Annotated in this window: 60 protein-coding genes, 3 pseudogenes and 1 riboswitch (2 of these 64 running past the window's edge); of the genes and pseudogenes, 20 read left to right on the plus strand and 43 right to left on the minus strand. The window is 38.0% G+C overall.

The features are described 5' to 3' along the window. From ACNHOZ_RS17590 to ACNHOZ_RS17615, 6 genes are all read right to left on the minus strand, one after another. A protein-coding gene (locus ACNHOZ_RS17590; RefSeq protein WP_048021028.1) for a DUF2339 domain-containing protein crosses the window boundary here: on the minus strand, positions 1-1252 show its 5' portion. Its footprint begins 401 nt before the window's first position; 1252 of the gene's 1653 nt are visible here — the first part of the coding sequence; it begins with the start codon at positions 1250-1252; its stop codon lies off the left edge, out of view. A 173-nt stretch (positions 1253-1425) separates the two neighbouring features. Beyond that, positions 1426-1662, minus strand: coding sequence for a hypothetical protein (locus ACNHOZ_RS17595; protein ID WP_013056931.1), 237 nt, complete (start codon positions 1660-1662; stop codon positions 1426-1428). Between the two features lie 101 nt (positions 1663-1763). Then, positions 1764-2207 (minus strand): hypothetical protein, encoded by a 444-nt coding sequence (locus ACNHOZ_RS17600; protein WP_048021029.1) that lies wholly within the window; start codon positions 2205-2207, stop codon positions 1764-1766. Positions 2208-2358: 151 nt separating this feature from the next. Then, positions 2359-3387 (minus strand): spore photoproduct lyase, encoded by a 1029-nt coding sequence (gene splB / locus ACNHOZ_RS17605; protein ID WP_025752275.1) that lies wholly within the window; start codon positions 3385-3387, stop codon positions 2359-2361. 112 nt (positions 3388-3499) lie between these two features. Next, entirely contained in the window at positions 3500-3748 is a 249-nt protein-coding gene (locus ACNHOZ_RS17610) for a transcriptional regulator SplA domain-containing protein (protein WP_033578899.1), read from the minus strand. 85 nt (positions 3749-3833) lie between these two features. Next, complete coding sequence (locus tag ACNHOZ_RS17615) at positions 3834-4793, minus strand: LacI family DNA-binding transcriptional regulator (RefSeq protein WP_255900790.1); 960 nt, start codon at positions 4791-4793, stop codon at positions 3834-3836. Positions 4794-4917: 124 nt separating this feature from the next. On the opposite strand from ACNHOZ_RS17615, the gene ACNHOZ_RS17620 reads away from it, so the two are divergent. Continuing rightward, positions 4918-5046, plus strand: coding sequence for a hypothetical protein (locus ACNHOZ_RS17620; RefSeq protein WP_255900788.1), 129 nt, complete (start codon positions 4918-4920; stop codon positions 5044-5046). Positions 5047-5085: 39 nt separating this feature from the next. On the opposite strand, the gene ACNHOZ_RS17625 is transcribed toward ACNHOZ_RS17620, so the two are convergent. The 3 genes from ACNHOZ_RS17625 to ACNHOZ_RS17635 form a co-directional block, all read right to left on the minus strand. Beyond that, a complete protein-coding gene (locus ACNHOZ_RS17625; protein ID WP_048021033.1) occupies positions 5086-6396 on the minus strand; it encodes a Na+/H+ antiporter NhaC family protein in 1311 nt (436 codons plus the stop codon). An 85-nt stretch (positions 6397-6481) separates the two neighbouring features. Further along, positions 6482-6588: riboswitch (SAM riboswitch) on the minus strand. Positions 6589-6689: 101 nt separating this feature from the next. Further along, positions 6690-7457, minus strand: a complete 768-nt coding sequence (locus tag ACNHOZ_RS17630) for an ABC transporter permease (protein ID WP_028413458.1) — start codon at positions 7455-7457, stop codon at positions 6690-6692. Next, positions 7450-8361, minus strand: a complete 912-nt coding sequence (locus ACNHOZ_RS17635; protein ID WP_034265850.1) for an ABC transporter ATP-binding protein — start codon at positions 8359-8361, stop codon at positions 7450-7452. Before ACNHOZ_RS17635 ends, ACNHOZ_RS17630 begins: the two co-directional genes overlap by 8 nt. 170 nt (positions 8362-8531) lie before the next feature. On the opposite strand from ACNHOZ_RS17635, the gene ACNHOZ_RS17640 reads away from it, so the two are divergent. Together ACNHOZ_RS17640 and ACNHOZ_RS17645 are read left to right on the plus strand one after the other, a co-directional pair. Next, positions 8532-8972: a YtoQ family protein gene (locus ACNHOZ_RS17640; protein ID WP_045290397.1), complete on the plus strand. Its 441-nt coding sequence runs from the start codon at positions 8532-8534 to the stop codon at positions 8970-8972. Positions 8973-9331: 359 nt separating this feature from the next. Then, positions 9332-10951, plus strand: a complete 1620-nt coding sequence (locus ACNHOZ_RS17645; protein ID WP_013083037.1) for an ABC-F family ATP-binding cassette domain-containing protein — start codon at positions 9332-9334, stop codon at positions 10949-10951. Between the two features lie 36 nt (positions 10952-10987). Here ACNHOZ_RS17645 and ACNHOZ_RS17650 read toward each other — a convergent pair whose 3' ends face one another. From ACNHOZ_RS17650 to ACNHOZ_RS17670, 5 genes are all read right to left on the minus strand, one after another. Then, positions 10988-11872 carry a DMT family transporter gene (locus tag ACNHOZ_RS17650; RefSeq protein WP_221833371.1) on the minus strand — a complete coding sequence of 295 codons (885 nt, stop codon included), beginning with the start codon at positions 11870-11872 and terminating at the stop codon, positions 10988-10990. Between the two features lie 64 nt (positions 11873-11936). Then, positions 11937-12653, minus strand: coding sequence for a helix-turn-helix transcriptional regulator (locus ACNHOZ_RS17655; protein WP_425204608.1), 717 nt, complete (start codon positions 12651-12653; stop codon positions 11937-11939). Positions 12654-12680: 27 nt separating this feature from the next. Then, positions 12681-13310: an alpha/beta family hydrolase gene (locus tag ACNHOZ_RS17660; RefSeq protein WP_447697258.1), complete on the minus strand. Its 630-nt coding sequence runs from the start codon at positions 13308-13310 to the stop codon at positions 12681-12683. Between the two features lie 60 nt (positions 13311-13370). Then, positions 13371-14381 carry an LLM class flavin-dependent oxidoreductase gene (locus ACNHOZ_RS17665; RefSeq protein WP_425204610.1) on the minus strand — a complete coding sequence of 337 codons (1011 nt, stop codon included), beginning with the start codon at positions 14379-14381 and terminating at the stop codon, positions 13371-13373. Between the two features lie 130 nt (positions 14382-14511). Further along, positions 14512-15729: an MFS transporter gene (locus ACNHOZ_RS17670; protein WP_425204611.1), complete on the minus strand. Its 1218-nt coding sequence runs from the start codon at positions 15727-15729 to the stop codon at positions 14512-14514. A gap of 140 nt (positions 15730-15869) precedes the next feature. On the opposite strand from ACNHOZ_RS17670, the gene ACNHOZ_RS17675 reads away from it, so the two are divergent. Then, positions 15870-16151 carry an acylphosphatase gene (locus ACNHOZ_RS17675; RefSeq protein ID WP_013083031.1) on the plus strand — a complete coding sequence of 94 codons (282 nt, stop codon included), beginning with the start codon at positions 15870-15872 and terminating at the stop codon, positions 16149-16151. A gap of 83 nt (positions 16152-16234) precedes the next feature. Next, positions 16235-17011, plus strand: coding sequence for a 3-hydroxybutyrate dehydrogenase (locus ACNHOZ_RS17680; RefSeq protein ID WP_013056911.1), 777 nt, complete (start codon positions 16235-16237; stop codon positions 17009-17011). Between the two features lie 37 nt (positions 17012-17048). Here ACNHOZ_RS17680 and ACNHOZ_RS17685 read toward each other — a convergent pair whose 3' ends face one another. The 8 genes from ACNHOZ_RS17685 to ACNHOZ_RS17720 form a co-directional block, all read right to left on the minus strand. Then, positions 17049-19460 carry a S8 family serine peptidase gene (locus ACNHOZ_RS17685; protein ID WP_098627176.1) on the minus strand — a complete coding sequence of 804 codons (2412 nt, stop codon included), beginning with the start codon at positions 19458-19460 and terminating at the stop codon, positions 17049-17051. Between the two features lie 740 nt (positions 19461-20200). Further along, positions 20201-20638, minus strand: a complete 438-nt coding sequence (locus tag ACNHOZ_RS17690; protein WP_013056909.1) for a S1 domain-containing RNA-binding protein — start codon at positions 20636-20638, stop codon at positions 20201-20203. 181 nt (positions 20639-20819) lie between these two features. Beyond that, positions 20820-21641, minus strand: a complete 822-nt coding sequence (gene nadE / locus ACNHOZ_RS17695) for an ammonia-dependent NAD(+) synthetase (protein WP_168760724.1) — start codon at positions 21639-21641, stop codon at positions 20820-20822. Between the two features lie 34 nt (positions 21642-21675). Next, the gene (gene nadD / locus ACNHOZ_RS17700; RefSeq protein WP_221833379.1) at positions 21676-22356 is read right to left on the minus strand and encodes a nicotinate (nicotinamide) nucleotide adenylyltransferase; all 681 of its coding nucleotides are present in this window, start codon (positions 22354-22356) and stop codon (positions 21676-21678) included. 15 nt (positions 22357-22371) lie between these two features. Next, positions 22372-23841, minus strand: a complete 1470-nt coding sequence (locus ACNHOZ_RS17705) for a nicotinate phosphoribosyltransferase (protein WP_028413473.1) — start codon at positions 23839-23841, stop codon at positions 22372-22374. Between the two features lie 23 nt (positions 23842-23864). Further along, complete coding sequence (locus ACNHOZ_RS17710) at positions 23865-24413, minus strand: cysteine hydrolase family protein (RefSeq protein ID WP_447697259.1); 549 nt, start codon at positions 24411-24413, stop codon at positions 23865-23867. A gap of 72 nt (positions 24414-24485) precedes the next feature. After that, a complete protein-coding gene (locus tag ACNHOZ_RS17715) occupies positions 24486-25262 on the minus strand; it encodes an NUDIX domain-containing protein (protein WP_028413475.1) in 777 nt (258 codons plus the stop codon). 222 nt (positions 25263-25484) lie between these two features. Then, the gene (locus ACNHOZ_RS17720) at positions 25485-25880 is read right to left on the minus strand and encodes a CDI toxin immunity protein (protein ID WP_014460246.1); all 396 of its coding nucleotides are present in this window, start codon (positions 25878-25880) and stop codon (positions 25485-25487) included. Between the two features lie 331 nt (positions 25881-26211). On the opposite strand from ACNHOZ_RS17720, the gene ACNHOZ_RS17725 reads away from it, so the two are divergent. Continuing rightward, complete coding sequence (locus tag ACNHOZ_RS17725; RefSeq protein ID WP_447697260.1) at positions 26212-27300, plus strand: FAD-dependent monooxygenase; 1089 nt, start codon at positions 26212-26214, stop codon at positions 27298-27300. A gap of 105 nt (positions 27301-27405) precedes the next feature. Here the strand turns inward: ACNHOZ_RS17725 and ACNHOZ_RS17730 are convergent, their stop codons facing one another. Then, positions 27406-27741 carry a helix-turn-helix domain-containing protein gene (locus ACNHOZ_RS17730; RefSeq protein ID WP_063248066.1) on the minus strand — a complete coding sequence of 112 codons (336 nt, stop codon included), beginning with the start codon at positions 27739-27741 and terminating at the stop codon, positions 27406-27408. A 203-nt stretch (positions 27742-27944) separates the two neighbouring features. Then, a complete protein-coding gene (locus ACNHOZ_RS17735) occupies positions 27945-28070 on the minus strand; it encodes an anti-repressor SinI family protein (RefSeq protein ID WP_081214008.1) in 126 nt (41 codons plus the stop codon). A gap of 231 nt (positions 28071-28301) precedes the next feature. Between ACNHOZ_RS17735 and ACNHOZ_RS17740 the strand changes: the two genes are divergently transcribed. The 3 genes from ACNHOZ_RS17740 to ACNHOZ_RS17750 all read left to right on the plus strand — a co-directional run bounded on the left by ACNHOZ_RS17740 (position 28302) and on the right by ACNHOZ_RS17750 (position 31262). Continuing rightward, entirely contained in the window at positions 28302-29855 is a 1554-nt protein-coding gene (locus ACNHOZ_RS17740) for an alpha/beta fold hydrolase (RefSeq protein ID WP_447697261.1), read from the plus strand. A 15-nt stretch (positions 29856-29870) separates the two neighbouring features. Further along, a complete protein-coding gene (locus ACNHOZ_RS17745; protein ID WP_014460250.1) occupies positions 29871-30341 on the plus strand; it encodes a DinB family protein in 471 nt (156 codons plus the stop codon). A 135-nt stretch (positions 30342-30476) separates the two neighbouring features. Beyond that, positions 30477-31262, plus strand: a complete 786-nt coding sequence (locus tag ACNHOZ_RS17750; protein ID WP_014460251.1) for a nucleotidyltransferase domain-containing protein — start codon at positions 30477-30479, stop codon at positions 31260-31262. Between the two features lie 67 nt (positions 31263-31329). Here the strand turns inward: ACNHOZ_RS17750 and ACNHOZ_RS17755 are convergent, their stop codons facing one another. Continuing rightward, positions 31330-31527 (minus strand): hypothetical protein, encoded by a 198-nt coding sequence (locus ACNHOZ_RS17755; protein WP_045290429.1) that lies wholly within the window; start codon positions 31525-31527, stop codon positions 31330-31332. 332 nt (positions 31528-31859) lie between these two features. Between ACNHOZ_RS17755 and ACNHOZ_RS17760 the strand changes: the two are divergent. Then, a pseudogene (locus ACNHOZ_RS17760) lies at positions 31860-32093 on the plus strand (hypothetical protein); the annotation flags it as partial. Between the two features lie 198 nt (positions 32094-32291). Here the strand turns inward: ACNHOZ_RS17760 and ACNHOZ_RS17765 are convergent. From ACNHOZ_RS17765 to ACNHOZ_RS17785, 5 genes are all read right to left on the minus strand, one after another. Then, complete coding sequence (locus ACNHOZ_RS17765; RefSeq protein ID WP_447697262.1) at positions 32292-32735, minus strand: hypothetical protein; 444 nt, start codon at positions 32733-32735, stop codon at positions 32292-32294. Positions 32736-32774: 39 nt separating this feature from the next. Further along, positions 32775-33134, minus strand: coding sequence for a hypothetical protein (locus ACNHOZ_RS17770; RefSeq protein ID WP_230683459.1), 360 nt, complete (start codon positions 33132-33134; stop codon positions 32775-32777). Between the two features lie 466 nt (positions 33135-33600). Further along, the gene (locus tag ACNHOZ_RS17775) at positions 33601-33798 is read right to left on the minus strand and encodes a hypothetical protein (protein ID WP_016763981.1); all 198 of its coding nucleotides are present in this window, start codon (positions 33796-33798) and stop codon (positions 33601-33603) included. A 115-nt stretch (positions 33799-33913) separates the two neighbouring features. Next, on the minus strand, positions 33914-34342 hold the full coding sequence (gene fosB / locus ACNHOZ_RS17780; protein ID WP_048021118.1) for a metallothiol transferase FosB: 429 nt from the start codon (positions 34340-34342) through the stop codon (positions 33914-33916). A gap of 47 nt (positions 34343-34389) precedes the next feature. Continuing rightward, the gene (locus ACNHOZ_RS17785; protein ID WP_034265797.1) at positions 34390-35001 is read right to left on the minus strand and encodes a LysE/ArgO family amino acid transporter; all 612 of its coding nucleotides are present in this window, start codon (positions 34999-35001) and stop codon (positions 34390-34392) included. 103 nt (positions 35002-35104) lie between these two features. Here ACNHOZ_RS17785 and ACNHOZ_RS17790 point away from each other — a divergent pair, with 103 nt between their 5' ends. Then, positions 35105-36547, plus strand: a complete 1443-nt coding sequence (locus tag ACNHOZ_RS17790) for an aminotransferase-like domain-containing protein (RefSeq protein WP_168760699.1) — start codon at positions 35105-35107, stop codon at positions 36545-36547. Here ACNHOZ_RS17790 and ACNHOZ_RS17795 read toward each other — a convergent pair. From ACNHOZ_RS17795 to ACNHOZ_RS17815, 5 genes and pseudogenes are all read right to left on the minus strand, one after another. Beyond that, positions 36538-37615 (minus strand): annotated as a pseudogene (locus ACNHOZ_RS17795) (HAMP domain-containing sensor histidine kinase). The gene ACNHOZ_RS17790 and the pseudogene ACNHOZ_RS17795 sit on opposite strands and share 10 nt — an antisense overlap. Beyond that, on the minus strand, positions 37612-38292 hold the full coding sequence (locus ACNHOZ_RS17800) for a response regulator transcription factor (RefSeq protein WP_034265788.1): 681 nt from the start codon (positions 38290-38292) through the stop codon (positions 37612-37614). Before ACNHOZ_RS17800 ends, ACNHOZ_RS17795 begins: the two are co-directional and overlap by 4 nt. A gap of 11 nt (positions 38293-38303) precedes the next feature. Beyond that, a pseudogene (locus ACNHOZ_RS17805) lies at positions 38304-38866 on the minus strand (class I SAM-dependent methyltransferase). A gap of 127 nt (positions 38867-38993) precedes the next feature. Then, positions 38994-39173, minus strand: coding sequence for a hypothetical protein (locus tag ACNHOZ_RS17810; protein ID WP_080963388.1), 180 nt, complete (start codon positions 39171-39173; stop codon positions 38994-38996). Between the two features lie 139 nt (positions 39174-39312). Then, the gene (locus ACNHOZ_RS17815) at positions 39313-40038 is read right to left on the minus strand and encodes an SDR family NAD(P)-dependent oxidoreductase (RefSeq protein WP_048021123.1); all 726 of its coding nucleotides are present in this window, start codon (positions 40036-40038) and stop codon (positions 39313-39315) included. A gap of 197 nt (positions 40039-40235) precedes the next feature. Between ACNHOZ_RS17815 and ACNHOZ_RS17820 the strand changes: the two genes are divergently transcribed. Both ACNHOZ_RS17820 and ACNHOZ_RS17825 read left to right on the plus strand, forming a co-directional pair. After that, a complete protein-coding gene (locus tag ACNHOZ_RS17820) occupies positions 40236-40862 on the plus strand; it encodes an FMN-dependent NADH-azoreductase (RefSeq protein WP_048021125.1) in 627 nt (208 codons plus the stop codon). A gap of 66 nt (positions 40863-40928) precedes the next feature. After that, a complete protein-coding gene (locus ACNHOZ_RS17825; RefSeq protein ID WP_048021127.1) occupies positions 40929-41141 on the plus strand; it encodes a hypothetical protein in 213 nt (70 codons plus the stop codon). 79 nt (positions 41142-41220) lie between these two features. On the opposite strand, the gene ACNHOZ_RS17830 is transcribed toward ACNHOZ_RS17825, so the two are convergent. Next, positions 41221-41988 (minus strand): TrmB family transcriptional regulator, encoded by a 768-nt coding sequence (locus ACNHOZ_RS17830; protein ID WP_048021129.1) that lies wholly within the window; start codon positions 41986-41988, stop codon positions 41221-41223. A 126-nt stretch (positions 41989-42114) separates the two neighbouring features. Between ACNHOZ_RS17830 and ACNHOZ_RS17835 the strand changes: the two genes are divergently transcribed. The 3 genes from ACNHOZ_RS17835 (at position 42115) to ACNHOZ_RS17845 (ending at position 44710) form a co-directional block, all read left to right on the plus strand. Continuing rightward, positions 42115-42888: a sulfite exporter TauE/SafE family protein gene (locus tag ACNHOZ_RS17835; RefSeq protein WP_013056888.1), complete on the plus strand. Its 774-nt coding sequence runs from the start codon at positions 42115-42117 to the stop codon at positions 42886-42888. A gap of 163 nt (positions 42889-43051) precedes the next feature. Further along, the gene (locus ACNHOZ_RS17840) at positions 43052-43717 is read left to right on the plus strand and encodes a hypothetical protein (RefSeq protein WP_223260154.1); all 666 of its coding nucleotides are present in this window, start codon (positions 43052-43054) and stop codon (positions 43715-43717) included. Positions 43718-43819: 102 nt separating this feature from the next. Beyond that, positions 43820-44710 (plus strand): PhzF family phenazine biosynthesis isomerase, encoded by an 891-nt coding sequence (locus tag ACNHOZ_RS17845; protein WP_243494592.1) that lies wholly within the window; start codon positions 43820-43822, stop codon positions 44708-44710. Positions 44711-44750: 40 nt separating this feature from the next. Here ACNHOZ_RS17845 and ACNHOZ_RS17850 read toward each other — a convergent pair whose 3' ends face one another. The 3 genes from ACNHOZ_RS17850 to ACNHOZ_RS17860 form a co-directional block, all read right to left on the minus strand. Continuing rightward, entirely contained in the window at positions 44751-45029 is a 279-nt protein-coding gene (locus tag ACNHOZ_RS17850) for a hypothetical protein (protein WP_230683458.1), read from the minus strand. Positions 45030-45142: 113 nt separating this feature from the next. Continuing rightward, positions 45143-46645: an NAD(P)H-hydrate dehydratase gene (locus ACNHOZ_RS17855; protein ID WP_243494591.1), complete on the minus strand. Its 1503-nt coding sequence runs from the start codon at positions 46643-46645 to the stop codon at positions 45143-45145. An 11-nt stretch (positions 46646-46656) separates the two neighbouring features. Continuing rightward, positions 46657-47697, minus strand: coding sequence for a C45 family autoproteolytic acyltransferase/hydolase (locus ACNHOZ_RS17860; protein ID WP_243494590.1), 1041 nt, complete (start codon positions 47695-47697; stop codon positions 46657-46659). Between the two features lie 142 nt (positions 47698-47839). On the opposite strand from ACNHOZ_RS17860, the gene ACNHOZ_RS17865 reads away from it, so the two are divergent. The 3 genes from ACNHOZ_RS17865 (at position 47840) to ACNHOZ_RS17875 (ending at position 50903) form a co-directional block, all read left to right on the plus strand. Then, positions 47840-49717, plus strand: coding sequence for a terpene cyclase/mutase family protein (locus ACNHOZ_RS17865; RefSeq protein ID WP_243494589.1), 1878 nt, complete (start codon positions 47840-47842; stop codon positions 49715-49717). A gap of 347 nt (positions 49718-50064) precedes the next feature. Then, the gene (locus ACNHOZ_RS17870) at positions 50065-50607 is read left to right on the plus strand and encodes a GNAT family N-acetyltransferase (protein WP_028413495.1); all 543 of its coding nucleotides are present in this window, start codon (positions 50065-50067) and stop codon (positions 50605-50607) included. Positions 50608-50708: 101 nt separating this feature from the next. Continuing rightward, the gene (locus tag ACNHOZ_RS17875) at positions 50709-50903 is read left to right on the plus strand and encodes a hypothetical protein (RefSeq protein WP_013056879.1); all 195 of its coding nucleotides are present in this window, start codon (positions 50709-50711) and stop codon (positions 50901-50903) included. Position 50904: 1 nt separating this feature from the next. On the opposite strand, the gene ACNHOZ_RS17880 is transcribed toward ACNHOZ_RS17875, so the two are convergent. The 4 genes from ACNHOZ_RS17880 to ACNHOZ_RS17895 all read right to left on the minus strand — a co-directional run bounded on the left by ACNHOZ_RS17880 (position 50905) and on the right by ACNHOZ_RS17895 (position 53791). Continuing rightward, entirely contained in the window at positions 50905-51690 is a 786-nt protein-coding gene (locus tag ACNHOZ_RS17880; RefSeq protein WP_028413496.1) for an ABC transporter ATP-binding protein, read from the minus strand. Positions 51691-51708: 18 nt separating this feature from the next. Beyond that, on the minus strand, positions 51709-52191 hold the full coding sequence (locus ACNHOZ_RS17885) for a GNAT family N-acetyltransferase (protein ID WP_047751057.1): 483 nt from the start codon (positions 52189-52191) through the stop codon (positions 51709-51711). 157 nt (positions 52192-52348) lie between these two features. Then, the gene (locus ACNHOZ_RS17890; RefSeq protein ID WP_028413498.1) at positions 52349-52825 is read right to left on the minus strand and encodes a site-2 protease family protein; all 477 of its coding nucleotides are present in this window, start codon (positions 52823-52825) and stop codon (positions 52349-52351) included. 147 nt (positions 52826-52972) lie between these two features. After that, positions 52973-53791, minus strand: a complete 819-nt coding sequence (locus tag ACNHOZ_RS17895; RefSeq protein WP_230683464.1) for an AraC family transcriptional regulator — start codon at positions 53789-53791, stop codon at positions 52973-52975. Between the two features lie 138 nt (positions 53792-53929). Here ACNHOZ_RS17895 and ACNHOZ_RS17900 point away from each other — a divergent pair, with 138 nt between their 5' ends. Beyond that, on the plus strand, positions 53930-56393 hold the 5' portion of the coding sequence (locus tag ACNHOZ_RS17900; protein WP_255900716.1) for a glycoside hydrolase family 2 TIM barrel-domain containing protein. It continues 641 nt past the right edge of the window; 2464 of the gene's 3105 nt are visible here — the first part of the coding sequence; it begins with the start codon at positions 53930-53932; the stop codon falls past the right edge of the window.

Here is a 56393-nt window from a genome sequence, read left to right on the forward strand (position 1 = left end):
CAACAACCCAATTTAATGTCGGAAGAGACAGCACTTGTTCGATTGGTGTAACTAAGATATACGTGGCACTCAGTATATAAATCGTATAAGAAAACAGTTGATGAAGTAGATTTTTATACGTCATGGCGATATAGTAAACAGCAAGTCCTTGAATCACATATAAAATGACTCCTTCTCTTAAATCGACGAGCTGATGAATAAAAAACGCTACTGCAACAATTAAATAGGTAATAAAAAATTCAAATTTCTCTTTAGAACTTCTTACTGTGTAAACACCTAATGCGTAAATAATAACTAGCGCAAGCAGCACCATGGTGGTCATGCCATCGTCAAAAACGGCAAGCAGCCAGCCGTACGTAACTGCTAAACTCGATAGAAGGGTAAACGCATATAATTGGAGTACGGATTGTGATAGAAAAAAGCTAGAAATTAAGCATAAATGCTGAATCAGAATCGCCATACCTAATAACGCTTTTACACCATTATCACCAACAAACGAGTAATAAATGAGTAGCGTAAGATTTAATAGTACCGCGGAAAGAACATATAAAATTGAATATTTTTGTTTGATTGCCACATATAAAAAGGCAATATACAGAAACGTTTCATAGCCAATGAAAACCAGAGCATTAGGCGAATTACTTTCAATAAAAAAAGGAACTAGTACGCCTCCAACCGCGCTAATAATCCCTAATGCCTGTGAACGATAAAAGACTGTTGCTGCAATTCCTAAGATGATCCAACTCGCATTTAGCATAAAAGCAAGCGTTGGTCCTGCTAAATGATATAGGCTATGCATCGCAAACGTCGTTAACATGAGAATAGGAATAGCTCCTCCTACAAGTACTTGCCCGAGCACCAGCCTACCCTTTTTGATTTGGAAATGACCTGTCACAGCAAAACCTATCGAAACAACGAAACCGAGAACAACTTTTGCTTTTTCATTCATTAATCCATAGTCAGAGGCTGCTTTAAATCCCCATAGCACGCCAATAATAAATACGAAAATAAAAATTCTCGGCAGCCATGTTTGAAAAAGGACTTTTTCCCAATCAACAGGCTCTTCTATTGCCTGTGAGCTTTTAGCTGCTGTTTGAGCAGGACGTTTAGTCGTCTCCTCGCGCTGTTTGGGAGGAGCGTGAACTGCTGGTCTTGGAGAATTTGTTTTATATACAAGCGACTTTAGCTTGGCTACGTCTTCTTCTAAACTGCTTATTTTTCGTTCAAGCTCTTCTATTCTTTCGTTTTCCATATTTCCTCACCCTTTCTCTTTAAAGTATTTGTGATTTTTATATGTATACCTTACAACACTTAACTATTATACCATTAAAAGGAATATTACTTAGAAACATTCTATTTTTAGCAAAAAAAAATACAGCGCCCTTTTCAAAAGAAAAGTTCGTTGTATAGGATGTGCTGCCTTTTTTATGTCACTTTCTCGCTGTATGTACTGTGAAATCCCGCTTCGATGTGGGCTACTTGAAAGCTATGATGACCAATTAAATATTTAACAATATCCACACGGTCAATTTTACCTGGCTTATTGTTCATTGCTTCTCGCACCATAGATTGAAATGTTTCTTTGCAAAACTTCTTTTCATGAAGCAGAATCGTTTCACAATACTCTTCATGGTCTCCCTCTGAAATACGATAATAATGCATTTCTTTCACCCCTTTTTAATGTTATACCTATTACATACCCCAAATATTGCTATTTTAACAAATTAATTTTATTATTCTTTATTTTTCCATTTATATATAATTTACAGCGCAACGTTTCGAAACTCATCGTTATAAATGCTAATTTGAAGACGCTGAGAAAAACGTTCTTCTTCAATGTAGGTCTCGGGCATTAATCCAACAGGATATACCCTCGGGTTTTCACCACTTCCTAATATGTATACATACATCTTTCCTTCGCTTGTATATCGAACTTTCGTCGAAATACCTCCTTGCCCTTGAAGAGGCGCATAAACCGCTCTTACATTATCTCTAATTTCTTGTACAAATCCATGTAGTTCAACATCCGAATCGTAATAGTGGTTTGCTTCATACAAGCCGTAAATACGAGACTTATCGATATCACATAATATGCTCCAAAATTCAGATAAATCTTCTTGGAACAACACTTGAATAAAATTTCGTGCAGCTTCTTGCTGTTCTTTTGTTAATTCTTTTGTTAGCGCAAACTCTTCATTTTTTAACATCTCAGTCACCTCCCTTATGTATGTAATACGACAAGAGATACAAATAACCTCTTTTTTCAGCTTATTAGCAACCAATTTATTTTGCACATTAAAAATTGAAAAGCTATCTCGACTAAGATGTCAAAATAACTTTTCAATTACTGTAGAATAATTACGTAAAATACTCGATTTTCGCATTTGGAAAATACTGATCAATGTAATATTCCAACGTCTCTCTTAATTCTTGTTCTTCATCTTTTGCGTATACATACTTTCCAATCCCGTAACGCCCCCATTTGTAGCGGCGCTCTTCTTCATTCATCTCAAGCTTTGTTTTCGGATAGTTTTTCTCAATCACTCGTTTGGCCGGCTTGGTAAAGCGATGCTGAATCATTTCAAATGTAATATCATCTCTTGACTCTTCAGGTATAGAAGCATCAAGCTTCTCAAACAGCTGACGGTATCCCTCTTGCCAACCTTCATGAATGTAAATAGGCGCCACAATAAAGCCAAGTGGATATCCGGCTTTTGCAACTTTATTAGCAGCTTCAATCCGATAATCAAGAGGAGATGTACCAGGTTCAAAGTTTTTTATAACATAATCTGCGTTTATGCTAAAGCGAAAGCGCGTGCGACCATTATGTTTAGCATCCAATAAATGATCCACGTGATGAAACTTAGTCACAAAGCGCAGTTGACCTAGTTCACTTTCCCCAAAATATTCAATCGCGCGCTTTAATGAATGTGTTAAATGATCAATTCCTACGATATCAGATGTACAAGCCGCTTCAAATCGCGTTATTTGAGGGGCTCTTTCCTGCATATATTGCTCTGCTTGACCTAATATTTCTTCCACATTCACGTACGTGCGAATATATGGTTTGCTTCCCATTGTTGTCTGCAAATAACAATAGTGACAGTGCCCCATACACCCTGTTGCAAAAGGTATTGCATATTCAGCTGACGGTTTAGATGTATCAAATTTCAAGGTTTTACGCACACCAACTACTAAAGTGGACTTGGCATTGCGGTATTTTTGCAAATCATTTTTTCCCGGTATATTACGCACTTGATTATGAGAAGTTGTTTGACGAATCTCAATTCCCATCTTCTCAAATTTTTCTTTTAATTGAACACCAAGCGGGTACTCCATTGCCCCTGGCTCAATGTATACTAATTGAGGTACAAAAGGTTTTATCATCATGTACACTTCCTTTTTTCTAATACTAATAGCGTTTGAAAAATAAAAAGACTCTATCCATGGTAATTATTTTCCACATCAAAAAAGACTCTCTATTTAAGAGAGCCTTTCGTCAATCATATTGTTCATAATCAAATATCTTATTATACATGTTCTCTGCTTCTTCATACGTTGAATACACAGCATCATCTTCAGCTAACAAATGATAAGACTCATGCAGAAACAGCGCTTTTTCACCTTTATTTTCAGGGTGTTCAACAATTTCAGCTTGATTAATATTAGCAACGTTTGCCGTATGAGGATTTCGGTAAATAACAAATACTTGATCTCCTACTTGATATTCTTTTTTCTCCACGATCATCATCCTTTTCTTCTTTCTTTACTCGTATGATGTCCGCTTTTATTCATTTTATCCGATAAAAACACGTGGTGAGATCATCAAGAATTTATACGCTTTTACGCTCAATAAACCGAAAAGGAAGCTCAATTTTTTGAGGATCCTTGCTCCTGACTAGTTTAAAAAGCGTTTCGCCCATTTCTTTGAGAGGAAGTTCGATCGTTGTGATTTGTAAATAAGAAGAAAGCGGATGATTATCAAAACCAATAATAGCTAAATTGCCTGGAACTGATATACCCGCTTGTTCGCACTGAGCTTTTATACCAATAGCGACTTGATCGTTTGTTACTAAAAGCGCCTGAGGCCGATTTTTCATCTGCACCAATTTTTTTACCACTTTTTCACCATCTGTCACGTTCAAACAGCCTTGAAACACCCATTCCGGATGATAAGGCTCATTTATTCTTTCTACATATTCTTTGTATGCTTGCTGCCTCTGTTGACTATTTGTACCCGTCATTCTTCCAATACAGTAGCCAATATCCGTATATCCTTTTTCTTTTAAATACATGAGCGCTTTCTTAAAAGTTGCATAATGATCAACGTATACGGAGCGAATAGAACGATTTTGTACGTTTTCGCACACGGCTATCGGCCCGTACTGCTGATAGCATTCAATCGTGCTCCAGCTGCTTGCTCTAGAACAAATAATCACTCCATCAACCTGCTTTGTTTTTAGCATATGAAGCGCTTCTTCTTCTTTTTTTACATCATAGTTCGTCTGACAAATAACAAGCTGATACTGCTTTTCTAACGCTTGAGAGGCCACTCCTTCTAAAAGCAGACTGAAATAAGGATGATTAATAAAAGGCAAGACGACGGCAATCATATTTGTTTTCCCTTTTGATAAGTGAACGGCATTAATGTTTTGTTCGTAATTAAGTTCTTGAATTAATTCTTCTACCAGACGGCGCTTTTCTTCTTTTACATACGGATGATGATTTAAAACCCGTGACACGGTCGAAACAGATACACCAGCTTTTTTTGCGATATCTCGGATATTTGTCATGTTTTCACCTTTTTCTCTTGCGCTGAAACGCGTTTCATACTTTATTCTCATTATAAAGTGAAAAAGCAATAAGCTAAACCCGTTACAATCATGTTTTTATTCACTTATATAAGGAGGTCATATCATGGGTATTTTATTATTCATTTTATTATGCGGAATTGAAATCGGAGGAGCGGCTTATGCACTTAAACAAAATGAGACACTTTGGAAGGAGCTAGATGAAAAAAAGCAGACTGATTTTTTCAAACAGTAAAAAACCCTTAAAAAGAATGTTCTTTTTAAGGGTTTGATATTACGCAGCTTCTTTAGATGATTTTGATTTTTTATTTAAACGAGGAAAGCCAATTACAATTGCAATGATACCGCAAACCGCTGTTAACATTGGATAGAATGTAAATGGAATAATCTCAATCGGTGAAACTTTAGCAAATCCTGCTGCTAGAAGCATTTGTGCACCGTAAGGGATAAGCCCTTGAACGCTGCATGAAAACAAGTCGAGCAGACTGGCTGATTTACGATTGTCAATTGAATACTTATCAGAGATTTCTTTCGCTAACGGACCTGCTGTAATAATTGAAATCGTGTTATTAGCCGTGGCTAAATTGGTTAAACTTACTAATCCGGCGATACTGAATTCTCCGCCTTTTTTTGTTTGAATGCGTCGTGTTAATAGGTTCAATAAGAACTGAATACCGCCGTTATAGCGAATGAGTTCAACCATTCCGCCAATTAAAAGAGATAAAATAATTAATTCCGACATTCCGCCAATACCTTCTGTCACAGTTTTAGCAAGAGAAGAAAGCGTGTAGCTTCCGTCAGCTAATCCAATTACGCCGGCTAATACAATTCCTCCGGTTAAAATGCTTAATACGTTTGCACCAAATATGGCAGCAACGAGTACGCCGACATAAGGCAAGATTTTAAACCAGCTAAAATCTTTAATTTCTACTGATGACGTATTGCCTAGCGTCATTACCAGTAATAAAATCACTGTAACAATCGCTGCAGGAAGGACAATGAAAAAGTTTACTTTTAATTTATCTGACATATTTGTTTTTTGCGTACGAACTGCCGCAATGGTCGTATCAGAGATTACGGATAAATTATCTCCAAACATTGCACCACCAACAACAGCAGCAATTGCCAATGTAATGGATACATGCGCCTGCTCACTGATTCCTACAGCGATAGGCCCTAACGCAGCGATCGTTCCCATTGACGTTCCCATCGAAATTGAAATGAATGCGCCAATAACAAAGATTCCGACTACCACTAAGCTTTGCGGAAGCACAGACAGAGCTAAGTTTACCGTTGAATCAACAGCTCCCATGCCTTTAGCGACTTCTGAAAAAGCACCTGCTAAAATAAAAATAAGTACCATAATAATGATATCAGGATGCCCTGCTCCTTTAGCAAAGCGTTCCACTTTTACATTAAGTGAATCTTTGCGGTTCATAGCCAGCGCCACAATGGCTGCAATGATAATAGCTACTAATACAGGCAGCTTATAAAAATCTCCCGTTATAATTCCTGATCCGACAAACAGGACTAAAAAGACGCCCAGCGGTAACAGCGCCCAGCCGTTTCCTTTTTGTTGTTCCATTCTTAACACCTCTTGTTTACGTAATAAAAAAAGACCCCTTCTTATTGATAAGAAGAGGTCTCTTATTTGTATCATAAGATTACCCTTCTCATCTTCCAAACGAAACATCGTCTGCTGGATTTGGCACCGCACTGCGTACAGCCAGTTGCCGAGACATCGTAGGGCCAGTCCCTCCGTCTCTCTTGATAAGAAGTTTGTAGTTGTTTTAAAAATAGTCTTTCACTACTGTAATCTCTTTTTATTTAATTGTCAAATGCTATTTTAGAAAAATATATAGCGTGAAAATTCTCACATCAATTAGCTACGTCACGTTTTAAAAACGCCACCCATGCTACGCCCATAAAGAAGACAAAGTGTGCAACTAAGATGAAGATTGAAAATGGAATTGTCATTCCGTCAAACATCGTCTTCATTCCGTCCATATACTGCACAAAGTTTGTGTTGGCGAACAGTAAAAATTTCCCCCACCATAGACCAAACTGTGATACTATCCCAGTTACTGCTTTCGCCCCAATACTTACGACAATAGCTAGACTTGAAGCAAGCGCGCTGTTTCTAAATAAAGACGACAGCATGAATGCGAACGTCATCATCATAAACGTTTCCATATACGCGCTGTCATACGTAAGCGTAATGTTTTTAAGCAGCTGCGCATCTCCTTCTAGACTGGCAAATCCAAAGAACAATGCTCCCCATACAAACGAAAAAAGCAAATAACTCAGCAAATAATACAAGCTAATTAAAATGAGCGTTATGTACTTGGACGTTAAAATCGTTGAACGTCTAGCAGGGCGAATTAAAAGAAGCTTAATGGTACCCGCTTCAAACTCTTTTGCAACCATTGATCCTCCAACAGCAAGCGCGAAAAATTGAACGAGGATCAGCATGCCTGCACTAAATGACAGGAAATTCAATATGTTGTCTTCCGTTCCTGCGCTGTTTGCTACTTTCTTCATTAAAAGAGCCATACAAAGAGTTAAGATGCCGATTGTAATAAACGTGACTTTTGTACTTCTTTTGTAAAACCATTTCATATGTTCATTTTGAATTAACTTAAGCATGGTGCTCTCCCTCCGTAACGGACATAAACGAATCTTCAAGCGTCTCATAAACAGGAGTGATTCGGTAGACTAAAATATCGCTGTCCACTAATTTTCTATTCACAGCTGGAATTTGTTCTTTCATAATCACTACATCAATACTATCGGATTTTATTGTTACTTGGAATTCTTGAGATAAAAGATCCGCTGCTTGTTGCACGTCAGATACTTCAAATTCTACATACATCCCTTGATCTTGACGATTTGGAGATAGATCTTGAACAGCTTTTAACTCGCCGTTTTGAATAATACCAACGCGGTCACATAATGCTTCCACTTCTTTTAATAAGTGGCTCGCGATTAAAATTGAAATACCTTCTTCCCTGCAGAGGGTTTGTAAATATGTACGAAATTCTCTCATTCCCGCTGGGTCTAGACCATTTGTTGGTTCGTCTAGTAAAAGCAATGCAGGCTTATGTAAAATAGCTTGAGCTACTCCTAAACGCTGTCTCATCCCAAGGGAATACGTCTTCACTTTTGCATGAATGCTGTTTTCAAGCTTTACTAGCGCAATCACTTCATCCAAGCGTTCTGCTGTGATCCCTTCATGCATATTCGCAAAGTGTTTTAAATTTTGATAGCCCGTCAGATAATCATAAAACTCAGGATTTTCAATAATCGCTCCAATTGATTTCATAGCTGATGTAAACTGTTCTTTTAAAGGAAAACCATTGACGGTAATTGTTCCCTTTGTTTCTTTAATGAGTCCTACGACGGTACGAATGAGCGTTGTTTTTCCAGATCCGTTCGGACCAAGCAATCCGAAAATCTCACCGCGCTCAACCGATAAGGATACATCATGCAAAATGGTTTTCTTCCCAATTACTTTACTGACATGATCTACTTGTAGCACTGTTTCTGTCATCATGTACATCCTTTCTTTAATTAGCAATACGCCTTCTATTGTTTCTCTTTTTTAACTATTTGTCTACTATAACCTTATTTTTGGAAAAGTAGCCCATTCAAATCATTCGTATTATCCGCTTACATTTGATAAAATAAAACAAATCTTAGTTAGAGGAGGACTTCTACATAATGAACTTAACCATATACCTTGCCGGGCAAATTCACGATAACTGGCGAGACGAAATTAAAAACCAAGCAGAACAATTAAACCTTCCCCTTACCTTTGTCGGTCCCATGACAGACCATGACCGCTCCGACAACATTGGAGAAGAAATTTTAGGAAAACAGCCTAACGCTGTCTTAAAAGATGAAGCTGCTTCTCAAATTAATAATTTACGCACGCAGGTGCTCCTTAAAAAATCTGATGTGGTCATTGCTTTATTTGGTGAAAAATACAAACAGTGGAACAGCGCAATGGATGCGGCGACAGCCATCGCATTAGATAAACCGCTAATTTTGGTTCGCCCTGAAAAACTACACCACCCGCTTAAAGAACTGTCAAACAAAGCCCAAGTTGTAGTCGAAACGCCAGAACAGGCTCTTCAAGCATTGGCTTATATTTTTGAATAATAAATTTAGAAAGCTCTCAGGTTATTCCTCAGAGCTTTCTTTCGTTTTGAACATAAAAGTGAAGCGTGAAGAGTCGTTTTTTAAACCGTCTACGTTTTTCATAGATTGTATCCGTATAGCTCAATAAAAAACAATATATATTCAACAATTTCTGTTTCCCTGAATATATTAGTTTGCTGCTCAAAGTTTTGGTGAATGCTAGAATAATCAAGCGGTACCGCTCAAAAAATCCCTTAAATGGTTGACGAGTGCTTAAAGTGTCGGTTACACTTTATGTTTGAAATATTGTATTCATATCGCTCTTATCTCAAAAGAATGGTATAATTTTATAGATATTGAATTTGGAGGACTGCTCATACATGATTACAGTTAGTAATGTAAGTTTACGATTTGGCGACCGAAAGTTATTTGAAGATGTGAATATTAAATTCACGCCTGGTAACTGTTATGGATTAATCGGCGCAAACGGTGCTGGAAAATCAACGTTTTTAAAAATTTTATCTGGTGAAATTGAATCTCAGACTGGTGATGTACATATGGGCCCTGGCGAACGCCTTGCTGTCTTAAAACAGAACCACTTCGAATATGAAGATCAAGAAGTTATGAAAACCGTTATTATGGGGCACGCTCGCCTTTATGAAGTAATGCAAGAAAAAGATGCTATTTATATGAAAGCAGACTTCACAGATGAAGACGGAATGAAAGCAGCTGAGCTTGAAGGCGAATTTGCTGAATTAAACGGTTGGGAAGCAGAATCAGAAGCGGCTATTCTTTTAAAAGGATTAGGTATTTCTGAAGATCTTCACGCCAAAAAAATGGCTGAACTAACGGGTAGTGAAAAAGTAAAAGTGCTTCTTGCACAAGCTTTATTCGGAAAACCTGATGTATTACTTCTAGATGAGCCTACGAATAACTTGGATATCCAAGCAATTCAATGGTTAGAAGAGTTCTTAATTAACTTTGAAAACACAGTCATTGTTGTATCACATGACCGTCACTTCTTAAACAAAGTATGTACGCACATTGCTGACCTTGACTTCAGTAAAATCCAAGTCTACGTTGGTAACTATGATTTCTGGTATGAATCAAGTCAATTAGCACAAAAAATGGCGTCAGATGCAAACAAGAAAAAAGAAGAAAAAATTAAAGAGCTTCAAGCCTTTATCGCTCGCTTTAGCGCAAATGCATCGAAATCAAAACAAGCAACGTCTCGTAAAAAATTGCTTGATAAAATTTCATTAGATGACATCCGTCCTTCTTCTCGTCGTTACCCATACGTGAACTTCACGCCGGAACGTGAGATTGGAAATGACGTACTTCGCGTTGAAGGTTTAACAAAAACAATTGACGGCGTAAAAGTACTTGATAACGTAAGCTTTATTATGAATAAAGATGACAAGATTGCTCTTGTAGGCCGAAACGAACTTGCAAATTCAACATTAATGAAGATTTTAATGGGTGAAATGGAAGCAGACAGCGGTACGTACAAATGGGGTGTCACAACGTCTCAAGCCTTTTTCCCAAAAGACAACTCCGAGTACTTTGAAAACGGTGATTTAAACCTAGTAGACTGGCTGCGTCAGTATTCACCTAATGATCAAAGCGAAAGCTTCTTACGCGGTTTCTTAGGTAGAATGCTATTCTCTGGTGAAGAAGTGTTGAAAAAAGCCAACGTTCTTTCCGGAGGAGAAAAAGTTCGCTGTATGCTTTCTAAAATGATGCTAAGCGGTTCAAACGTTCTTTTACTAGACGACCCTACGAATCACCTTGACTTAGAATCAATCACAGCACTAAATAATGGACTTATCAGCTACAAAGGTTCAATGATTTTCACATCTCATGACCATCAGTTCGTTGAAACGATTGCAAATCGTGTAATTGAAATTACGCCAAATGGAGTAATTGACAAGCAAATGACGTACGATGAGTATTTAGAAGACAGCAACCTGCAAAAACAAGTAGCTAGTATGTACGCTTAATAAGAAATCCCCTTTCTATAGAGAAAGGGGATTTTTTTATATACGCACCTCTTGATTTAGCGATGACTTCGGAGAATACGTTAAAAACGCTAAGCTAGCAAATACTAGTGCTGCTCCGCATATGTTTACCAAAGTTAGAGATTCTCCTAAGAAAAAGACGCCAAGTAAAAAAGCGGTAACGGGCTCTGCTAACGATAACGTTACGGCGGTAGACGCTTGCACTGACTTAAGCGCTGTAGAAAATAATACATAAGCAATCGCCGTCGTAAGTATTCCTAAATGAAGAGCAATCCCCATTCCATTTAAAGAGACTAGCCATCTCATATCGTACATAAACCAGCATGGTATCAGTAAAACGGCGGCGGCTGTGAACACAAGCGAAGCTCCTACTTGCGGATCAACATGCTGAACAATTTTTTTATTGACAGTCGTATAGCAAGCAAAAGACGCCCCTGCTCCTATCGCCATACCCAAACCTATCACGTCGATTTGAGTATCTTTTTTTAACAACAAGCAGCTGCACCCTATAATACCAGTGACCGTAGCAAGCAACCATTTTTTTGTAGGTTTCTTGCGGTACACTATGTAATCTAATACTCCTGATAAAACAGGCGCACTGCCAATTGCCACCATTGTGCCTACTGCAACACCCGTTTTAATGACAGCGGAAAAAAATAACGGCTGATAAGCGGCCATACTTGCTGCAGCAACCGCAAGAGGCAAAATAGGAAGACGTCTTACGTCCACATTCTTTCTTTGTATAAGACAAGCTGTAAGAAGCGATAGTCCCCCTACCGCTAAACGTACGGCTCCAATAGCCACGGAATGCGCTTCAGCAGATGCTAAAGCTTGAGCGGTTCCTGTTGTTCCCCACAAAACTGCGGCACATAAAATAAGTATTTTTGATAATGAAGTATTCATCGTTTCATCTCCTTTCTTTTATCATAGCTAAAAGAAAGAAAAAAGTTTTTCCGCTTTTATGATCTTATTTGTCTGTTTTTAAGATACTTCGATATTGCGTCGGTGAGACTCCTTCTTGTTTTGCAAACCATTTAGTGAATGAAGACAAGCTGTGATAGCCGACTTCGTGCGCAATATACGTTATCGAATAGCTGCTCTCTTTTAACAATTCTTTTGCTTTATTTAAACGTATACGCGCTACATAACTTTGAGGCGAATAGCCCGTTTTTTGTTTAAACCAAGCAGAAAAATAGGCAGGATGGTAATTTTCCAGCTTGGCAAGGCTTTCTATGTTTAACTCTTGATTAAAGTTAGCATGAAGGTAATCGATGGATTTAAACGTTTGTTTCTTTGGCAAATAATGCTGAACGTAACGGACTAAATCTTCAAGCGCCCCCCTGTCAATGCTTTTTTGAAGCCCGTCAAGTAAAAGGTAGCGAAATGCTTTCCACGTTGAATTCCATTGAATAAAAGCTGCTTCTTGAGAAAGATGCGCACTTTCTGTAAATTTTAACGGAATATCAACAACCAAACATTCATTTGTATTTTTAGCTTGATACGTATGAAGCTGACGAGGCGGAATGTAAAAACATCCTTCTTGCAGCGTTAAGTGCTGCTCGCTTGCTTGAATATCAAGAGCACCTGCTAGCGGAAACAAAAGCTGACTGTAGTTATGATCATGAGTATGAGGTGAATAGCTGTAGGCTCTTTTTTCGCAAATAATTTCACGTAGCGTATCCATTTTGTTCTCCTTTCCTTATTTCCTGTCTCACAGAAGCTGTTCTATGCCGTCCAAAACGGTTCCCAGCGCCCTTAACGATTCTGCTGGAGCATATAAAACATCCAATGAATGATCGGCATTTTCGATGACTGCAATATTCATTGTATTTGTTTTTAATCGATAAACTTCTTCAGTATAATAGTGATCACCACTTCCTATTACAAGAAGACCTTTGTGAGAGCTTTTTAGTAAACTTTCAAACAGTTCTGTTCTTGTTAAAAGCGGCGTCAGTAAAAGCATCACTGCGTCTTTGTAAACTTCATCTTTCATAACTCGCTGAATTAGAGGAATGGTGCCAAGCGATTTCCCTGCAAATATGATATTTTTATAGTCATTATGAGATAAAACGTCCTGCAGTACTAAGTCAATGTCTTTCATCATAATGTCTGCAATCTCATCTGTAGACTTTGTCATCATCTCTTTTGGATATGTATAGTGAATATGAACCACGTCAATTCCGTGTTTTATCATCAGCATCGTTACATAATACAACAGCGGCTTTTCGTACGTATAGCCTAGCCCTGAAAACATAAAGCAAATGCTAGGCCCTCCTGTTTTAATATATGTATAGGTAATCTTATTAGTTTGGCTACTTACACTTTTTTGCTCTACTTGCATGTCACTCCTCCTTTTTAAATATTCTAACATTTAATTACGTAAAAAAACCCCATCTTTTTCTTAAAAAAATGAGGGTTGAGGAAATAGCTCTGCAAGCAGTTCATAAGACTTCTTTTTTGCTTCATAGTCATGGATATTTGTAATAATTAAAAATTCGTCGTTATCGTATTTTTGCTGCAGCTGAGTTAACCCTTGTTTTACTTCAGCTGGATTTCCTACAATCATACGAGGACGATTGGTGCTTATTTTTTTAAGCTCTTCTTCTGAATAAGAACGATTGCGCACTTCTTCTATCGATGAAACCGTTGTGTCTCCGCCTTTGGCTACTTTCAACAGCCAATCATCCAACGTTTTGGCGTGCTCCTCGGCTTCTTCTGTTGTTTCTGCACATACAACAAATACACATACGTTGGTGTTAGGCTTTGATTGATAGGAAGAAGGGACAAATTCTTCTTTATAATGACGAATGGCTTCTTGTCCACCAACTGAATAAATAAAGTGTCCAAACGTAAAAGAGATGCCCAGCTCAGCAGCTGATCTTGCTCCTCTTTTATTGATACCAAGATGCCACAGTTCCGGCTTTGTTTCACTTAACGGATAAGCTGTCACACCGTAATACGGATGGTCAGACGGCAAATTATGCTCAAGATGTCCTTTTAACGCCTGAATTTGCCGCGGAAATTCATTAAGGCTTTTACGTACTCCATCTGTAAGCGCTAGCCGCGTCAGCGCATCTCCTCCCGGTGAGCGTCCAAGACCTAAATCAATTCGGTTCGGAAACAGATTTTCAAGCAGCTGAGCATCTTCTGCTACTTTATACGGACTGTATTGAGGAAGAAGGACTCCTCCAGATCCAATTCGGATTCGGCTCGTTTGAGAAGCTAAGTGCGTCATTAAAAGAGTTGGAGATGAGCCTGCAAGACCGTTCGTATTATGATGTTCCGCTACCCAAAAGCGGTGGTAGCCCAACTTTTCCGTTAATTTTGCCAGTTCCACCGTACGTTTTAACGCTTCCTTTGGTGTTGATCCGCTTGAAACTGGAGACTGATCCAATACGCTTAGCTTAATCATAGCTGATTCTTCCTTTCGATTTTCAATTTCTATTGTATCTATTGTAGGAGAAAAATATGAATTCGTCTTGAAATTTGCTTCACGCTCATAAAAAAAGCAAACGCTAAGGCGCGTTTGCTTTTTCTTTTTCTTATTTTGCTTCGTGTATTTCTTTCACACGCTTATCGCTCGGCAACAGCCATGTTAACAGCCCTAGGATTGGTAAATAGCTGCAAAACAGCATAATAAACTGAAGGCTGAAGACATCGGCTAATTTACCGAATACAACAGCTCCTAAAGCTCCCATCCCAAAAGCAAGACCTACAATTAAGCCGGAAACCAAGCCAATTTTCCCCGGCATCAGCTCTTGAGCATAGACGACCGTGACGCTGAAACTTGACTGGAGAATAAAGCCGATTAGTATTAAAAGAGGCGCTGCGACTCCGAGAGAAACGTGAGGGAGTAATAAAGTAAACGGTACTGACCCTAACATAGAAAACAATAAAATATTTCGTTTTCCGAAACGATCGGCAAGCGGACCTCCAAAGAATGTTCCAAACACCCCTGCAATCATAAATAAAAAAACGTAAAGCTGAGCGCTTTTGATAGGCAAATTAAATTTTCCAATAATATAAAACTGAAAGAAATTAAGGATGCCGGCTCCGTACCATGAACGTGCAAAAACAAGAAAAATTAAAAGTCCAATCGCAAAAATAATTTGCTTGTTCATCGTAAATGAAGCATCTGACTGCTTTTTCTTCAAGCGTTGACGAGTAGCTAACTCTGATTTATACCATTTAGAGACGCTGTATAGAACCACTACGCCGATACCTGCAATTAACGTAAACCAAATTGTTCCAAACTGACCAAGTCCGATAAAGATAAATGCCGTAAACAGCGGAGCCATCGACTGTCCAGTATTCCCGCCAACTTGATAAATAGACTGTGCCAGCCCCCGCTTTCCTCCTGCTGCCATATACGCTACGCGAGAACCTTCCGGGTGAAAAATAGCGGATCCGAATCCTACAAATAAAACAGATATAATCACAAAATAAAAATTTGGCGCTAAAGCGAGTCCAACCATACCAATCATGCTTAAACACATTGCAATTGGCAATAAAAACGGCGAGGGACGCTTATCGGCAAATACGCCGAATACGGGCTGCATAATCGATGACGTCATGTTTAAAGCAAAGGCAATCCAGCCGATTTGCGTGTAGTTTAAATTCATCGATTTTTCAAGGACTGGAAAAAGTGCCGGTATAACGGACTGCATACAATCATTTAGGAAATGTCCTAAACTAATAGCAAATAAAATACGGTAAATTGTCGCCGGCTGCGCTTGCTTCGTTCGTGCTGCTGCTTGCATTCATAACCCTTCTTTCTTATTTAATCTACATTAAAACTGTTAAAGTCTTACAATGTCTTTTTCTATTATACAGTGAAAAGTAAGATTATAGTTGTTTTCTTTTTTATAAAAAAGGGAAAATTGCCTGTGAGGTGAGAACAGTGAAAAAACATGTGCATATGATTGTAGACGGACGCGTTCAAGGGGTTGGGTTCCGTCACTACACGCAGCTAAAAGCAATGGAATGCTCCATTAACGGATGGGTACGAAATCGAGACGATCAAAAAGTAGAAATTGATGCTGAAGGTGAAGAAAGTAATATCCAAAAATTTATTGAAGAAATTAAAAAAGGTCCCTCGCCGTTCGCTTCTGTCAGCAATGTAGAAGTAAAGGTAGTAAACACCCCTTCCCACACCCATTCTTTTCGCGTAAAGTACAGTTAAAATACTCGCTAAATTAAGATAATTTTTGGTAAAATGGAAAAGTAAGCGATTTTATATCATCTACATATAAGGGGGAAAAAACGATGGTTGAAAACAAAATTGTGTTAATTACAGGTGCAGCTCAAGGTATTGGTTATCAAATTGGTGAGCGCTTTGCTGAAGACGGAGCGACTGTTGTCTTAACTGACTTGAATGAAGACGGAGTTAAGAAAGCAGCAGACAAATTGAAGACAAAAGGCTACGAAGCATTAGGCATTAAAGCAGATGTGACAAATGAAAGTGATATTGAACAAATGATTGCTCAAACGGTTGAAACATATGGCCGCCTTGATGTATTAATTAACAATGCTGGCATGCAATTTGTTTCCCCGCTCGAAGAATTTCCTACTGAAAAATTTGAACTTTTAACGAAAATTATGCTTGTTGCACCTTTTGTTGCGACTAAGCATGCGTTTCCTATTATGAAAAAGCAAAAATTCGGCCGCATTTTGAACATGTCTTCCATTAACGGATTGATTGGTTTCTCAGGAAAAGCGGCATACAACAGTGCTAAGCACGGCGTGATTGGCTTAACGAAAGTGGCTGCTCTTGAAGGTGCGGAGCACGGCATTACGGTAAATGCGATTTGCCCTGGTTATGTTGACACACCGCTTGTTCAAAATCAATTAAAAGATTTAGCACGTACGCGAAATGTAGCGCTTGAAAAAGTGCTAGAAGAAGTTATTTATCCTCTTGTTCCTCAAAAACGCTTGCTGGCAGTTGATGAAATTGCAGACTACGCAATGTTTTTAGCAAGTGATTTAGCAAAAGGCGTCACCGGCCAAGCTGCTGTGATCGATGGAGGATATACGGCTCAATAAAAAAAGAGTGTCAGTTAGACTGGCACTCTTTTTTTATTTATTGAATTTCAAATTCTCCTAAAGAACCAGTCGTCTGACCTGCTTTTACTGCTTCTGCGTATAAATAATAAGTTCCCGCTGGAAGAGCTTCACCATTAATTTTTCCGTCCCACGTTGCGCTAGAGAATCCTTTTCCTACATTCGTATACGAACTTAACAATTCCCCTTTTTCTAGCGTTGCATCGTAAATGTAATAGCTAAGCTTCTCTGCTCCTCCTGGTAAATAACTGCCGTATTCAAACGAGCCATTTCCTAGTACATCTACATACGCAGAAGTAACGCGAGGATAATCCGGCTCTTTTACAAATAAGATCGTTGGAACATCGTACGTTTCTTTATTGTTACTTACCGTAATTGTGCCTTCGTAATAGCCAGGAGATAATTTCCCTGCATCTACTTTTACATTGAGATTTACTTTTTGCGTTTTTCCTGCATTAACAACTAAATCGTTTGTTGATTTAACGTCAATTGCTTGATGGCTTTTCTTAAATTTCACTTTGACCGAGTATTTTTGACTGTGATTTGATAGATTTTTAATCTTAAAGCTTTGTTTTTCTACTTGTTTCCCTTTATCTTTATAAAAGACGCCGTACGAGTGACTTCCTGGGGTAATAAGCGTTTTTGCTTTAATTGCATCTACTACGCGCATGCTTCCTGCACCCTGCGTATTATGAGGGTAAATGAGCCCGTTGCGGTCACGAAGCAGTTCCGTTGTGTTCATTAAAGATGCTTTTACGTCTTCTACTTTATAATTGGGATGCGCCTGTAAAATTAACGCTGCTGCTCCTGCTACGTGCGGTGCGGCCATGCTTGTGCCTTGTTTTGATCCATATCCATGAGGATTGCTTGGATCATTGGTTGGCACTGTACTGATAATATCGACTCCCGGTGCCGAAATGTCCGGCTTAATCATCCACGTATCCACAACCGGTCCGCGAGATGAAAAGTCAGCCATTGTTTCATCGACTGTCTGATTAAAGGTTGCAGTAAAAGAGCCCGTGACGGATCCTTTTGCTAAAGAAGATATCAAAGCTTGTCCATCGGCTTTCGATAGGCGAATACTCGGCAGAGATGTACCTGGAATATCAGGAATTGTTCCTTCTACGTTATTGTAAATGACTGTTGCAACAGCGCCAGCTTTTTTCGCATTGTCAACTTTATCTACAAATGCAATGTCACCGCGGGAAATAACCGCTACTTTTCCTTTTACATCCTTTCCTTCAAAATCTTCTGGTTTTCCAAGTCCGACAGGTACAAATTCATAATTTTTACCGCTTGCATCCAGTAACGCCTTGTCGTTTGGAAAGCCCATTACTTCAGCTGAAGCATAGCTTGCGTTATCTACGGTTAATGTCGTTTTATACAAATTGTAAGGAAGCTGAGTCGCACCAACTGAAATAGCTTCACGAGACGTTCCCGGAGAGCCTACTGTCCAGTTAGCTGGTCCACTGTTTCCATTTGATGTAACGGCTACTACTCCTTCTTCCATTGCCCAATCTAATGCAATACTCGTTGCCAAGTCCGGATTATTAATCGTATCTCCAAGCGACAGGTTCATTACATCCGCCCCGTCTTCTACCGCACGTTCAATACCGGCAATCACGTCTTCGGTTGAACCCGTTCCTCCTGGACCTAATACACGATACGCAAGTAAATGAGCATCAGGAGCTATCCCTTTAATTTTTCCGTCCGCTGCAATTGTTCCCGCTACGTGCGTACCGTGCGTTGTGGCTTCGCCTTTTGGATCTCCAGCCGGCGTTTCTTGAGGGTCTTTGTCATCATCAACAAAATCCCATCCTTTATATTTCTCAAACGCGGACTTTAAATCCGGGTGGTCGTAATCAACGCCTGTATCGATAACGGCTACGGTCATATTTTTACCTGTATATCCTGATTTCCACGCTTGGTCTGCTCCCACGTAGTAAATGCTTTTATCCATTTCAGAACCGTATTCTTCGGCGCTCACTTCTTTCGATTTTACTTCTGTTGTATGATATTCAACGCTTGGATAAATAGCTTTTACTCCGGGTAAACTTGCTACTTTTTCAAGGTCATTAGCCGGAAGTTCCGCTGAAAACCCGGAAAACACTTGGTCGTATTCTCGCTTTACTTTTGAAGTTTTAGAAGCTTTTGAAAGTTCTTTTTTCACTTCGTCACGCGCTTTTTTAATCTTTCCTTTACTTTGCGCTACTCCTTTTTTCTTTGCTTCCGCTACAGACTCTTCATTTAACTCCACAATAACTTTTACTTTTTTAGCCGACTTTAAGTTATAGTCTCCTTGAATTTTAACTAGTGACGGTTCCAGCGCCGGCTTTGAATTCCCGTTAGCCGATGCTCCCATTGCAAAAGAAGATAAAGCAACGGAAAATGCTACTGTACTCAATACAGCCCGAATTGATACTTTCTTCATCGTTTTTCCCTCTCCATTTCTCTCTATAATTCGTACGACTATGTATGTCTTCATCCCCAAAACATACGCATCTTTTACTTAGCTAATGAGCTAAAAACTAGAATAGTATGGAAGTTCTATATATTACTATAAAATCCTTGAGTCTATGGAATCATTTTATATATTTCTCCAAACTGAGCACTACTGCTCAAAAAAGGAAGAATTTTGTCTGTTTTTCGCTTTTTCAGCACTTTTTTATTCCTAAAATTATGAAGGAATTAGATGAATATACAAGAATACTGACGATTCTCTGTTAATTTAGCTATTTCGATGAGGGACTCATTCCTACTTTCTCTTCGTTTACTTATAAGGTTTTTTTATTATTTTAAGAAAATTGTTCTTATAAGCGTTTTTTATTTTATTAATTATTATTTAGAACATAGTTTAATTAAATATTAAATATCGCATTTAATTAAATGAAATTTTTAAAAATTACGAATAATAAAAGTAGTTCGTGCAGATACTAACGTCAACGCTCGCAAAAAGGGAGGTATGATTATGATAGATTTAAATTTCATCCTACTCATCCTTGATCTTCTTTCATCGCTTGTCACGATTGGCATCTACTTTACAACTAAGTAAATGCTTAACCTTCTTTTTACTCTTCTAGCGTATGTACTTAAGCTATCACAAAAAAGAAGCAAGCCAATTTTTACTGGCTTGCTTCAACTATATAATAAAGTAGTTAGAGTGGAAGGGATTTATCCCCGTCTTCCGCCTCTGCCACCTCGTTTTGATTCAGTGCTGCGTTTTAGTGTAGATAAATTATCTTCACTATCTTTTAAGAAACGCGCCATTTTTTGTTCGAAGTTTTCCTTTGGTTGGAAGTTGCTTTTAGAACGATTATCATTATTTCTTGCCTGACGTGGCGGGCGTTGTGAATAAGAAGATGAGGGTCTTTCCGGTTTATCTATCGCTTTTTTAATCGATAATCCAATTTTTCCGTCTTTCTCATTAACGACTTTCACTTCAATTTCTTGACCAACTTTAAGATGGTCATTAATGTCTTTTACATAGCTGTCAGCTACCTCACTAATATGTACAAGTCCAGTTTGACCTCCAGGTAATTCTACAAATGCTCCAAAATTAGTAATACCTGTTACTTTACCTTGTACCTTGCTACCTACTTCAACTGCCATAAAAAATGTTCCTCCTCAATAATATTAAAAGCACTTCATTATACCAAAGTGCGTAAGAATAACAAAGTGTGTATGAGAAAACAATTTGTTAAATTACGCTTTTTTCGCCACTTTTTTGTTTTATGAAAGAAATCAGTCAAAATAATGCCCATATTAGATATACCTAATATGGGCATTTCTCTCATTTCCACCATTCATCAAACATGCTAGCCGGTAACTGACGCTTATGTTCAGTAATACGATAGCGCTGTTCAATTTTTTCAGCGGCTTCTTGTGATACTTCTTTTCCTTCCAAATAATCGTCTAGTTCATCATAAGAAATTCCTAGTTCCGTTTCATCAGATTGACCAGGACTATTATCTAATAAGTCAGCGGTTGGTACTTTTTCGTACAATCGTTTATCTGCACCTAATTCTTTTAGCAATGCTTTTCCTTGACGTTTTGTTAATCCCGTTAGAGGCAGCACGTCTGCTCCACCATCTCCATATTTTGTAAAAAAGCCTGTTACTGCTTCTGCTGCATGATCGGTTCCGATAACTAAAAGGCCGTTTTCTCCTCCGATTGCATACTGTACAATCATACGCGTACGTGCTTTGACATTTCCTTTATGAAAATCAGACAGCGCTATATCTGTCGCACCTGTAAACGAACTTTCAAATGCTTCCACCGTGTTTTTAATATTAAATGTATATGTTTCATTAGGTTTAATAAATTCTAGTGACGCCTTCGCATCCGCTTCATCATGCTGCGTGCCATGAGGCAAGCGAACGGCTACAAATTTTGCTTCATATTCTTCTTTTTGCAATTCGTCTACAGCAATCTGCGCTAATCGTCCAGCTAAACTAGAGTCCTGCCCTCCGCTTATACCTAATACAAAGCCTTTTGCATTTGCTGACTTTAGGTAGTTTTTCAAAAAATCAACGCGGGCACGAATTTCTTGTGCTGGATCAATTTCAGATTTCACATGTAGTTCTTTTCTTATTTTTTCTTGCATGTCTGACATGATACATGCTCTCCTTCCATTATATGTAGATTCCTTACTGATACAATCCATGTTTTTTACTATAAAAATAACAGAGATCAGGCATTAAATATCGTGGTTCTCCGCCCCTGGCAAATTCTTGACGAATATAAGTAGAGCTGATTTCCATTGCTAGCCCCTTATCAAGAAGCTGAAACCGGCCGTCGTCATAATTTCGAAGCAAAGGAGAATGACTAATAGCTTTCAACATGTCTATTCCCTCTCTTGCCATGATGATAAACTGGTTTTCACTAATAAGTTCATCTGCTTTCTTCCACTTGCCCTCACCAATATCTTGCAGTAAGTCGGCTCCCATAATAAAAAATAAGTCAGCTTGGGGAAGCAATTTTTTAAAATGCTCCATAGTGTAGTATGTGTAATGATAGCCGGGCAATACGTCTAGCTCATACGTATCGAGCAAAAATTTCGGGTTGTCTTTAATCGCTAAGCTAACCATATTTACACGGTGTTCATCGGACGTTTGAAGCTTTTTATCTGTCCGTTTGTGCGATGAAGGCAAGAAGATAATAGCATCTAACTTCTTTCGATGCGCAACCGTTGATGCCGTCCAAAGATGAACGTTGGTAACCGGATCAAAAGAAGAACCATAAATCCCAATTTTCGCTCCTTTTTCTAGGAGCGTATCTATTTTCTTATCAGGGTTTAGCTGTTGAAAATAAGCAAGCGTATCTGACATGTCTCCAGCTCCCTACTATTTTTTATTTAGGGCTTCCGCTACTTTTTGTTTTACGTACGCAATTTGACGCGTTTTATTTTCCCAACACTTTTCGCTTAAATCTACTGGATATTCTTCTGGATTGCGCGTGCGCTTATATTCATCCCAAAGCAGCTCTAAATTATCTTTTACGTACTGCTGAATTTCCTGAAGTTCTTCTGTTTCATACACAAGCTTTCCGTTTACAAAGATATCATGATGAAGTTCTTTTGCCTCAAAATTTGTGACGAATTTACTGATAAACGTATGAACAGGATGGAACATTTTTAAACGCTCTTCGCTTTGAGGGTCTTCGTCTTCCATCGTAATATAATCCCCTTCAGATTTCCCATTCAAATTATTAATAATACGATATACGCGCTTTAACCCTGGTGTACTGACTTTTTCAGGATTCGCACTAATTTTAATCGTATCCATCATCTCGCCATTTTCTCCTTCAATAGAGACGAGTTTATACACTGCTCCAAGCGCCGGCTGATCATATGCAGTAATGAGCTTCGTACCAATTCCCCACATATCTATCTGTGCACCTTGCGACTTTAAATGCATAATCGTATCTTCATCTAAATCGTTGGAAGCAACAATTTTTGTCTCTGTAAACCCTGCTTCATCCAACATTTGACGAGCTTTTTTAGACAAATAAGTTAAATCGCCGCTGTCTAAACGAATTGCCGTAAAATTAATTTTGTCTCCTAATTCTTTTGCTACTTTGATCGCATTGGGAACTCCTGATTTTAACGTATCGTACGTATCAACTAGAAACACACAGTTTTTATGGCGACGAGCGTATTTATGAAATGCAATATATTCATCTTTATAAGCTTGCACCATTGCATGGGCATGCGTTCCTGCAACTGGAATTCCAAATTTCTTTCCTGCACGCACGTTAGAAGTAGCACCAAATCCGCCAATATAGGCTGCTCTTGTTCCCCAAATAGCAGCATCCATTTCTTGAGCGCGTCGCGTTCCAAACTCCATTGCCACTTGATCTCCTACTACATGTTTGATTCGGGCTGCTTTTGTTGCAATCAGCGTTTGGTAATTCACAATATTTAATATCGCTGTTTCTACAAGCTGAGCTTCAATTAACGGTGCCTCTACACGTAAAATTGGTTCATTATGAAACACAAGCTCACCTTCACGCATACATCGAATTGTCCCAGTGAATGTAAGGTCTTTTAAGTAAGCTAAATAATCTTCTTTAAAACCTAATTCTTCGTGCAAGTACGTTAAATCAGATTCGCTAAATTTAAATGCTTTAATATATTCAATAATTCTTTCTAATCCAGCAAAAACAGCATACCCATTTCCAAAAGGAAGTTTGCGGAAAAAAACTTCAAAAACAGCCTTCTTTTGATGAATGTTATCTTCCCAATACGTTTCTCCCATATTAATTTGATATAGATCGGTGTGTAACATTACGCTGTCATCTGTAAACATATTCATTGATTTCCTCCACTTTTATGTCCTTAAATAATTTCTGCTCCGAGGCAAGATTTAAAGTGTTCGAGCGCCCACTCATGGCCTTTTTGATTAAAGCTCGCTACGGCTTTTTCATAAATATAAATAGCAAATCCTTTATTATAAGCATCTACTGCTGTATGAAGTACACAGATATCCGTACATACACCTGCTAAGTAGACATCGGTAATCTGTCTTTCTCGCAGTTTAATCTCCAGATCTGTTCCAGCAAATGCGCTGTATCTCGTTTTATTTATCCATTCTACATTTGCCTTTGATTGATACACATTATATAAATCATTTAACTTTCCGTATAGCTTCCTGCCTGCAGAACCTTCAATATTATGAGGCGGAAACAGCGCTGATTCTGGATGCAAGGAATCATTTTCTTTATGAAAATCAATAGCAAAGACGACATACTCGCCTTGCTCAATAAATTGACGCGTGATATCGCTTATGGATATTTCAATGTGTCGCCCTGGTTCTCCGCATGTCAAAGCCCCGTTTTCAGCTACAAAATCATTGGTATAATCAATGTTAATCAGTGCTTTTTTCATTGTGTTTCCCCCTCATAAATAAAAATTAACAGTTAACATATTGTTAATTATTTGAATTGAAAGTTTTTTCTTTTAATAGCGTGCTGTATAGATTGGCTTCATCACATTCATCTCAACAAACCGGTAGAGCTTTGTTGGCTTTTTAGACGTTCTCGTCGTTGTTTTTCCGTCTACTTCTTCAATGAATGGCAGCATTCTTATTTTTCGTGCAAACGCCTGATCACTTTTAATTGCCGCATCATCCGTTACGGTAAGCAGCACAGCCTGCAGTTCAGAGTATGTAAACTGAGAAGGCAGAAACTTCTGAGCAATAGTCGTTTGCAATAAATCTTTCTTAATTTCCTTGATTGCATCTCGAATGATGATTTCATGATCAAAAGCTAAAGGCAATGAAAAGATTTCATCTATTTTAAATAATTCAACTCGAGCAGCATCATCATTCGCTTTTCGTTTTATTAGACTATCTTCTGGGACAATTGCATAATGTGCGTTTGTGATGACCCATCCCCTATCGTCTCTTCCGGGCTCATCATAGACACCATAGTGTTTTAAATGGATATCGTTCACGCCCGTTTCTTCTTCGAGCTCTCTTTTAGCCGCTTCAAAAGCTGATTCATCAGGATGGACAAATCCGCCGGGAAGCGCCCACTTTCCTGCTTCGCTGTTCTTTTCTCCCTCCGCGTTTAGCATTGCTCGCTGGATAAGCATTAATTTTAAATTCATTTTAGGTGGTTTGTATGGTTCTTTTTCTTCCGTCACAATCGTAAATACAGCAATATCTGACGTATAGCCATAGGGTTTAGGGTATTCTTTTTTCATTTGATTCGTCATTGCTTTTTTGTTCGACATTCAGCATTTCTCCTGATCACTCTTTTTACAATTAACAATATGATTAATGTTAATTATATTTGTTTTATGGAAAATGTCAATACTTTTCCCACTAATTATAAAGAGAAGGTAATTTATGTTGTAAATAACGTTATGTTTCGTATTTTTTAGAGTTTATATGCATAAAAAGCCGAGTGAAGAAGTTCTCATTCCCCCTCTTCCCTCAGCTTTTCTCCCTTTTAATTAACGTGCTGCTAAACCAATCATCATTTTACCGTCTTTAAAATATTCAATGACATAGTCAACAGACGGACAGTAAATAAACGCTTCTTCTGTAAGATCAGCTGTTTGTTGGAAAAACGTTAGAGCCTGAGCTAAATCGACGCTTACGGCTTTAGTTGCTCGTTTCCAAAATAAAACAACCTGATGTTCTTTTATATTCATCTCTTGAAGCCATTTTTTGATTTCTTCAATATGCCGGGCGGACTTTTTAATTAATACTTTTCTCCAATTAATTTGCATGATTGTTAAAAAAGGAAAGGTGTTTGAAAGTTTTTCGAAGTAAATGCTTGTCTGCTTTTTCGTTAGCAAATCTGCACTGTTACCCAATGTTTGAATATAATGTTCTACTTTTGTCATAATCATCCTCCAGTCGAAATTGGAGTTTGCTAGAATTTTCAGAGACGTTCTCTACTCTTCTTGCTAAAAATCCTGCAGCTTTCCAACCGTGCTTTTTCTCAACAATGTTTAAATTTCACCTTTTTATACAAATTATTCAAAATAATTTGTGTATTTTAGTTTACCATAAAACTTAATTCTTGACTTTGTTTATGTAAAACCTTATTTGTGTTTCGACCAAAGAACGAATTCCATAGAAGAAAAGCTATAAAAAAGTTGACATTAACATTTATAAAAGTTAATATACTTACTAAAAGTAACTTAATTGCATATAACAAACAAGGTGAAGAAAATGAACTATCAAACAGATGTGTGTATAATAGGAGCCGGACCAGGCGGTGCTCTACTAGCCTATCTACTGGCTAAACAAAATATATCAACTATACTGATAGAGAGATCTGATAAGCTTGGAAAAGAATTTCGAGGCGAACATTTAAATAAAGATGGAGAAATGATTCTTAAAAAACATCATATATTTGAAGAAATTGAAAGCTTAGGCCTCCTTCGAATGTCTAGGGTCGAATACTGGAAAGATGGACATGTATTCAAAACGATAGAATCTGAACTTGGACATGCAGGAATTCATGTTCCACAGCAGCATCTTCTTCAGTCTATAGATAGCCGAGCAAGCAGCCATCCCTCCTACAAACTTATGCTGGGCACAAAAGTAACGGAGCTAACGCAAAATGAAAAAGGACAATATACTGGAATAAAAGCTCAGCAAAAAGGCCGGGGTGAAATAATAGTTGAAAGTAAAATCATTATTGGAGCAGATGGTCGATATTCAACTGTTCGCAAACTTGCGCACATAAAAAACAATATTCATAATCATGGATACGATTTGCTTTGGGCGAAAATTCCTGCACCTGCCAACTGGGAGCCTTCTATTAAATTTGCGCTTGTGAAGCAGCAGCAGGTAGCGCTTTTTTCTCAAGCAAAAGGCTTTGTTCAAATCGGATGGAATATTGAAAAAGGCAGCTATCCTGCTCTTCGAAAACAATCCTTTAAACCGTTTATTCAGCGTTTAATAGAGGCTTTCCCTAGCTTAAACCTTTCAATTGAAAGGTTTATTAAGTCGTGGTCAGACTTTACGCTTCTTTCTGTGCAAAGCAGCATGAGCGAAGTGTGGTCAAAACATCACCTGCTCTTGTTAGGTGATGCTGCTCATACGATGACTCCTACTGGCGCTTTTGGATTAAACGAGTCATTAAAAGATGCTGACTTACTGTCTGACTTACTGCATCAAGTTTTTTATCAAAACAAAGAGATTTCAAAAACATTGAGACAGTTTGAACAGAAAAGAAAGCCAAGATTAATAACTCTTGAACGTATTCAGTTTCAGCGAGAAAAAGAATTCCCGTCTCATTTTATTTCTTCTTAAGTCAACAAAAAAGAGATTCCATAGATAAATGGAATCTCTTTTTTGCAATCATGATTTTTTAGCAGTTGTGCTATGTAAGTTCTCTTTTATGTATATTCCGCGAAGTTAATCTTGCTTTGCCCGCTGCCATTTTTGAAATTCAAGAAATTGTTTAAACTGCTCTTTGCTTATTCCTGACTCCGCTGCTTCTTTTGCTAACTCAAGCCACTCATTATCAATATCCAACGATTCAGATTTACCCATAGGCTCATGAATCAATCTATCAATACTCACGTTCAATGAGGTAGAAATTTTGTTTAGAAATTGAATAGATGGGTTGAGCTGAATTCCTCTTTCTACTGAAGATATGTACGATTTAGCAACACCCGCTCGGTTTGCAAGTTCTGTTAGCGACATTCCCTGTTTCGTTCTAAGATCTCGAATACGTTGGCCAATTGTCATTATAATCACCCTTACTAATGCTTACTTATCGATAATAATACCATAATTTCACTTTACCGTGCATTATAAATAAACGTTCTTACCATAAAAGGGTGATTATACATCTAAAAAAGGATGATTATGCATCTAGTGAAAATAGCTTGAGACTGGTTATAAAGGTTATCTATACTTGGGAACGATTTATCCCCTTATCATTGTATCGGCTAAGAATTTGAACTAATACTTTGTAAAAATTGTCTAACTTCCTCGATGCTTATACCTGTTTCTTTTGCTTCCATTATGAGCATAACCCATTCTAAGTCCAACGCTTTTTCGTCTTTAAGATTCATAACTCTACTCCTTTCTTCTTTCTATAAAATTGATAACGTTTTCTTTTTACTGTTTTTGGGCATTTTCCCTTATTTCTCACTATGGTTTTACAGTATAATGGATATTACTAGAACATTAGACATTTTTTAATTACTAAAAGCACCAATTTTTTTGAAATTTTTGTCTATTCTTATCATAATAATTTTACCGTTACACAAACGCTACAGTTAGACACTAGGAGGATTGTTTTTATGCCTTTTCTGCATACGGCGACAGAAAAAATTTACTATGAAGTTCATTCGCCTGTATTCACTGACAAGACAGAAACCATTGTTATGATTCATTCTGTTATTACTGATCATACGCTTTTTGATTCCATTACTGCGGAATTAACCCAACATTACCGTGTTATTCATTACGATTTGAGAGAGACAGGAAATAGCGCCTCCGCTACAGGAGAATTATCGTTTGAGGCTCATATTGAAGATCTTTTCCACTTATTACATACGTTGCATATAAAGAAATGTTACTTAGTTGGCGTGGGATTTGGAGGACAAATCGCTGTTAAATTTGCTGCACGCTATGAGTTTCTTGTTGAAGGACTGATACTACTGTCTCTTCCTTTTTATTCAGATAGCACCATTCAAAAGATTAAGAGATGTTACAACGAAGAAAGCAAAAATCAAATACCGGTAAATAAAATCCTTGAATTAGGCAAACTGGAAAGTCTGGAATATACAAACATGCAAGAGGTTATTGAAAGACTTAAACAAATGGATCCCAATGTATATTTCTGCTTCGTTAAACTTTCTATTACAGCCAGTCTATTTCAAGAGCTAAGCAGCATTTCACTTCCTGTACTCACTGTATCTGGCCAACATGATTTGCTGTTTTCATCTCAGTATCTGATTTCAAAAACGATGTTTTTAAAAAACTACAGTCATATGACCATACCTAACGCACATTCTTTGTTTCTAGTAAAAGAAAAAACAGCTTTATTCAGAGAAATTGTCGTAGATTTTATTAAAAGTAATACATACCAGCTCCCTTCTTTAAAGAATGATTCTATGAAAATACTAAAAAACTGGGAAAGTGATACGGCTATAGACATACAAAAAGACTTCCATGCCCACACACCCTCTCTTAAAGTAGATTTCTTGTACTCTTTTTCCGTCTATGTAAATGGTCAGCTTATTACAGAAGGCTGGAATAAGCGCTTTGCTCAAGAAATTTTACTATATCTTATTTTTCACCATTCTATCAGCAGAGAACAGCTATGCGAAGCGCTGTGGCCCGAAATGCCTTTAAGCAACGCCAAAAAGAATTTACGCGTCTACTTGTCTCATTTAAAAAAATTATTGAACGCAGAAAATTCAGAGCCGGTTTTACTTGTTAACAGGCAGCTCATTTCTTTAAATACAGATGTGTCAAGCGATGGATTAGATTTACTAACTGACCTTCAGTGGATAACCGAACAGTCTGACCCGGCGCTGAAATTCAAGGAAGCTGAACAGCGACTGCATCAATTAGTTCCTCATTATTTAACAACGATTTATGACGATTGGTTCCTTGATATCCGAGTGAAAATAGAGATTATTCTTCTTGATCTATTAATATGGATGAAAGAATGGCTTTGTGAAAATGGAAAAGTTTCAAAAGCCGTATTTTTACTTATTAAATTTATTGATTTAGTAGAAGAAAAGGAATTCATTTATGATGAAATTGTCGATTGCTATATCAAGCTCGATAACAATGAAAAATCAGAGTACTGGCTGGATCAAAAAATGCGGTATTTAGTTGAATAAAAAGGATGTGAATACATGAATTCGTACTGTGAGATGGTGTTTAATCAGATACACGTCAACATCCATTCTCTAACCGCAATCATTGATGAGGTTACAGAAGAAGAGCTTGCCTATCGTCCCCTCCCTCACAAGCGGTCTATTCAAGAACTGCTGCAGCATTTATGTCTCATTTGTAGTGCAGACTATTATATTTCCTTAGGCTACTCTGCAGATAAAATGAATGACTTTTATCTGCAGCATCCAGCTTATACAAACCTTGAACTCAAAACAGCTTTAATAGATGGTTTTAACCAGCTAAAAGCAGACTACTCTTCTTTTGACGAACAAAAGCTATTTTCACTGCAGACATCCTATTGGGGATGTACGTATACGCACTTTGAATGGCTGCTTGAAATTCAGTCTCATTTATATCATCACCGTGCAGAACTGTATACGCTTCTAACCTGTTACCGCAGAAACCAATTGGATGTCGTGCTTTTTGAGTGATATAATTTTCACTTTCAATATTTCCTTAGCTTTTTAGAGGCCTAAAGGAAGCTTCTTTTAGTTATTTACCATTTTCCATCCATTATGAAATATAATTTGTATATAGAAAGCATTAAAAGAAAAAGAGGTTGGCTTATGAAAGAAACAATTGTTGCAGCTTTAAAGAAAATTGAAGAAGATTACGACGTGAAGATATTATACGCTTGTGAATCTGGAAGTAGAGCATGGGACTTTCCATCTAAAGATAGTGATTATGATGTTAGATTTATTTATATTCATAAGAAAAATAAGTATTTAAGCATTGATCCAATCGGTGTAGGTAAAAAGCGAGATGTAATAGAGCTACCTATTAATGACCTGTTAGATGTTAGCGGCTGGGACTTAACCAAGACATTAAAACTTTTCAGAAAATCAAACCCACCTTTACTAGAATGGATGCAATCAAACATTGTATATTACAAGGCGTATTCAACATTTGATAAAATGAAAGAACTACATTCTAACATCTTTACTCCTACTTCTTGTATATACCACTATTTAAATATGGCTAGAAATAACTTTAGAGAGTATTTGCAAGGTGATGAAGTAAAAATCAAAAAATATTTTTACGTTTTAAGACCTGTGTTAGCTGCTAAGTGGATTGAACAATATAACGAATTTCCTCCGCTAGAATTCCCTATTCTCTTAGAGAAACTGTTACCAGAAGGAGAATTAAAAAAAGAAGTTAGCAAGCTGTTAAAGCGGAAAATTAGTGGTGATGAGTTAGATTTAGAACCACGCATTAATGTTATTAATGAATTTTTAAACTTAGAAATTCACCGTTTAGACAAATACGTCCGAACTTTATCTGTAGAATTAGATGACCCTACATATGAATTAGATCAATTGTTTAGAGATACTTTAGACGAAGTTTGGAACTAAGTATAAAACAAAAAGGCTTATCCCTAATGCAATTAGCAGCGGATAAACCTTTTATTTATAATTTCTATTAAAGCGGTATATTATTATTCGTATTTTTTGTTTCATTCAAATAGCTCTCCACATATATTTGTTCTGCATCTGTAGCATTTTTAATTCCATCCTCCGGACTAAATTCAATGTTTCTCCTTATTGCTACACGATCTGCAATGTAACCCATTGCTAACAAAAACACTATACATCCGCCTGCCCATAGCCACATTGTCATTTTAATACCCCCTTTTTCTTCTTTAATTCACCTAGCGTCGCGTAATACAGCATATATCCTCCGCAGGATAAAAACCCTCCAACAAGTAAAATGGCAAGTTTTTTAATAACTATCCCCTCCACATTCTTTTAAACAAAACAGAACTAACAGATGATTCGACTTTATGTTAAACGTTTTTCCGCAAAAAGGAATTTAAATTAACATTCCCTATACTTACTATACGTTATAGCACTAATAAAAGTTTCAGAAAATTACATCAATAATTCCCAAGTTGATTTTCAACAAATCTTATTATAATTTTTTATGTTTCATCCTAAATAATTTCAAAACCGCTGCCAATCTATCTATAAAGCATTCGAGGCTTTACGCCGCTTCAATCAGATTTACTATTATTGCCAGGTGCATTAATTATGATGCCGATTGTGACTGAATGCATCAACCAATTACCTCAACATTTAATTTCTCACGGTACAGCTTTAAATAATACAATTCGTCAAGTTGCAGGTTCAATTGGTACTGCTATACTTGTTACAATTATGACGCAACAAACTACGGAACACCTCGCTAAAGCAATAACAACTTCGACTATAGATATGGTAGTAACGATGTATTCTTATTTGCGACGCTATTGACTCTAGTTGCGTTATTACTCTCTCTCTTCTTACGTACACCAAAGATCAATAGAGAGAAATAATAAAAAGCCGTTTCTTTGGTTAAGAAACGGCTTTTTATTTTAATAAACAATTATATTTAAAGCATATATTTTACATTTGGATATCATATTTAGATTCAAATGCAGACACTTTTTCTTTAGCATCTAAAAATTGTACTTCAGCAGCTTTTGTGTTTTCTTCTAAAGTTGATTTATCCTTACCACTTTCTTTTTGTAGAACTTCTAGCATTTCAACTTGCTTATTTAATGACGAAGTCACGCTAGTGACTGCGGAATTTAATTGATTATATTCTTCAGTACTAAAGCTAGCTTTATATTTCTCCAACTCTTCCTTAATAAGCTTTATTCTTTTCATAGGCATTCCTTGTATAGACTTAATAGCCTCAGTTGCGTCTGCATCAATTTTTTCATAATCGTAGCTATCTGCATTAAAATCTTTGTCTAACTCAATAGTGTTCACCGCATTAAAGTGCTGAGTAATATCCGCTTTAGTTAACACAATATGCATATGAGTACCAATTGCAGCCTCGTACACATCTACTGCCGAACCATAACGCTTCTGAGCTTTTATTGCTTAATCATTACTTAAATGGTCTATCTCAGTTTTTAAGTCTTTTACATGTTTGTCTAGTTCACCATCATCGCCCTGAAGAATATTCTTGCTTTCAATTGACTTTGCTAGTATGTTAAAGTCTGCTTCAAAAACAAGATAATCATCAGATTCCATATATCCTTTTTCTTTTGTATATTCTTCATACTCACTCTCTAATTTAGAGAGTTTTTGTTCGAGTTTTTTCTGCTCTTTCCCCATTTGTTTCTGCTCTTGCTTAGCAGATCCTTGTTTTTGTTCTTCTTTCGTTGATCCACAAGCTACTAAACTAATAGATAGCAAAGATGCTACAAGTCCTAGGCCGATTTTTCTTAAATTCTTCATTTTTTCTCCTTTTTTTGGTATGTAGTTTTTTCACCAAACAATGATAGCATATATTATGTACTCCAAAAGAACGATTTTAGAAAAATTATCAAGTTTTCTATAGATAGACCATTAAAAGCAACAGTAGTTTATCTGTTAGTAGCAGCTTTAAAAAATCTCTTATCCTCAGTTTTACGAACAATTGCTTAATTATTAGACCTTTTATCTGACGCGCAACGAAACTAATTAGAAAAAAAGTAAAAACCGTTTCACTGTTTAGAAAACGGTTATTTACTTTAACATATAATTCTATACTTAGAGTTAATTTGATATTTCACCCCCTATTTCTGATTTAAAATAATAAGTTTGTAATCTTTTTAGCGGGTTTACTTGTTTTTTAAAATATAAACTAACCATTTTCTTCATAAAAATAGTACTATTTTCAAAAGGAATCTTTTATTTCTCCTGAGAATAGTACTACACTATATTAAATAACCTTTATTTTTGTTTTAATTGTATAATATGTATCTGCTATGAGTCCTACTGCAAGTCCGCTAATCATCCCGTACGGTAATACACCTGGTACATTTTGATAAAAAGTGCCGATTAACATTGCAGCTAGGATGCCGAAAAGTACGCCTATCACAATATGCGAACCAAACTTCACCTGTTTTGCGGTATACATTCTTCCTCCTCCTCACTTTTTTTCCATTATATCACAACAGAATCGTTTATTTAATGATAACTGAGCGAGGAATGCGAATGTAATAAAACTGTAACCTTATATAACTATTTTAGTACTACTCTTTTGGCGAATAAAATGTCATATGAGGCTTTTCTTCTTGGTAATACGCTAAACGGTCTTGGAGCGTACCAGTATGAAATTCAAATTTATGAACGTCAGGATCCGTAAAATAAATAGATTTTTTGTCTCTCTCGTCACGATTTCTTCCAGGTAAGATATTTACATTATGCTGTTTTAACAGCTCTTTTGCTTGGTCAAAACTTTCAATGGAAATAGAAAATGCTAAATGAGTATACGAATACTGAATTTCTGATCTAGGAATATCTTTTTCTTCGTTTAACGCGAGCCACATTCCATTTAGAATAAAGTAAGCGGTGGACTTTCCTTTTACTAAAAGTTCCGCCCCTAACACTTTTTGATAAAATATGATGGACCGTTCTAAATTTGACGCAGAAAAGCATATATGATTAATTCCTTGAATCATCTTTACCCCTCGCTTTCTATTATATAACTTTTCTTTTAGCGCCTATTTTACTGAAAAAACATACTTTTTGCCATGTAAAGAGCTACTCCCCAAATCATACATGCAGAAGCCTTATTGACCCAAATCATTATTTTCCCATTTGAATCCATTTCCCCTACTGCTTTTCCTGCAAAAGCTAAGGATAAAAACCATATCCACGAAACGGATATCGTAACGAGCGTAAAAATCCATTTTTCTTTTCCGCTGTACAGTAGAGAATTTGTTCCGATTACACCCATAATATCCATCAGCGCGTGAGGATTTAGCAGAGATACAGAAGCAGCAAATAAAATTTGGGCTTTCACCGTCATCCCTTCCTTTACTGACGTTTTTGAAGGTTCGCTCTTCCACGTCACAAAGCCCATATACGCTAAAAAAAGAAAACCTATCCCAAAAATAAGCGCTTGAAAAAATGAAAAGGTAGCGGCTACTGCTGAAACTCCCAGCACTGCTACTAGAATTAAAATCGTATCACAAACAGAAGCCGTCACCACTACGGGAAGCGCCTGTTTGATCGTTCGTTGATTTGCTCCTTGGTTAAAAACAAACACATTTTGTACTCCTAAAGGTAAAATCAAACCAAATGCTAACAATAAAGCATGTATAACCACTGTAAACATGTTGTTCTCTCCTTTCTCTTTTATCCTACAATTGACATCCCTTGTTGTCTCCATCCAAATTTTGATTTATAATACCAACCAAATTATAAAAAGGTGGTCTCACATGAACTGGACTCCAAATCCGGCTGATAAAAAGCCAATGCACAAACAAATTCAAGAGTATATGAAAGAGAAAATCATAAATGGAGAATGGCCTATTGGAACGAAAATTCCTTCTCAGCGCCATTTAGCTACTAGCTTTTCTGTAAATAGAAGCACGGTGGTGACGGCAACCGAAAACTTAATTGCTGAAGGACTGCTCAGCGGAAACAAAGGAGGCGGCACCAAGGTCATCAACAATACGTGGAGCTTACTAGCATCAGGTTCTCAGATGAACTGGAATTCGTATGTAGAAGCAGGAATATACCAACCAAATTCTCCGACTATCCGCCATATTAACGAAGCTGAATTTCAACCGGGCATTATTCGTTTAGGAACTGGAGAGTTAGCACCTGACCTGCTTCCTTCCCATCATCTTGCGGAACTATTTAGCGGAATTAACCATAGAAGCTTACACTTGGGCTACGAGCACCCAAGAGGAAATGATGAACTCCGACAAGAGTTAGTGAAGCATGTAAAAAAACGCGGCATTGAAACGTCTCCTTCATCTATTTTAATTGTATCCGGTTCACTTCAAGCCCTTCAGTTAATTTCAATCGGCCTGCTGCCTCCAGGTGCCAATATATTAGCTGAAAAGCCTTCTTACCTTTATTCTCTACCGTTATTTCAGTCCGCACAAATGAAACTAACGGGCGTTTCATTAGACGAAGAAGGAATGCATTTAACTTCATTAAAAGACCAGCACGAAAAAGAAAAAGGCACAGCTTTATATACAATACCGAACTTTCATAACCCCACCAATGTAACGATGAGTGAACAAAGGCGCCAAGAGCTGCTTCGCCAGTGTGAAAGAATGCATTTGCCAATTATTGAAGATGATGCTTACGGAGAGCTTTGGTTCCATTCACCGCCTCCGCTTTCATTAAAAGCTCGAGATAAAAATGGAGTGGTTCTTTATTTAGGAACGTTCTCTAAAACATTTAGTCCGGGATTTCGAATTGGATGGATTGTAGGGCCTGAACATGTAATTGAGCGATTGGCCGACCTTAAAATGCAAGTTGACTACGGAGCCAGTTCCTTATCTCAATGGGCAGCTGCTGAAGCTCTAAAAACCGGGATTTATGACCAGCATGTGGCTAGCATACGCTATAAATTAAAAGAAAAATCTCAGCAAACTCAGGCTATTTTAGAGAAGTATTTAAAAAGTCTTGCTGCGTGGAATACTCCGAGCGGAGGTTTTTATTTTTGGCTGACGCTGCATAAGCCTGTTTCGATGCGGAAATTATTTAAGCACTGTCTCGACGAAGGAGTTCTTTTAAATCCAGGCGCATTGTATGACCATGAAACGTCACAGCATATCAGAATATCCTTTTCTTATGCGACGCTTGCAGAATTTGAATACGGCATTAAAATAGTCGCAAAAAGCCTTAAGAATCTTTACAAGTGATTCTTAAGGCTTTCTTGTGTTAGGCGGCAGCTTTATCGAAAAAGTGAGCTTATTATGCTGACGCTCTGCTCGTATCTCTCCTTGATGCAGCTGAATAATTTGTTTTGCAATAGCCAGCCCTAAACCTGAACCATTTACGTTCGTTCTTGATTCATCACCTCGATAAAATCGATCAAATAACTTTTCCACCTCAAGTTTTTCACTGATGTTAATGCTGTTACTAAAGGAAATTACCAACGAATCCTCATCAATTTCCTGATTCACCTCTAATACGGAAGGCTTTTGGCTGTACTTCTTGGCATTTTCGAGCAAGTTTTGAAAGACTCTCACCATTTTTTCTACATCAATAAATGCATGCCATTCACAAGCAAAGTTAGTCTGAACGTCAATGCCCTCTCTTTTTAACATCGGCTCGTACTCTCCTATTACCTGCTGAAGCAAACGTTTCATATCAACCTCATTTCGCTGAAGCTGAAAATCCGGACTCGTTAATTTTGTATAGTCAAACAACTCGTCTATTAAATCCGTTAAATAATTTGCTTTTGAATCCACAATATATAAGTAGCTATCTAATGTTTGATCATCCATACTTTCTCTTTTTTTGATTAAATCGAGGTACCCCACAATGGAAGTTAAAGGCGTACGCAAATCGTGAGACACACTTGATATTAGCTCATTTTTCAATTGCTCCAGCTCTCGTTCACGATCAAACTTTGTACGAAGCTGCGCAGACATCTTGTTAATGTTTTGACTTAATTCAGCCAGCTCATCTTTTCCTCGTACATGGATGGTTGCGCCTAAATCTCCATTTGAGATTTTTTGAACTTGTTTAGAGATTTCTTTCAGATAACGAATATGGGAACGAATAAGTGCTAAAAAAACAAAAACAAAGACCACAACGGCGATAAAGAAAAGTCCAAACGCTAATACATTATATGCAGGGACATTCATTTTCTCTTCTTGTATATACCTGCTCAAAACAAGCCTAGCAATTAAAATAAAAATTAAATTGGTAGCCAAAAAACTTATAATGATAGCAAAAAGAAGCTTTACACTTATTCTTCTCATATCCTGTATCCTACGCCCCATATGGTTTTAATATAAATGGGCTTTTTCGGATTATCCTCAATTTTTTCACGAATTTTTGTGATATGGACCATTACAGTATTATCCGATTTAAACGCGTCTTCTTGCCACACGGCTTCATATATTTTCCCCATGCTCATCACTGTTCCTTTGTTGCGTGCCAGCAGCTCTAAAATATCAAACTCTTTTGGCGTTAAACGAATCTCTTGGCCGCGCACAAATACAAGGCGGGTGCTGCGGTTAATTTCCAAATCGCCAATTTGAATAACGTCACGCTCAGCGCGTTCATTGTATTTTTTATAGCGTCTAATTTGTGATTTGACTCGTGCGATGAGTTCGAGTGGGTTAAATGGTTTTGTTAAGTAATCATCTGCGCCTGCTGTTAGACCAGAAATTTTGTCCATATCTTCTGACTTCGCCGAAAGCATAATAATGGGCATGTTTTTTTCTTCACGTATTTTAAAAGCTGCGTCGATTCCATTCATCTGCGGCATCATGATATCTAATATAATTAAATCTACTTCTTGTTCCTCTAAAAGCGCTAATCCAGATACAGCATTAGAAACTTTCAGCGTTTCAAATCCTTCATTTTCTAAGTAAATAGCAATTAAATTACGAATTTGCTCATCGTCATCTATAATTAAAATTCTGTCTTTCATTTACAAACTCCTTATACCTCATTCTTTTCGCATGAAAAAATGTATGCGGGAGGCACGTTTCTCCACTCTTTTTCAACTTTAATGTGGGGGAAAAACGTGCGGATCAACTCTTTTTTTAAATTCGTATACTGAAACGTAATAAATTTCCCTTCATCAGCTAATACGCTTCGCGTGTTTCGCAAAATACAATCTGACACCTCAGCTGCTAAAGAAGCAAAAGGAAGACCTGATAGTACGTAATCTACTTTTGAAATATCATACTGTATCAAGTACTTTTGAACATGTTCAGCCGAGCCGTGTATCACATACACATTTTTTTCATCTCTTACTTGTTCCTTTACTTTTTCGTAAAAATGCCGATTGTATTCGATAAGAAGTAAAGTTGTACAAGCGCTTCGTCTTCTTATTAATTCACGGGTAAAAACTCCGGTTCCTGGCCCGTACTCTACTATACAGGCTGCATGTTCAAAATCAATCCCTTTCACCATTTTTTCGCTAAGTGCGTAGAGCTTGGCAAAAGCGCTCCTACCGTTCGCGGCTGGTGAAAATATTGATACATAAAAGCTAAATTCATTTTCTATTCCTTCTTTCTACTCTTTCTTTCTAGAATAGAAAAAAAATCTAAAGAAACGTTAAGTAAATTTCTTAAGAATTCTTAAGAAAACAAAAAGGAGGATGGGACATAACGGAATTAACCCAATCTAAAGACGAGCAAATTGGATTAATAAACTCATATGGATTGCTCTTGACACCGCTGTTGATTTCCGTGCAAGACTTCGCTTTCCGCGGGCGGCCGATGAGCCTCCTCGTCGCTTACGCGCCTGTGGGGTCTCATCTGTTCCGCTTTTCCCGCAGGAGTCTTCACCTTGCCCTCCAATCAACAGCTAGAAGCGGTGAAACCAACGTTTATAATAACAGTAAAAAATCCGAATGGTCAGTCAATAATACCGATTGATCATTCGAATTTATTCTTAACTAAAATATTTTTGTCCAGCCTCAATTACTCGTTTAAAAGATAATTTATCGTAAATAACATCCGCTATTTAAATCAAAGGTAGCTCCTGTATAATGTTTTGCTTGAGGACTCAGTAAAAAAAGAACGGTATCTGCCACGTCTTGAGGCGTAATAAAGCTTGGAACCAGCTGATGAGCGATGTATTCATTTTTGCGCCACTCTGGAATATTTTTCATCATATCGGTATTTACCATTGTAGGTGCTATCGCATTCACCCGGATATAAGGAGAAAAATTCATCGCACAGCTCTTGGTTAATCCTAATATTGCTGCTTTAGACATTCCATATATAGCATCAGAGCTTCCTTCCATTCCTGACACGGACGATATATTAATAATTGCTCCTTCTGTTTCCTTTTTCATTAACAATTCGCCAAAGTACTTGGAGAAATAAACATATCCTTTAATATTAATATCCATCACAAAATCTATTTCGTTTTCTTCATAATCCAATAAATTTTTCCCTAAATACACGCCTGCATTATTAACTAACCCATACAAATTTTTATCTTTTATTTGATAAAAAAGATCTTTTACATCCTTTCCTTTTTTAACATCTACTGCATACGTTTCAATATGGCCCTGGCCCTTTGTATCTTCAGCCATCTGTCTCAAAGCTCCATCGTTAATATCACAAGCAATAACTGAATAGCCCTTCGACACACACTCTTTTACAATTTCTTTGCCAATTCCAGCACCTGCACCCGTAACGATTATCCATTTTCCTTTCATCTCGACACCTCTTATTTACTTCTGTTAGACATACTTGTTATGTAAATATTCAAACACTTATTATACCATTATTTTCTATATAGACATCCCTTTCTTGCGTTCTTTTTTAGCTTGCCTGACAAAGCGCGTATAGTTTTTTATTGGAGTGATAACGATAAGACAGTACATTATTTCAAACAAGAAAGAGATGATAAGACATGGCAAAAGTACTTTATATTACAGCTCATCCTCACGATGAGTCTCAATCATTCAGTATGGCAACTGGAAAAGCATTTATCGATGCTTACAAAGAGCACAATTCAAGTGACGAAGTTGTACATATTGACCTTTATAAAGAAAATATCCCTCATATTGATGCGGATGTATTTAGCGGCTGGGGCAAACTTCAGTCTGGCTCGGAACTCTCTTCTCATGAACAGGAAAAGGTCAATCGCCTTGCAGAATTGAGCGAAGAGTTTGTAACAGCGGACAAATATGTTTTTGTAACGCCTATGTGGAACTTTTCGTTTCCGCCGGTTATGAAAGCCTATTTAGACTCTGTAGCCGTAGCAGGTAAGTCATTTAAATACACGGCCGAAGGTCCGGTTGGACTATTAACGGATAAAAAAGCGCTTCATATTCAAGCACGCGGAGGCATTTATTCTGAAGGTCCTGCAGCTGATATGGAAATGGGGCATCGCTATATTGGAATTATGATGAATTTCTTCGGAGTCCCTTCGTTAGACGGCATTTTTGTGGAAGGGCATAATGCAATGCCAGATAAAGCCCAAGAAATTAAAGAAAAAGGAATAGCTGAAGCAAAAAAACTTGCCCAAACTTTTTAATATAAAGAGGCTGTAACAAAAATATTTTGATTGAAGGAAGATCCGAACGAGGACTTGAGACTCTTAATGGAGCATCAACTTTGTTCGGATTTTTCTGTTGGTAAAGTGAACGTAGCTTTCATGCATGGTGGCTGCTTCCAGCAGTTAATTGGAGGGCAAGGCGAAGACTCCTTCGGGAAAAGCGGAACAGATGAGACCCCACAGGCGCGTAAGCGACGAGGAGGCTCATCGGCCGCCCGCGGAAAGCGAAGCCTTGCACGGAAATTCACTGCGATGTAACAAGCCATTCATACTGGATCATTTATCCCGTTTGTTCGTCTTTCGATGGAAGTGATTTCGTTATGTCTAAGTCTCTTTTCTACGCAAAAAAGCTTTCTCTTTCCCTTTCGATCCACCTGTCCATTTCTCGATCACTTTTTTCTACAAGTCTGTTAACGAGGATATCATGCCAAATATAGTTTTCAAGTAAATTAATGTTAACTCCGTTATTGGTATAGTAAGCCATTTCTTTATGACCATAAATCATTTCACTGCTGTCAACAGATATAATAAACCAGTTTTGATTCCCAATATTTTCGGTATAGCTTGTATGGCGGTGCCGGTCAAATTCCTCCATCGCTTCATCTTGTTCAAACACAATTCCTTTTAGTGTGACACTCTCCCTTAGCTGTAATAAAAGAGGCTTCAACTCATTATAAATATCAGGCCAAAGCGAGATGACAATTTTATTTTTTGCTTTTAACAATAGCGACTCACAAAAAGCAAGAATGGCTGTTTCTCCTCTCATCGTCATAACCCGGCTTTCTTCTATAGACTCTGCAGCTTCAAGACGTTTAAGCGTTTCGCTAACGCCTTCATACGTTTCGTTCCATTTTTTCTGCAGCGAATGCAAAAAAGCATCGACGGGCAGCGACGTGTACTGGGTGCCATCATTACTCTCTTCTTTTAACACCATGCCTTTTTCCTCTAGTGTTTGTAAAATATCGTATACACGCGCTCTTGGCACACCTGAATGTTTACTAATGCTATAAGCAGTGGAAGATCCTTTTTTGACAAGCGTCACGTATACTTTTGATTCATACTGATTAAATCCAAGCGACTGCAGCTGCTGAATAATATTTTCCATAAAGGAAACCTCCCTGTTTTTTAAGTTATTTGAAATTTTCATCATTTACATATTTACAACTGCTTTTTATATAGTTACTATTTAAGTAGTCACTATATATATATTATGACATGAGGAAGGTGCTTTATGGAAGAATTAAGTTTACAGATTGTTCTTTTGCTTTTACTCTTTGGTTTTTTAGCTGCATTCATTGACTCCGTAGTGGGCGGAGGCGGTTTAATTTCTACACCCGCTCTTTTATTTTTAGGCCTGCCGCCCGCTGCTGCCTTAGCTACAAATAAATTAGCTGGAACGATGGGCGTATTAACGAGTACCATTCGATTTGTCAAATCCGGAAAAGTCGATTTTCGCGTTGTGGGTAAATGGTTTCCTTTTGTATTTATTGGCTCTTTGGGAGGTTCAATCACCGTTCATTTTCTATCCTCTGCTTTTTTGAAACCTGTTATTTTGATTCTCCTTGTTTTAGTTGCTATTTATACAATCTTCAAAAAAAACTGGGGCACCACGTCCACGTATAAGCCGCTGTCTATTAAGAAACTTATTTTCTTTACTGCACTTATTTTTATCATTGGCTTTTACGATGGATTTTTAGGAGCAGGCACAGGTTCATTTATTTTATTTGCTTTTTTATTTATGGGATTTGATTTCCTGCAGTCAGCAGGTAGCGCAAAATTTTTAAATTTCGGCAGTAATTTAGGTGCTTTGCTTGTATTTTTGTATTTTGATTCTGTTGTATTTTCTTACGGATTAATTATGGGGTTTGCGATGATCGTGGGTTCTTTCGTTGGATCAAACGTCGCTTTATCAAAAGGCGTGACGTACGTCCGAACGCTTTTTATTCTTGTCACTTTAAGCCTTATTAGCAAAAATATATTCGACTATGTAAATCAGTACAAATAGATCAATGGTTTCTTTCGAACTATAACAATGAACCTATATATCTATTAGATTAATAAAACCACCTCTTACTATTTTCTTATTTTTGGGTAAATGTGTAAAAAGACACTAAAATTGTTGTATACTGATCGATGTTGTTTTACATAATTAGAAATATTATACAGAGGTGAACGTTTTGTTTAAGAAATTTAGGTTTTTATGGTTTATTTTGCTGATCTTTGCACTTATTTTTGTCAAAAATACGTTCTTTTCTTCTTCAGAGAACGCCGCTGAGACGCTAGCAACGTCAGATGTTCCACAAGCCGCAGCTACTTTCAAAGAGGGAAACAATCAGCAGGACGGAGTCATTATTCAAAAATATCGCAAACAGCTAGATGCAGCACAGAAAAAAAATGACGAAAAAGCTACTAAAGAAATACAAGAAAAAATTTATGAAGACGGAAGACAGGCGGCACTAAACTTTTTACCGCGCAATAAATTTCAAAGAGCTTTTTCTCAGCCTTCGAAAAAATCGGCCGATGACATTTATAACTTTCTAATTGCCCAAGTAGGGTTTGGAGGATATGATTCCCTTTATCAAGAAGCAATAGCCGCAAAAAAAGAAGCAGCTTCTTCTACTGATGAATTAAATATGAGTGGCATTCAAGCTAAAACCGCTGCACTTACATACGGCACACTCGCACAAAGAGAGCAGCTGCTTGTTACAAGTCTTGCCTATGACTTAAGCAGCGTAGGCGTCATTTCTTCCGATACAGCTAAAGGTATTGATAAAAAAGCTACTCATATGCTAGAAGTTAGAAAAGAAGGAATAAATGCCGCGATGCAAGAATAGTTTTGCAAAATGAAAAGCAGCAGGTAAAAACTGCTGTTTTTTTATTCTAAATAACGATGGTTATAGCTTTCATATAATGATATAAAAATGGAGGGGATTTTTATGAAAGAAGCGATTGTGTATCAATACGACGCGTTTAGCACCCGCCCTAATAAAGGAAATCCTGCGGGAATTGTGTTTAACGGAGATGATTTTTCAACTGAAGAAATGCAGGAGGTTGCTTATCAAGCACAGTTTAACGAAACGGCTTTTATCATGAAGTCTTCCCGCGCTGATTTACGAATTCGATACTTTACGCCCGGACAAGAAGCAGATTTGTGCGGCCATGCGACTGTCGCTTCTCTTTATGCTTTACATAGTAAAAACAAACTTCAAAAGACTACATTCACAGTGGAAACAAATGCTGGAATTTTGCCTATGACTGTACAGAGCAGAAACGGACAACCTGTTATCACCATGACTCAAGCTTCTCCGCAGTTTCATCCGTTTTTAGGTTCAACAGAAAAGCTGGCAAAAGCTCTTAATCTTCATATTGATGACCTTGATCAAAGACTTCCTATTGTATATGGAAGTACAGGAAACTGGACGCTTATTGTACCTTTAAAAAGTTTAGATGCCTGTAAAAAGATGAAGCCTAATCAAGAAGATTTCCCTCTTATTTTAACTGATATGCCAAAAGCATCTATTCATCCCTTTTGTTTTGAAACGATTCATCCAGAAGCTCATATGCACGGAAGACATTTCTCTTCACCATTTTCAGGTACGGTAGAAGATGCTGTAACGGGAACAGCTTCTGGCGTGATGGGCGCCTATTATGCGAGATATGTGGATCAGCAAAAAATCGACCGCTGGCAATTTGTGATTGAACAAGGGCAGGAAATAGATAGAGATGGCTTCGTTCATGTAGAAATTACAAAAAAAGAGAATACGTATGGTGTGGTAATCGCAGGAGAAGCTGCCTATGTAACAAACCAAATCGTTTCTCTTTCTTAATAAAAACGTGTCCGCCTGTTTGGCGAACACGTTTTTTTGTTTAATAAATAATAGCCTGTACGCTCATTATTGTAACGGTTAAAATAAGAATCACGTTCCCTATAATTAACCACGGCTTTGCGCTTCCTCTTCTACCTTTAATAGCCGTGATTAGTCCAGCAATGGGCAATAAAGCCATAATGATGACCCAAATTTTACGAAGAATGCTGGAATCCAAATAAAAACCAAACTGCATCATCGCAAATAACACGACTGTAACAAGGAAGAAAAGTGTAGGCACAGCTAAATGAATGCCTCTTGGTCTCATTGAGTAGTACACAACATCACTTTCTTTCTATGTAAAATCTTACGTAAAATAACGTTATCATTTACACAGAGTTTTGACAACTTTTTGAAGGATTTTGTCAACAAATTTTAATAATCCAGAAGAGATCACTTCTTATTCAGCTGCCCGAAGACTGCCGGAAGTGCAGAAATAACGTCACTTGCTAACATATCTATCATTGTATGCCCCTGATCGAGCAGCACATCCGCTGCTTTTCCATGAACATATACCGCATTGCTGATTGCTTCTTGAAGAGAATCATGCTGCATAATAAAAGCGAGGATGATTCCGGTTAACGTGTCACCCGTTCCACCTTTTGCGAGTCCTGCGTTTCCAGTGGTATTTACGTATTGTTTTCCATCCGGCGTTGTAACGATCGTGTTTGGGCCTTTTAATACAAGATACACACCATTTTCCACTGCGTATTGGCTAGATATCGAAAATCGATTTGCTTCTACTTCTGCGATTGTTGTATCCACGAGTCTAGCCATTTCTCCGGGATGAGGTGTTAAAATCGTTGCGTGTTCTCTTTCTTTTACTTCTTTCATCAAATCCGGCAGATGAAAAAGAGCATCTGCGTCGATTACAACAGAAACGGGCTGTTGAAGTACTTGTTCGACAACTTTCTTCGTTTCTTCCGTTCTCCCAAGCCCTGGTCCAACTGCAATTGCATCGTACTTTGCTTCTTCTAAAGGAATCTCGCCTGCAAAAAAGCCATCTTTGCTTGGGCATGGCTTATACATCACTTCTAACATGTGAGCAGCTGCAATCGCATGAATATCATTCGGAAGCGCAAGCGTTAAAAGCCCTGCTCCGCTTGTGAGTGCTGCTTTTGACGTTAGCATCGGCGCTCCGGGTGTTTGAAGTGAACCTCCTATTACGATTCCTTTTCCATGTGTACCTTTATTGGACGAAGCATTCCGAGTGGGAAAAGATTTCTTAATATGCTGAGTTGACCATACCTCTTTAAGAGATGAGCTTTTTTCAATTGCTAGCGGTGGGATACCGATATCTACTACAATCAATTCACCATAGCTTTCTTTGCTCGGGTATGTAAATGCCGTGATCTTTGGCTGCTGAAGCGTAATCGTAGCATCTGCACGTACCGTAAGCTCTTGCTTCTGTTCCATTACTCCACTTGGGACATCAATGCTGTATATGTAAGCCTTAGAGTCGTTTATTTTTTTTATAATGTTATCATAAGGAGATTTGATGCTGCCTTTTACGCCTATACCTAATAAACAATCAATAAGGACCGTATACTTTTTCACAGAGAAGTTGTCTCCCGCCGATTGCCACGCGAATCCAGCATTTTCATAGATGATCATGGCTTTTTTAGCTGCGCCTTTTATTTTCTCCCGTGCAGGAACTACCCAGACGTCAACTTCATAGCCTTTTGACTTCAAAGCACGGGAAATAACAAAGCCGTCTCCTCCGTTGTTTCCCGTTCCTATAAGCAGCCCTATTTTTTCATATTTTTCGATTCGCTCACTCAGCGCGTTTGCAGCAGCCTGTCCGGCATTTTCCATAAGGGACTCTTCACTCATCCCAATTGTATTCGTCATATAATCATCTACTTGATACATCTCTTGATTCGTTACAATTCTCATTATGCTGCTCCTTACTGAAACGGAAATGGTTCGTCTGTATTTACCGTTCCTTTTATTTTCGTTATAGTTAATTGTTCTCCTTTCACCCAATCCTCAAACGAGAAAATAAGAGGTTTTGCTTTTCGTCCAATTCCCACAATGACTTGCAATGTCTCCGGTACATATGCCACTGTATGAAGCGTTCCAGCAGAATTCCGGTAATCTTCTTTAAAAATACCGTATTCATCTTCATTAAATAAAGAAAAAGCTTCAAGAGGCGATAGCTTTTTTTCAATATGATCTCGAATATGATCGAGCCTTTCCTTTGACTCTACCAAATGATGACGATTTTCTTCGACCAGCTGATTAAAATGGTTCGTACACCCCATCATCGTTCCTCTTTGTACATGAACGCCTCGTCCAGATGCTTCGACTACTGCTCCCTGTCCGCTGCGGTCGTAAATGGAATAATTAAACGCATGACGGTGCGGTGCCCTTTCTAAAATAGCAACAGCCTCTTCTGTCGTTTCACATGTTTCTAAAATAAACCGAGCAAGCGTACAGCAAATAAATCCGTTCGTTTGACGGCGGCGATTAACAAAATGATAGCCAATTGCTAATCCTTTTTCGTTCATTCCATCCATTCGCCCAATCATTCTTGTTCCAAACCCGACGCTTGCATATCCTTCATTTGGCTGAAAAAGCAAAAATCGACCTTCGTACGTTTTCGGATGATAATCGTAGTTCCGCACATACACGCCGTGCTGCATAAGAGTAGAACATCCCGTTTTCTTCCACTCTTGCTGATATCCGCTGTACTCATGTATAACGTCTTCAAGAGGCCAATCTAAGCCTTCTGCTAAGCCCAATAGCTCATCCCACAGTCCGGGAGCAAATAAGTCGTAATAATGACGAGCTTCTTTTGCTATCGTTTGATAGCTTCGTAATGAACGTTTTCTTCTTTTTTGATGATTTTCAAACAGCTTTGTTCCTTTATGTAATTCCCCTTGCATTTTACCAAGCTCTCGGTAAGAGCCTCGCCCTTGAATAACTTCTACCTGTATTTCTTTCACTTCTATCACTCCAATTTTCCAGTACCTTTATTGTGCAGCAAGCGCTCTATTCTTTGCAACTTTCTCCTCTCATAGAACGCTCTTCCTTTGAATACAGTTATAAAGAAACAGGTCGAAAGATTGAAAAGCATTATCATAAGAGGTGATCATATTGCTAAAGGAAGTTCAGCTAGAGATTCAGCGAAGAATCGCCTATCTGCGCCCAACACAAAAAAATGACGGGTCATTTCGCTACTGTTTTGAAACAGGCGTTATGCCTGATGCGTTTTTAATTATGCTTCTTCGCACCTTTGATTTAGATAAAGAAGTGTTGATTAAACAATTAACCGAACGGATCGTTTCCCTTCAAAATGAAGATGGTCTTTGGACGTTGTTTGACGATGAAGAACATAACTTATCCGCTACTATTCAAGCCTATACAGCTCTTTTATATTCAGGCTATTACCAAAAAAATGACCGGATTTTGCGAAAAGCAGAAAGATATATTATAGATTCAGGAGGCATTTCTCGCGCTCATTTTCTCACAAGATGGATGCTTTGTGTTAACGGCTTATACGAGTGGCCAAAGCTATTTTACCTCCCGCTTTCTCTTTTGCTCGTGCCTACCTATGTACCGCTTAACTTTTATGAACTAAGCACCTATGCCAGAATTCACTTCGTCCCGATGATGGTAGCTGGAAACAAAAAATTTTCACTTACTTCTAGGCATACACCTTCTCTTTCTCATTTAGATGTAAGAGAGCAGAAACAGGAAGCGGATGAAGCTGCTCAAGAATCACGCGCTTCTATTTTTTTAGTCGACCATTTAAAACAGCTGGCTTCTTTACCTTCTTACATCCACAAGCTTGGTTATCAAGCAGCCGAGCGTTACATGCTAGAAAGACTTGAAAAAGATGGAACACTCTACAGCTACGCAACCTCTACTTTTTTTATGATTTACGGTCTTTTGGCTCTTGGCTATAAAAAAGATTCGTTTGTGGTTCAAAAAGCAATTGACGGTATTTGTTCACTACTTAGTACATGCAGCGGCCACGTGCACGTAGAAAACTCCACGTCAACCGTTTGGGATACCGCCCTGCTCTCTTACGCTCTACAAGAAGCAGGTGTACCGCAGCAAGATCCCATGATTAAAGGCACAACTCGTTACTTAAAGAAAAGACAGCATACAAAGCTTGGAGACTGGCAGTTTCATAACCCCAATACAGCGCCTGGAGGCTGGGGATTTTCCGATATTAATACGAATAACCCTGACTTAGACGATACGTCTGCTGCTATTAGAGCTCTTTCTAGAAGAGCGCAAACCGATACAGATTATTTGGAGTCTTGGCAAAGGGGCATTAATTGGCTGTTGTCTATGCAAAACAAAGACGGGGGTTTTTCTGCATTTGAAAAAAATACCGATTCTATTTTATTTACTTATCTGCCGCTTGAAAACGCAAAAGACGCAGCAACGGATCCGGCTACTGCCGATTTAACCGGTCGAGTGCTTGAGTGCCTCGGAAACTTTGCCGGTATGAATAAATCCCACCCTTCGATTAAAGCTGCAGTAAAATGGCTGTTTGATCATCAATTGGATAACGGAAGCTGGTACGGCCGGTGGGGTGTTTGCTACATTTACGGAACGTGGGCCGCTATTACTGGACTCCGTGCTGTAGGAATTTCTGCTTCTGATCCGCGTATCATCAAAGCCATCAATTGGCTCAAAAGCATTCAACAAGAAGACGGCGGATTCGGAGAATCATGCTATAGCGCTTCTTTAAAAAAATATGTGCCTTTACCCTTTAGCACTCCTTCTCAAACGGCTTGGGCTCTCGATGCTTTAATGACAATATGTCCATTAAAAGATCGAGCAGTTGAAAAAGGAATTAAATTTTTACTGAATCCAAATCTTACAGAGCAGCAAATTCATTATCCCACGGGAATTGGTCTTCCTGGACAATTTTATATTCAGTACCACAGCTACAATGATATTTTTCCTCTTCTTGCACTTGCCCACTACGCAAAAAAACATTCTTCATAAAGGGGTTGAGACATGACGAAATGAATCCAATCTAAAGACGAACATATAGGATACATGAGCTCCTATGGATCGCTTGTGACACGGCAGTTGATTTCCGTGCAAGGCTTCGCTTTCCGCGGGAGTCTTCGCCTTGCCCTCCAGTCAACTGCTAGAAAGACTTACACACATGAAACCTATGTTTACCCTAACAAAAAAAATGAACCACGAATCAAACATCTTGATCAATGGTTCGTTTTTCACTTTGTCTAAAATCCTTTTATTCCAGCCTCTTTTTGTACATAAAAGCAGGTTTTTTTAGGAGACAAGTGGAATACCTTTTTAATGTTGGGAAAGAAAGGATGCATCAAATGAATAATGTTTCACCACTTTTAAAAGGAAAAAACGTGATACTAAGAAAACCAAAAGACAGCGATGTACATGACTATCTAGCGTGCAAGCAAACAAAAGAGCTTATTCGTATGTACGGAGGCGATACCCGAAACTTAAAACCTCTTACATTACAAGATGCCAAGCGGCACGTCGAGTACATAAAGTCTCAAAAGCTGAATTGGTGTGTTGAATATCAGCAGCAGTTTGTTGGAGAAGCCCGGCTGACCGTTAACGAGTACGACCGGCGCGCACGGTATGCTATTGGTTTATTCGATTCTTCCGTTTGGAATCAAGGGCTCGGCACTGAAGTTACAAAATTGGTGCTGGCCTACGCATTTGAACACCTTCACTTGCACAGAGTCGATTTACGAGTGCTTGAATACAACCATAGAGCCATTGCTTGTTATGAAAAATGCGGTTTTGTAAAAGAAGGAATAGAGCGTGAAGGTGCTTTTATTGAAGAAGCATTTCAGACAGATATTATCATGAGTATACTCGAACAAGAGTATTATCAGCTTTAGAGGAGAGAATCAGCTGTCATCATCGTACTTCTTTAAAAGTTCGTATAGACCAAGCCTTTTGTGAATAAAGTAACATAACGATATAACCAAAGGAGCCAACAATGACAGCTTATGATTCCTCTTCTTTTGTATTTGTAACCATTGATAAACATGACATTGCTGCTTTTTTACTCATTGATATTATTTGCAGCACCACTATTTATGTAGCATGTAAACATTATCTCCACAATGAGCTTGTTTCCATTGCAAGCAGCGCTCTTTTTCCCATGGTATGTAAGAAGGTTTCTCGACGCTAGCTCAGCTTTTTACCGGTTCTTTTAATGACAGCCAAGTGCGTTCCTTCTGCTGCTGAATCTCTACGGAGTGATTAAAAAATTTAGAAAGATGCGGCTCAGTGAGCTGGTCTTTCGTTTTTCCAGAAGAAAACACTTCTCCTTGGCGCATGCAAAGCGTATGGGTAAAGCAAGGCAAAATTTCTTCTACATGGTGAGTAACATAAATAAGCGTAGGAGCATTTGGCTGCTCTGCCATTTTTGCAATCAGCTGAAGAAGCTGTTCTCGGGCCATTATATCTAGACCTGTACATGGCTCATCAAGTATTAAAAGCTTTGGTGAAGCCATAAGAGCTCGAGCAATTAGCACTCGCTGGCGCTCTCCTTGAGAAAGTGTTCCGTAGGCCTGATTTTGTAAATCTTCGCAATTTAGCAGCTTCATTAATTCTATGGCTTGGTTCATATCTTTTTGCTCCACTTGTTCATATAACCCAATAGATGCAAATTTTCCGCTTAAAATCATTTCTACAACCGTATCGTCATCTCGAAACCGCTGTTGAAGCGAAGAGCTTACCCATCCAATTTCTTTTCTGAGCTCAGACAGATTTGTTTCTCCAAATTTCCTTGAAAGAACTTCTACTTCCCCTTTTGTAGGCCAGATATATCCGTTGATGATATTTAAAAGCGTCGTTTTTCCGGAACCATTTAACCCAAGCAAACACCAATGTTCCCCTTTTTCCACTGACCACGACACGCTTTTTAAAATTTCTTTTTCTGCTCGTTTTACCGAAACGTTGTTAATGTTAATCATGCTAACACTCCTTTACTCTCATTTTTCATTATATATACTATAAAAGAATAATGATTTATCCCATTTGTTAACTTGCTTTTCTTTTTTCATGCCAATTCTTTCAGCCACTTTAATCGATGGATAATTGTGAGGATCTATCAATGATATAATCTTCTGAAATTTCAGCGTATGAAGGCCATAATCTAAACAAGCTTTTGCTGCTTCACTCGCATAGCCTTTTCCCCAGCGGCTGCGTAAAAATAAATAGCCAAGCTCCGGGTCTACCTTGCCGTCTACTTTTTGAAGAACCATGCCGCACTGCCCTAGAAACTCTCGATTCTGTTTATCCTCAGCGATCCACATGCTAATGCCATATGTTTGATAATGCTGCTTCATCCATTGAATCCAGCGATATGTGTCTTGTTCATTTTTAGTAGAAGAATAATACTTCATTGCTTCAGCATCTTCAAATATTTTCATTAAATTGCCTGCATCGCTTTCAGCCATAGCTCGCAGCGTCATTCGCTCTGTCTCAATAATCGTATAAATCCTCTCCTTTCTTCCATTCCAACATCTACTATCTTTATTATCCGCTACTATTTTCTTTTCGTAAAGTTTTCCTTTTTTATTTAAATGAAACAGAAAAAAGGCACCAAAAAAGGCTGCTACACACAGCCCTTTAATCTGGATCACACGTTTTCCCGTACCGTAATACGTTATATATAGCACGTCCATCACTTGCAGATGTTTCTGTATATTGAATTGGCAGCAGTGAAAAAATAACATAATAGACTGAAAAATAAACAAATTGATAGCAAAATATATCTTCAGGCAGAATATTAGCCATAATTAATCCATTTATTATAAAAATAGTAAGTAAATTAAACAGTACACCGCCCGCATACACCACTGCATGGGAAAAGCGACTGTCGTTCTTAAGATTTTCATATTTACAAAACGAGTCTAGAAAATAGACTGACTTAATTTTAAACTTCCCCATTTTAAGAATCGTTTTCCCCCGCCCAATAGTAAAATCGACCTTCCCTCCGAAAATAATTGCCATGACGGAATGCCCCAGCTGATGAACAAATGATACAAGTGGCAATACAAGACAGAATGACCACACAAACTTTGGAAGATCATTTAACCCAAACACGTTTATCCCTCCTTTTTGTTTCTTCTCTCTACTTTTCCTCCCCGTTTTTACTTAAAACTACATTTAAATTCTTTTTTTTAAACTCATACGAAATAACTAGCATCCACATCATTTCTTATAACCTAGATAAAACCCAATGTATGTAACTTATGAAAAATACATTTTCCGAAAAACAGTTGGAGTCACGTTTTCTTGTTCTTTGAAGCGCTTGATAAAATAGCTTGGATGTTCATACCCTACTTGTCTTGCTATATCTTGTACAGAGATTTGGTTGTTTTTAAGCAGCAGTTTCTTTGCTTTTTGAATTCGGACGCGCGTTACGTATTCAAACGGCCGGATACCAAGAGATTGTTGAAAAAGCAAACACGTATACTGCTCTGTTACGTTGAGCTGCTTCGCCAGTACTTCTAGCGTTAACGGCTGATGATAATATTCCTCAATATAGCGAAGGACTGGGTTTAGCTGAGTAATTTGCTGCAAGCGACTTTTGCTTTCTATATATACGCTGTCTTGGCGCAGTTTCAAAATGACGCTATATAGTAGTTCAGAGCACTTCATGGTGCTAGAGGTATGATTTTCTTCTAACAAATTCATTAGCTCTTGCAGCATCCTATAAAGGCTTTCAGCATGTGTAAGGACGATTTTTCCGGAATTAATAAATTGAAGAGAAAGCATGATATCATCAATTACACTTCCATTAAAAGAAACCCAGCATACTTGCCATTCGCTTGTAATGGGGTAGTATTCGTGCGGAACATGCGGCGTCAGAAACATCCCTTCATTTTCTTTTATAATATAAACCTCATCGTTTACACGAAGCTCGCCTCTTCCTTTTATACATTGAATCCATTGATAATCAGGAAACTCTCCCTGACGTTTAATATGTGTTTGATGTCTCCAGCTTCCAGCGCTTGTAGCATAGAATGGCAGTTTCATATCTTCATCTGAAAGAGCCGGAAAGTACATACGGTCCACATTACTTCCTCCTTTTTATGTGAATATAGTTATATTATCATGAAAATAATTAGATTGATAAGGTTTTCAGAAAACGTTATCATTTTCATATAAACTAATAACCTAGTAATCTAGAAATGAGGGATCGACATGTTAAAAACCGGCAAAAAATTTAATTATACAGCACCTGCAAACGGATACCCTGAATGGAATAACAACCCTGAAATTTTTCAATTGAACCGTTCGAAAGCACACGCTTTACTAATGCCTTATCAAACGGTCGAAGAGGCCTTAAAAAATGATAGAAAATCTTCTGTTTACTACCAAAGCTTAAATGGAAGCTGGTACTTTCATTTTGCTGAAAATGCGGATGGCCGCGTCAAAAACTTTTTCGCTCCTGAATTTTCATATAAGAAATGGGACTCTATTTCAGTTCCTTCACACTGGCAGCTGCAAGGATATGACTATCCTCAATATACAAACGTGACATACCCTTGGGTTGAAAACGAAAACCTCGAACCTCCTTTTGCACCGACTAAATATAACCCTGTCGGTCAGTACGTCCGTACTTTTACACCTAAATCAGAATGGGAAAATCAGCCGGTGTACGTCAGCTTCCAAGGCGTCGAATCTGCTTTTTACGTCTGGGTTAACGGTGAGTTTGTTGGATACAGCGAAGACAGCTTTACTCCAGCTGAATTTGATATAACTTCTTATCTTCAAGATGGTGAAAATACGATAGCAGTAGAAGTATACCGCTGGAGTGACGCAAGCTGGCTTGAAGACCAAGATTTTTGGCGAATGAGCGGCATCTTCCGAGATGTGTATCTGTACTCTACTCCACCGGTTCACATCTATGACTTTAGCGTTCGTTCGTCGCTTGATAACAACTACGAAGATGGTGAACTTAGCGTTTCAGCTGATATTTTAAATTACTTTCAGCACGATACTCAAGATCTAACATTTGAAGTCATGCTGTATGACGCGAATGGCCATGAAGTACTACAAGCTCCGCTGCAAACAAATGTAAGTGTGAGCGATCAATATACAGCGTCCTTACGTACACACATTAAAAGCCCTGCAAAATGGAGCGCAGAAAGTCCTAATTTGTATAACCTTGTACTCAGCTTAAAGAATGCTGCTGGTTCTATTATCGAAACGGAAAGCTGTAAAGTCGGCTTTCGTACGTTTGAACTAAAGAATGGCCTTATGACAATCAACGGCAAGCGTATTGTACTTCGAGGAGTAAATCGCCACGAATTTGATTCAGTAAAAGGCCGTGCAGGCATCACACGCGAAGACATGATTCACGATATTTTGCTGATGAAACAGCATAATATTAACGCGGTGCGTACATCCCATTACCCTAACGATTCAGTATGGTATGAGCTGTGTGATGAATACGGACTGTACGTGATTGATGAAACCAATTTAGAAACGCACGGAACGTGGACTTATTTACAAGAAGGCGAACAAAAAGCCGTTCCAGGAAGCAAGCCAGAATGGAAAGAAAACGTACTAGATCGCTGTCGTTCGATGTACGAACGTGACAAAAACCACCCTTCTATCATTATTTGGTCGCTTGGCAATGAATCATTTGGCGGAGAAAACTTTCAGCATATGTATACTTTTTTTAAAGAGAAAGATTCCACGAGACTTGTTCATTATGAAGGAATCTTCCATCACCGCGACTATGATGCTTCTGATATAGAAAGCACGATGTACATTAAGCCAGCAGATGTAGAGCGCTATGCTTTAATGAATCCGAAAAAACCTTATATTCTGTGTGAATACAGTCATGCGATGGGTAATTCTTGCGGAAATCTATACAAATACTGGGAGCTGTTCGATCAATATCCAATCTTGCAAGGCGGTTTTATATGGGACTGGAAAGATCAAGCTCTTCAAACAACAGCAGTAGACGGTACTTCTTACTTAGCTTACGGCGGAGATTTTGGTGATACGCCTAACGACGGCAACTTCTGCGGAAACGGCTTAATCTTTGCTGATGGGACAGCTAGCCCGAAAATTGCAGAAGTAAAAAAATGCTATCAGCCTGTAAAGTGGACAGCAGTAGACGCTTCTAAAGGAAAATTTGCCGTTCAAAACAAACACCTGTTTACAAACTTGAACGCCTATGATTTTGTTTGGACTGTTGAAAAAAACGGTGAACTCGTTGAAAAGCATGCGTCTCTTTTAAATGTAGCTCCTGATAGTACAGACGAACTGACGCTTTCTTATCCTCTTTACGAGCAAGAAAACGAAACTGATGAATTTGTTTTAACTCTTTCTATCAGATTATCCAAAGATACAGCCTGGGCTTCAGCTGGATATGAAGTGGCGTACGAACAGTTTGTACTGCCTGTTAAAACCGCTGTACCTTCAGTAAAAGCTGTTTATCCTGCTTTATCAGTTGACCAAAACGAACAAACGCTGACGGTTACAGGAACTAACTTCACGGCTATTTTTGACAAGCAAAAAGGGCAGTTTATCTCTTACAACTATGAGCATACCGAGCTGCTTGCATCGGGTTTCCGTCCGAACTTTTGGCGGGCAGTCACCGATAATGACCTCGGCAATAAATTGCATGAAAGATCTCAAACATGGCGTCAAG

The sequence above is a fragment of the Priestia sp. D51 genome (assembly GCF_053345675.1).

What these genes read in the sequence shown, in the direction of transcription:
- ACNHOZ_RS17595 (WP_013056931.1), bottom strand. Translation starts at nt 1,662, where the DNA reads ATGCATTATTATCGTATTTCAGAGGGAGACCATGAAGAGTATTGTGAA.
- ACNHOZ_RS17600 (WP_048021029.1), bottom strand. Translation starts at nt 2,207, where the DNA reads ATGTTAAAAAATGAAGAGTTTGCGCTAACAAAAGAATTAACAAAAGAA.
- splB (WP_025752275.1), bottom strand. Translation starts at nt 3,387, where the DNA reads ATGATAAAACCTTTTGTACCTCAATTAGTATACATTGAGCCAGGGGCA.
- ACNHOZ_RS17610 (WP_033578899.1), bottom strand. Translation starts at nt 3,748, where the DNA reads ATGATCGTGGAGAAAAAAGAATATCAAGTAGGAGATCAAGTATTTGTT.
- ACNHOZ_RS17615 (WP_255900790.1), bottom strand. Translation starts at nt 4,793, where the DNA reads ATGACAAATATCCGAGATATCGCAAAAAAAGCTGGTGTATCTGTTTCG.
- ACNHOZ_RS17620 (WP_255900788.1), top strand. Translation starts at nt 4,918, where the DNA reads ATGGGTATTTTATTATTCATTTTATTATGCGGAATTGAAATCGGAGGA.
- ACNHOZ_RS17625 (WP_048021033.1), bottom strand. Translation starts at nt 6,396, where the DNA reads ATGGAACAACAAAAAGGAAACGGCTGGGCGCTGTTACCGCTGGGCGTC.
- ACNHOZ_RS17630 (WP_028413458.1), bottom strand. Translation starts at nt 7,457, where the DNA reads ATGCTTAAGTTAATTCAAAATGAACATATGAAATGGTTTTACAAAAGA.
- ACNHOZ_RS17635 (WP_034265850.1), bottom strand. Translation starts at nt 8,361, where the DNA reads ATGACAGAAACAGTGCTACAAGTAGATCATGTCAGTAAAGTAATTGGG.
- ACNHOZ_RS17640 (WP_045290397.1), top strand. Translation starts at nt 8,532, where the DNA reads ATGAACTTAACCATATACCTTGCCGGGCAAATTCACGATAACTGGCGA.
- ACNHOZ_RS17645 (WP_013083037.1), top strand. Translation starts at nt 9,332, where the DNA reads ATGATTACAGTTAGTAATGTAAGTTTACGATTTGGCGACCGAAAGTTA.
- ACNHOZ_RS17650 (WP_221833371.1), bottom strand. Translation starts at nt 11,872, where the DNA reads ATGAATACTTCATTATCAAAAATACTTATTTTATGTGCCGCAGTTTTG.
- ACNHOZ_RS17655 (WP_425204608.1), bottom strand. Translation starts at nt 12,653, where the DNA reads ATGGATACGCTACGTGAAATTATTTGCGAAAAAAGAGCCTACAGCTAT.
- ACNHOZ_RS17660 (WP_447697258.1), bottom strand. Translation starts at nt 13,310, where the DNA reads ATGCAAGTAGAGCAAAAAAGTGTAAGTAGCCAAACTAATAAGATTACC.
- ACNHOZ_RS17665 (WP_425204610.1), bottom strand. Translation starts at nt 14,381, where the DNA reads ATGATTAAGCTAAGCGTATTGGATCAGTCTCCAGTTTCAAGCGGATCA.
- ACNHOZ_RS17670 (WP_425204611.1), bottom strand. Translation starts at nt 15,729, where the DNA reads ATGCAAGCAGCAGCACGAACGAAGCAAGCGCAGCCGGCGACAATTTAC.
- ACNHOZ_RS17680 (WP_013056911.1), top strand. Translation starts at nt 16,235, where the DNA reads ATGGTTGAAAACAAAATTGTGTTAATTACAGGTGCAGCTCAAGGTATT.
- ACNHOZ_RS17685 (WP_098627176.1), bottom strand. Translation starts at nt 19,460, where the DNA reads ATGAAGAAAGTATCAATTCGGGCTGTATTGAGTACAGTAGCATTTTCC.
- ACNHOZ_RS17690 (WP_013056909.1), bottom strand. Translation starts at nt 20,638, where the DNA reads ATGGCAGTTGAAGTAGGTAGCAAGGTACAAGGTAAAGTAACAGGTATT.
- nadE (WP_168760724.1), bottom strand. Translation starts at nt 21,641, where the DNA reads ATGTCAGACATGCAAGAAAAAATAAGAAAAGAACTACATGTGAAATCT.
- nadD (WP_221833379.1), bottom strand. Translation starts at nt 22,356, where the DNA reads ATGTCAGATACGCTTGCTTATTTTCAACAGCTAAACCCTGATAAGAAA.
- ACNHOZ_RS17705 (WP_028413473.1), bottom strand. Translation starts at nt 23,841, where the DNA reads ATGAATATGTTTACAGATGACAGCGTAATGTTACACACCGATCTATAT.
- ACNHOZ_RS17710 (WP_447697259.1), bottom strand. Translation starts at nt 24,413, where the DNA reads ATGAAAAAAGCACTGATTAACATTGATTATACCAATGATTTTGTAGCT.
- ACNHOZ_RS17715 (WP_028413475.1), bottom strand. Translation starts at nt 25,262, where the DNA reads ATGTCGAACAAAAAAGCAATGACGAATCAAATGAAAAAAGAATACCCT.
- ACNHOZ_RS17720 (WP_014460246.1), bottom strand. Translation starts at nt 25,880, where the DNA reads ATGACAAAAGTAGAACATTATATTCAAACATTGGGTAACAGTGCAGAT.
- ACNHOZ_RS17725 (WP_447697260.1), top strand. Translation starts at nt 26,212, where the DNA reads ATGAACTATCAAACAGATGTGTGTATAATAGGAGCCGGACCAGGCGGT.
- ACNHOZ_RS17730 (WP_063248066.1), bottom strand. Translation starts at nt 27,741, where the DNA reads ATGACAATTGGCCAACGTATTCGAGATCTTAGAACGAAACAGGGAATG.
- ACNHOZ_RS17735 (WP_081214008.1), bottom strand. Translation starts at nt 28,070, where the DNA reads ATGAATCTTAAAGACGAAAAAGCGTTGGACTTAGAATGGGTTATGCTC.
- ACNHOZ_RS17740 (WP_447697261.1), top strand. Translation starts at nt 28,302, where the DNA reads ATGCCTTTTCTGCATACGGCGACAGAAAAAATTTACTATGAAGTTCAT.
- ACNHOZ_RS17745 (WP_014460250.1), top strand. Translation starts at nt 29,871, where the DNA reads ATGAATTCGTACTGTGAGATGGTGTTTAATCAGATACACGTCAACATC.
- ACNHOZ_RS17750 (WP_014460251.1), top strand. Translation starts at nt 30,477, where the DNA reads ATGAAAGAAACAATTGTTGCAGCTTTAAAGAAAATTGAAGAAGATTAC.
- ACNHOZ_RS17755 (WP_045290429.1), bottom strand. Translation starts at nt 31,527, where the DNA reads ATGACAATGTGGCTATGGGCAGGCGGATGTATAGTGTTTTTGTTAGCA.
- ACNHOZ_RS17770 (WP_230683459.1), bottom strand. Translation starts at nt 33,134, where the DNA reads ATGAAGAATTTAAGAAAAATCGGCCTAGGACTTGTAGCATCTTTGCTA.
- ACNHOZ_RS17775 (WP_016763981.1), bottom strand. Translation starts at nt 33,798, where the DNA reads ATGTATACCGCAAAACAGGTGAAGTTTGGTTCGCATATTGTGATAGGC.
- fosB (WP_048021118.1), bottom strand. Translation starts at nt 34,342, where the DNA reads ATGATTCAAGGAATTAATCATATATGCTTTTCTGCGTCAAATTTAGAA.
- ACNHOZ_RS17785 (WP_034265797.1), bottom strand. Translation starts at nt 35,001, where the DNA reads ATGTTTACAGTGGTTATACATGCTTTATTGTTAGCATTTGGTTTGATT.
- ACNHOZ_RS17790 (WP_168760699.1), top strand. Translation starts at nt 35,105, where the DNA reads ATGAACTGGACTCCAAATCCGGCTGATAAAAAGCCAATGCACAAACAA.
- ACNHOZ_RS17800 (WP_034265788.1), bottom strand. Translation starts at nt 38,292, where the DNA reads ATGAAAGACAGAATTTTAATTATAGATGACGATGAGCAAATTCGTAAT.
- ACNHOZ_RS17815 (WP_048021123.1), bottom strand. Translation starts at nt 40,038, where the DNA reads ATGAAAGGAAAATGGATAATCGTTACGGGTGCAGGTGCTGGAATTGGC.
- ACNHOZ_RS17820 (WP_048021125.1), top strand. Translation starts at nt 40,236, where the DNA reads ATGGCAAAAGTACTTTATATTACAGCTCATCCTCACGATGAGTCTCAA.
- ACNHOZ_RS17825 (WP_048021127.1), top strand. Translation starts at nt 40,929, where the DNA reads ATGGAGCATCAACTTTGTTCGGATTTTTCTGTTGGTAAAGTGAACGTA.
- ACNHOZ_RS17830 (WP_048021129.1), bottom strand. Translation starts at nt 41,988, where the DNA reads ATGGAAAATATTATTCAGCAGCTGCAGTCGCTTGGATTTAATCAGTAT.
- ACNHOZ_RS17835 (WP_013056888.1), top strand. Translation starts at nt 42,115, where the DNA reads ATGGAAGAATTAAGTTTACAGATTGTTCTTTTGCTTTTACTCTTTGGT.
- ACNHOZ_RS17845 (WP_243494592.1), top strand. Translation starts at nt 43,820, where the DNA reads ATGAAAGAAGCGATTGTGTATCAATACGACGCGTTTAGCACCCGCCCT.
- ACNHOZ_RS17855 (WP_243494591.1), bottom strand. Translation starts at nt 46,645, where the DNA reads ATGAGAATTGTAACGAATCAAGAGATGTATCAAGTAGATGATTATATG.
- ACNHOZ_RS17870 (WP_028413495.1), top strand. Translation starts at nt 50,065, where the DNA reads ATGAATAATGTTTCACCACTTTTAAAAGGAAAAAACGTGATACTAAGA.
- ACNHOZ_RS17875 (WP_013056879.1), top strand. Translation starts at nt 50,709, where the DNA reads ATGACAGCTTATGATTCCTCTTCTTTTGTATTTGTAACCATTGATAAA.
- ACNHOZ_RS17880 (WP_028413496.1), bottom strand. Translation starts at nt 51,690, where the DNA reads ATGATTAACATTAACAACGTTTCGGTAAAACGAGCAGAAAAAGAAATT.
- ACNHOZ_RS17885 (WP_047751057.1), bottom strand. Translation starts at nt 52,191, where the DNA reads ATGACGCTGCGAGCTATGGCTGAAAGCGATGCAGGCAATTTAATGAAA.
- ACNHOZ_RS17895 (WP_230683464.1), bottom strand. Translation starts at nt 53,791, where the DNA reads ATGTACTTTCCGGCTCTTTCAGATGAAGATATGAAACTGCCATTCTAT.